Here is a 54,774-nt window from a genome sequence, read left to right as displayed (position 1 = left end):
TCAGCGGATGGGTCGGGTTGAGCGCGAGTGTCGCCAGCATTCGTCTCGTTCAGCGAGTCGAGAATGTCGTCGACGCTCGTGTTCGAGACGACCCGTTTCGGCCCGCCGCCGGGTCCCTCGTGTTCACTATTGGTCTTCTCCCCCCTCGGACCGTCGTCTTCGCTTTTAGCCCCCTGCTCCCCCGAATCGTCGTCCGCCCCGTCGTGCTCGCTCATCGCTCACGTCTGGCGCTCGAGTCGGCATAAATTTTCCCCGTTTGGAAGGGACGAAATTCACCCCTCGCTCGCTTGCCGTTCCTGCGGCCGCGGCTACGTCGGGACGAGTCGCGGGCGGGAAAACACCACGTTGATGACCGCCCCCAGCAGGATCAGGATGCCGGCGAAGTAGAGCCAGGTGACGAACAACAGGATGGCACCGATCGCCCCGTAGGCCTCGTACTGCCCGGCGTTCGCGGCGTAGAGCTGGAAACCGGCCTGAAGAAGTACCCAGCCGATCGCTGCGAAGAACGCGCCCGGAATCACCTCGCGAAGGTCGACGGGAATTGGGGGCAACACGTAGTAAAGCGGCAGGAACACCAGGACGAGCCCCAGGAGTAAGCCGAGCCAGCTGAGGACACCGACGTAGGGAACCCTCCCGGCGAGGAGGCCGATCACCGCCCCGACCAGGATCATGAGCAAGAGTGCGAGGACGATCGTCAGGATGACCGTGATTCCGTCGCGAATCTGGTCGAGCAGCGAATCCTCGGCGACAGTATCGTAGACGCGGTCGAACGCGAGGCTCAGCCCGCGAAAGACCTTCAACGCCCCCCACGTCGAGACGGCGAGGGCGACGACGGTCGCCTCGGTTCGCCCCGACTCGGCGGTGAGCGCCTCGAGCACGAGGTCCTCGCCAGCGTCGGGGAGGAAGTCGCCGGCCAGCACGATCAGGTCCTCTGCGACCTGCTGGCCGCCGACGAGGGTCCCGACGACGAGCGCCAGCACGATCATCGGAAAGAGCGAGACGAACGCGTAGTAGGCGAATCCGGCGGCGAGGAACGTGATCTCTCGCTCCCGTGCGGTTCCGACGACTCCTCGTACGATGGTACGAACGTCGCGGTCCGACTGGTGGCTCATGCCGTCGGCTTCCACGAGGAGAACTTAAGGGTATGCGAAGTATCGACGACGAAGGTGTTACCAGTCGAAGGTTTTGCGCACCGTACAGAAGTTATGGGTCGCGAACACCCGCCCGTCGTCGGCGATGTAGACGCCGACGCCGCCCCGGTCCCAGCCCTCGATCCCGTCGCTCTCCTCGAGGATCGTCGCTCGGTGTTCGTCGGAGTGCATCCACTGCTCGACGAGCCCTTCGGCGAGTTCGTCTGCGGTCTGGTACTCGACGTGTTCGCCGTCGTGAGAGCGTTCGACCGTCGTGCCGACGCTCGTGAGCGCGATGTTCTCTCCATACGCTCGGCAGTAGTCGGCGACGTCGCTGAACCGATCGTACGGCGACTCGTCGTCGGCGTTCACGTGGGCGAATCGATCGTCCGCGTGCATGTCCTGGCTGTGGGCGCGGGACACCGAGGCGACCGTCCCGTCCCACGCGAGCGGCTCAAGGCCGTGTTCGGCGCGTCGTTCGTTGACGAGTTCGTGAACCCGGTCCTCGACGGCGTTCGAGTCGACCCGTTCAGTCTCGGTTTCGTAACTCGAGTGGCCGGGGTCGTCGGGATCGGTGACGGGCGGGTTTCGGTCGCCCGGTTCCGGCGGCTCGACGGAAGGGCCGAGTTCGTCCTCGACGAACGCGATGGCCTGCGGGGCGAGCACGACGCCCGCGAGAACGATCGCGCCGATCAGAACGGCGGTCATCACGAGCGACGTGAGGTTCAGACTCGCTCTGTTCGTCTGGCGCTCGCTTGACGACCTCGTTCGCTCGAGTCGGCGACCGCGTCTGCTCATGGGTGTACAGGTGTACCTCCACGAACGACAGTAACTAACTACCGATTGTGAGTGTCGTCTGGCGAGAGAGGTCGCGCCGAGGCGGTCGTTCGTGACGACGCGCGGACTACCGCTCGGCTGACGAGGGACCGTTCTCGAGAGGGGTGGCCGCACTCGAGCCGAAAATCGTCTCGTGGAAGGCAATGACGAGGCCAGGGACGACGGCCATGAACAGGTGTTCTTCGATCGGGATGCCGCCGACTTCGTAGCCCGTTCGCAACTGAATGTCGAAGACGCCGACCTCGAGCGTGTACCAGTCCCAGACGTACGCGATGGGGTACAGCGCGAGGATGGTCACGGCCGCTCGTTTTAGCGCGCCGGCCCGTCGCAGCAATACGAACGCGACGGCACCCCAGAAAATCTCCGTCGCGAGGTAGGTGTACCGGCCGAAGACGGAAATGTCTCGAGCCATGTCACGACCAGAACGGCGGTACATAAAAACACCCGGTAGTCACGGGGTACAGGGGCGGGCGGTACGTTAAATAGTCCAGCGAGAGAAGGGACAGATGGAACGATGAATATCGCCGATATCGCCACCACGGAGTACATCGAGGTCGACGTCGGGACGCGAATGGGGAAAGTCCGTTCGACGTTCGAGGACGGCAACCCCAAGGGCCTGATCGTAACCGACGACGGAGAGTACGCTGGCGTCATCAGCGAACGCGAGGTACTCCAGTCACACGTCGAAGACGACGCCAAGGTGGCGGCGTTGATCAAGCCGAGTCGCAACGACCCGGCGCCGAAAGTCGATCGGCACGAGGACGTCCGGGAGGTCGCCCGCATGCTCGTCGAGGGCAACACCAAGGTCGCGCCGGTGTTCGAGGGCGAGAACCTCTGGGGCGTCATCACCGAGGACGACTTGCTCACCGCCGTTCTCGAGAACCTCGACGCGATCACCGTCGGCGACATCTACACCACCGACCCGATCACGCTCGCGGAGGACGACGGCGTCGGCAAGGCGATCAACCACTTGCGCGAACACGGCATCTCCCGGCTGCCGGTGGTCAACGAAAACGGCTACCTGACCGGCGTCGTGACGACTCACGACATCGCTGACTTCGTCATCCGGGAGAACGAGCGCATGACGACCGGCGACCGCGTCGGCGACAACCAGCGGATGCTCGACGTCCCGATCTACGACATCATGAACAGCCCCGTGGTGACGACGACGGCCGACAAGACCGCTCGAGAGGCCGTCGAAACCATGCTCGAGAACGATTACGCCGGCCTCGTCGTTACGCCGACGGACGACGACCGCCTCATCGACGGCGTCGTCACCAAGACCGACGTGCTCCGGGCGCTGACATTCACCGAGGAAGAGCACATGGACGTCCAGATTACGAACATCTCGCTCATGGACACCATCTCCCGGGAGTCCATCGTCCAGAGCATTGAACAGGTCTCCGATAAGTACGCGGACATGCAGGTCCACCACGCCCACGTCCGGTTCCACGAGCACAAGGAGAAACTCCGCGGCACACCGCTAATCCAGTGTCAGATTCGCCTCCGGACGAACAAATCGCAGGTCGCCGGTTCCGGCGAAGGCTACGGCGCGGAGAACTCGTTCCGGGTCGCCCTGGACAAACTCGAGCGAAACGTCTTAGAACTCAAGGGCGTTCGCAGCGACGAGGAGTACCGTGGGCAGTTGCTCCGGAAGTTGAACGAACTCTAGAATCGGAGTACAGTAGAAGCTCGGACGGGGTCGGCAGACGTTATACATTTTTATCACGTTAGGGCTCGTCGTCTCAGGTAGCTATGCCCGCATTCAGGGATCAATCCTCCCTCGTCAGCGTTCTCGGCTTGCTCGTTGCCGTCGTCGCCATCGTCGGCACCCAGGTGCTCGGGTGGGAGTGGGGAGCCGGTCAGCTCGTGCCGACGATCATCGGCGTCGTCGTTGCCGCCATCGCCGTGCTCGTCGCCGCGCGGCGACTGGCATAAGCCGCTACGGCCGAGCGTCGTCGTCGCCCTCGAGACCCGACCCCGTGATCCGGAACGTCGCCGACTCACCCGCCGGTTTCGACCGGTGTTTCGTGAGCGTCGCCCGTCGATTGCCGCCGCGAAATCGCTCGAGGCGGACCACCACGCCCGTCCAGTGCTCCAGGGTGTTCCCGCCGAGCGGACGCGTCCGGTCGCTGTCGGGGTCGGCGAACACCTGGTTCGTGACGACCACCGCGAGGTCGTGCTTGCGCGCGAGCGAGAGCAGGTGGGTGATCTGGCTGGCCACCTGCCGGAGGGCGTCACCCGCCTCGCCGTCCTCGGCGCGCTCGATCCGGTAGAAGCCGGTCGCGCTGTCGAGGACGATCAGGTCGGCCTGGGTCGCGAAGTCCGCGGCGTCGCGGACGGCCTCGGCCTGTTCGTCGAAGTCGTAGGCGTCCTCGATGATGATCCGGGAGGCGACCGACTCGACGTCGTCGGTACGAGCGGAGAGGAGTTGTTCGAACCGGTCGACTGAAACGCCCTCGGTGTCGATGAAGACGGCTGTGCCACCGTCAGCGGCCGTCTCGACGGCGGCCGACAGCGCGAGGTTCGTCTTCCCCGACGCTGGCGGGCCGTACAGCTGCGTGACGGCTCCGCGTTCGAACCCGCCCTCGAGCAACGCGTCGACCGGGGGACAGCCGGTCGATATCGCCTCGTCGTTCACGCGCTCAGTTGGGAGGTAGCGGGCAAAAACCCCCCGGAACCGATCGCTGGTCCGGAGACGGAGCAATTTATTCGGTGGCGATCGAAGCGGGGGCATGATCGTCGTCGCTACTGCGGACTTCGAAGTGTACCACGAGGTCGTCGCCGATCTTCGCGAGCGAGGTGCGACGTTCACGACGATCGAACCCGACGACCCGCTCCCGTCGAAAACTGCCGTCATTCTCACCGGCGCGGAACACGCCGAGTCGTTCAGGGACGCCGACGCGCCGACCATCGTCGTTGATCCCGACGACAGCCGACAGGCGGTCGATCAGGCGCTGGCGACCATCCGCGGCGAGCACGGTCGAACCGTCGTCGGCGTCGATCCCGGACGCCAGCCAGGCATCGCCGTGCTCGCGGGGGAGACCGTCGTCGCCGCGTTCCAGGTGCCGCTGGGCGACGCCGTCGACGTCGTCCTCGAGGAGGCCCGTGGCGACGATGCCGTCGACCCGGTCGTCCGCATCGGCGATGGGTCACGCCTCGAGGGAGCCAAACTGATCAACGAACTCGAGGACGTCCGCGTCGAGTTGGTCGACGAGACGGGGACGACGCCGTACCTCGGCACCGGTGCCAGAGGAATGGGTGACGTCCTCGCGGCGGTGAACATCGCCCGTCTCGAGGGCGAGGCGATCGACACCCGCGAGATCGAACCGACGCCGGGAGAGCTCCAGGTGATCAAGGACCGCTCGCGCGAGCGGAGCGAGACGAATCGGGCGATCGACGAGACCCTGGCCAGGCGAGTCGCGAGCGGCGAGTTGACGGTCGAGGAGGCGCTCGCGGTGCATCGAAACGATGGTAACGACGGCGGCGGGGGAGACGTCGCCGACAGAAGAGACGGCAACGATAACGGCGATGTGAACTGATTTCGAGGTCGTGACTCGAGGTCGGGTGTAGTAGTGTGATGCCCAAAGCTATAGAAAACATATCATATTACTACGGCATATGCATCAAATATTATATAATTTATAGTTTTAGCATCAGGACGAACGCTCCGCCCAGAACGCCCGCTCCGCTCGAGCCACAACGGACTGAATCGGCTCACCTGTCTCGGCGGCGACGGCCGCGGCGTCGTCGTACTCCGCGCTCGCGTCGTAGACCTCGCCGGCCTCGTCGCTCGCCACCTTGACCGTTACCTCGTAGGCATCGCCGCCGACCTCGAGGGTCACCGTCTCGAACGTGCGCTGAGCGATCCAGCGGTGGGTGACGCCGGCGTCGCGGATGCCGAGGGTTCCCGTCTCTTCGGCGAGTTGCCGGGCGACACGTTCCCGGTCGGTGGGTCTGCAGATCACCTTGACCAGGTGGCCCGGCCGGGACTTCTTCATGGTGACTGGGACGATGGAAACGTCTCGAGCGCCCGCGTCCGAGAGCGTCTCCTGGAGGCCGCCGAGCACTTCGGGGGTCGCGTCGTCGAGATTCGTCTCGAGGACGGCGATGTCCTCGCGCTGGAGGCCCCCTCGAGTCGTCCCGACCAGCGCGCGGAGCACGTTCGGGTGTGGATCGAGGTCGTAGCCACCGGCGCCGTAGCCCGCGTTTTCGACGGTCATCGTCGGGAGAGTCTCGACGCCTTCGGCGACGTGAGCCAGGATAGCGGCACCCGTCGGCGTCAGGAGTTCCGCCTCGACCGGGCCGCCGGAGAGTTCCCAGTCGGCCCGCTCCGCGATCTCGAGGACGGCCGGTGCGGGGATCGGGTACTCTCCGTGGCTCATCGAGACGGTCCCGCCGCCAGTCGAGATGGGCGTCGTCACGACGCGGGCGATCTCGAGGTCGTGTAACAGCAAGACGGCGCCGACGATGTCTGCGATGGCGTCGTCGGCGCCCACCTCGTGGAAGTGAATCGACTCGAGGTCGGTTCCGTGGACGGCGGCCTCCGCTTCGCCGAGTCGTTCGAAGATGGCGAGCGCGTCGGCTTCGACTGCCTCCTCAAGGTCCAGGTCTCGGACGATGTCACAGACCTCGAGGTAGCTCCGGTGGGGGCCGTGGCCTTCGGCGTGGACGTGACCGTCGTTTCCGTGGTCGTGGGTGTGGTCGTGGCCGCCCCCGTGGTCGTGGCCGTGTTCGTCTTCGTGGCCGTGGTGATGGTGACCACCCGCAACCTCACTTTCCGAACCTTGCTCGTGCACACCGTCGTCCTTATGCTCGTCCCCGCGCTCTCTATCGTCGTGACGGGCCGCCTCGAGGTGGGCGTCCTGGCTGCTGGAGGTGGGGATCACGACGTCGACCGTCGTCGCGTGAATCCCACACTTCGAGGTGTGCCCGATGCGATACTCGACCTCGAGCGCGTCCTCGACGGGTTCGAGGGCCGCCCGGTCGGCACCGGCGGCGAGCAGGGCGCCGAGAAGCATGTCACCGCTGGCGCCCATCCGGCCGTCGAATGCGAGCAGTCTCCTGGTCATAACTAGGACGGCGGGCAGCGTGACCAAAAACCCACGCACTCCCACGCCGGGAAAGGCCCTCGTTCCGTCTCGGAAAACGACCGAGGCCGGTACATCTATGTAGCTCCCTGACTCAGTCTCATATGACAGGCGCTAGCACAGGTGCGTTCGCGAATCGATGCGTCTGCTGTGAGCAAAACACCTATCCGACACCGAGTCGGAGTCAGGAACATCCCCGTCTACCCCAAACCATGAACGAAGTGCAACTGGAGGTCGCGAAAGCGTACCCGAACGACTCGGACACCTTGCTTCACCTGAAGCTGAGTCCGGGCGACATCATCGAGATCGAAGGGTCGGAGACGACCGCTGCGAAGGTCTGGCGTGCGGACCGACAGGACTGGAACACGGACACCGTCCGGATCGACGGGTTCACGCGCCAGAACGCCGACGTCGGCATCGGCGAGCGCGTCACGATCCGGAAGGCCGAGGCCACGAAGGCGAACACGCTCGTGCTCGCTCCCCCCGAAGAAGCTTCCGTCCAGTTCGGCTCCGATGCCGCCGGCATGGTGAAACGCCAGATCCTCAAGCGGCCGGTCGTCGGCCACGATATCGTTCCCGTGATGAGCTCGACGAACCATCCGTTCATGCGCTCGCCGGGCCAGGCGATTCCGCTGATCGCCGTCGAAACCGACCCCGAAGGCGTCGTCCTCATCACCGAGGACACCGACGTCGAACTCCGCGAGGAGCCGATTTCGGGCTTCGAGAAGACCGGCGGCGGGATCACCTACGAGGACATCGGTGGCCTCCAGAACGAGATCCAGCGCGTCCGCGAGATGGTCGAACTGCCGATGAAACACCCCCAGATCTTCAAGAAACTGGGAATCGAGCCCCCGCAAGGGGTGCTCCTGCACGGCCCGCCGGGGACGGGCAAGACGCTGCTCGCGAAGGCCGTCGCCAACGAGACCTCCGCCAGTTTCTTCTCCATCGCCGGCCCCGAGATCATCTCGAAGTACTACGGCGAGTCCGAACAACAGCTCCGTGAAATCTTCGAGGACGCCAGCGAGGAGTCCCCCGCGATCATTTTCATCGACGAACTCGACTCCATCGCCCCCAAACGCGAGGACGTCACCGGCGAGGTCGAACGCCGCGTCGTCGCCCAGTTGCTGACCATGATGGACGGCCTCGAGGCTCGCGGCCAGGTGATCGTCATCGCCGCAACCAACCGCGTCGACAGCGTCGACCCCGCCCTCCGTCGACCCGGCCGATTCGACCGCGAGATCGAGATCGGCGTCCCGGACGAGGTGGGCCGCGAGGAGATCCTCCAGATTCACACCCGCGGAATGCCCCTCTCCGACGACGTCAACCTCTCGCATCTGGCCGACGAGACCCACGGCTTCGTCGGCGCGGACATCGAGAGTCTGACCAAAGAATCCGCGATGAAGGCCCTGCGGCGGTACCTCCCCGAGATCGATCTCGACGAGGAGGACATCCCACCGAGTTTGATCGACCGGATGATCGTCAAGCGCGAGGACTTCCGCGGCGCCCTCGCCGAAGTCGAACCGTCGGCGATGCGAGAAGTCCTCGTCGAGTTGCCGAAGGTTAGCTGGGACGACGTCGGCGGTCTCGACGAAGCGAAAGACCAGGTCAAGGAGTCCGTCGAGTGGCCCCTGCGCGAGCCACAGAAGTTCGAGCGGATGGGCATCGACCCGCCCGCGGGCGTCTTGCTGTACGGGCCGCCGGGCACCGGAAAGACGCTCATGGCGAAGGCCGTCGCCAACGAGACCAACGCCAACTTCATCTCCGTGCGCGGCCCGCAGTTGCTCAGCAAGTGGGTCGGCGAGTCCGAGAAGGCCATCCGTCAGACCTTCCGGAAGGCCCGGCAGGTCTCCCCGACGGTGATCTTCTTCGACGAGCTCGACTCGCTCGCTCCCGGCCGCGGTGGCGAAGTCGGGTCGAACGTCTCCGAACGAGTCGTCAACCAGCTACTGACCGAACTCGACGGCCTCGAGGAGATGGAGGACGTGATGGTGATCGGCGCGACGAACCGCCCCGACATGATCGACCCCGCCCTCCTCCGTTCGGGTCGCTTCGACCGACTGGTCATGCTCGGCGAACCAAACACGGAGGGGCGCGAACGCATCCTCGAGATCCACACCGACGACACCCCCCTGGCTGCGGACGTCAGCCTGCGCGAAATCGCCGAGATCACGGAGGGGTACGTCGGCAGCGACCTCGAGTCGATCGGTCGAGAGGCCGCGATCGAAGCCCTTCGCGAGGACGATGACGCCGATCTCGTCGAGATGCGTCACTTCCGGCAGGCGATGGAGAACGTTCGCCCGACGATCACGGAAGACATCCTCGAGTACTACGACCAGATCGAACAGCAGTTCAAGGGCGGCGCGAACCGGGTCGAACCCGGAACGGGTCGCCGGGGCAGTCGTATCGGGTTCCAGTAACGGACGATCGTACGGCCGGCGTAATTCGGATGCCCGCCGGTCGTAATCGGTTCTTTCTCGCGGGCATCGAATCGACTCGGGCCGGTAATCACGACTTACACGAGTGAACTGAACCGATTCCACTGAAACGCAGTATCCGATATTTACGCGTCCGCGGTGAAGGGATTGGCGATCAGGTAACCAATGCCAGGGCCTCGAGCGACACAGAACAGTCGCCTCGCAACCGACCAGGAAGCGCCCGGAGAAGCCGGTTCCACGCCCGAACAGGAAGGCGAGCGCAGATCCACGACCGAGAGTTTCATCGAGCGCCTCCGCGTCGCGAGTTTCTGGACGGCAATCGTACTGCCGATCGCGTACCTGCCGATACTGGCCATCGGTTCAGACGGGACACGAACGGGGTTGTTCGTCGCCCTGCTTGCCGTCCACCTGGTGGCGCTCTACGCGGGCCACGCGCACGAACTCGAGCGGTAGTTCGCACTGGCAGTTTCAAACGATAGTTTGGGCTGGCAATTTGCTCCGCTTTCGTCGGCCACCGTCCACTCTGCGTTGACCCCGGTTCCCGAGAATGTCCACCTACCACAAAAGTCATGGTAACCGACTCGAATTCTCTCTATCATGGTCAATATCGATCCAACGGCCCTCGGACTCGAGTTCGGTGGTGGTGCAGCCATCGGCGCTCTCATGGGCTTCGCCGCGAAGAAAATCGCGAAACTCATCGCCGTCATCATCGGCGTCCAGCTCGTCATCTTCCGGTACCTCGAATCACAGGGCATCCTCATCGTCGACTGGAACGCGCTGTCAAACGGACTGATCAAAACCTCAGAACACGCGGACCCGACCTACCTCGAGTCGTTCATCTCGACGATGTCCGTCGGGGCTGGCTTCACGGCCGGCTTCCTGATCGGATTCCGTCGCGGATAACTGTTCTTTCCAATTTCGCGCTTCGAATTGTCGCTACCGCGTGCTCAACTCTCCCTTGTCGCTGACGATCTGCGTTTCGGCCTCGCCGCTCGTGTTCTCGTTGACGACGTCGTAGAAGTCGTTCTGCAACCCCGCCGGGAACGTGATGACGCCAATCCAGGAGCCGTCGGGTTGCCACTCCTCGCGCTCGAGGTCGCCGTACTGACGGATCTTCGCCTGGGCGCTCCCGGCGTACTCCGGGGGAATCTGGACGGCGATGGTGATCTCTTCGAACCGGATCGGGATGACGGGACGGAGGGCGTCGAGGGCGTCGTCGACCTGCTCGCTCGCCGGTTCCATCGGATCGACCGTGAATCCGGCCTCCTCGAGGGCGTTCTCGATCCGCTCGGGGGGATGGGGCGCGTCGTCCATCTGTGGGTTGATGGCGTTTCGCGCGATGGTCGTGATCAGTTCCCTTCGCTTCTGTTCTTGCATCTCGCGGCGCTGATCGGCCGTGATCTGGATCTCTCCACGTTTGATGACTTCGGGGATGATCTCGAGGGGGTCCGTGGTGTCGAACACGTCCTCGAGGTCGTTCTCGGCCGGCCGGTCGCCCGTCGAGGCGTTGTCGAAGACGTCCTCCGCGGCGATGACGTCCTCGAGGTCGCCGTCGAACTCGCCGCGTTTGATCGCCAGTGCTGCGTCCGGGTCGACAAGCACTTCGAAGCGCGCGCCGTGTGACTCGAGTCGCGCGGTGACTGCCTCGTCGAGCGATATCATACCTGATGATATCCGCGGATGTTACAAGAGTGTTTCCCGTCGGGCGGTGACGGTGGATTCGTCGGCAGTGGTTGCAGTCGCAGTTGCGGTTGTGGTCGCGCTCGCAGTTGCAATCGCGATGCGAAGATTACTCGTCGGTCTCGTCTTCGTCCTCGCCTTCGTCGAGCAGTTCGTTCTCCACGAGGTACTCCTCGATGCGGTCGTCGTCGAACTGGACGAACGACTCCGTCTCGGCGTCGATCGTCGCCAGCCCCACCTCGGTGGGGAGGAGGGAGTCGTCGTTGACTGACGCGAGCGCCTCGAGCGCGAGCGCGACGCCGCTGTCGAGGTCTGCCTCCTCGTCGTAGTTGTCCTCGAGGAAGCCCTGGAGTTCGCCGCGTTCGGCACCGACGGCGAGAGCTTTCCACTCGTAGGGCGTTCCCGACGGGTCGGTCTCGAAGAGGCGGGGTTCGCCGTTCTCGATACCGCCGACGATGAGCGCGACACCGAACGGGCGGGCGCCGCCGACCTGGGTGTACTGCTGGATGTGGTCGGTGATCTCTTTGGTCAGGCTCTCGACGCCGATGGGTTCGCCGTAGCGGAGGTGGTTGACCTGCGCGCGCCGCCGGGCGAAGTCGATCAGCTGACGGGCGTCGGCGACGTGGCCGGCGCTCGCGATGCCGATGTGGTCGTCGGCCTTGTGGATCTTCTCGACGCTCGAGTCCTCGAGCAGCGGCGACGGGATCCGCTTGTCGACGGCCAGGACGACGCCGCCAGCCGTTCGGATGCCGATGCTCGCGGTGCCACGTTTGACCGCCTCGCGAGCGTACTCTACCTGGTAGAGTCGGCCGTCTGGCGAGAAGATCGTGATGCCGCGGTCGTACGCCTGCTGTTGGGCTTGTCCCTGCATAGTATCACGTTAACGTTAGATCGGAATCGAGGGGTGTCGTGGTGACGGTCGCGTCATCGAGTCGCGGTGAAACGGCGTCGGCACCGATTCCATTGGGCCGGGTGACTGCTCCCCGATAACCGCTATCGGCACCAGTCATCGCCACAGGATGGAAACGACGCTCGTTCGCCCGACGACTCGGTCAGCGATGTCGAACACGACGAATCTCTCTACCCGACCTTACCGGCGGCGTCCTAAATAGTTTTCTTCCTCCGGCCTCGCTTACCGCGGTCCGGGGGTGTATTCGTCTCGGGTATCCGTCCCGAGTATCCGTCTCGAGCGGCCGTCACGGAGGGTGGGAGTCTCGCGAATGGAGGGGCCGGACGTCGGGCTCGAAAACCAGGGATCTCGTCGACGAGCGGCCCGTCACAGGTGCGACTCGGCCCCCCGAATCGTCCCGCTCACCCCCCGAACGACCAGACCCAGCGGCGCGTCGTCGACGCTGTGGACGCAGGCGACCGCGGCTCGAGCGCGCTCGACCTCGCCGTGGCGGACACGGATGATCGCCTCCCCGCTCCCTGTATCGGCGTCGAATCGAAACCGGACCACCGCCAGGTCGGCGTCCGCACTCCCCGGGTCGCCGAGGAGGTTCTGGCCGGCGTACCAGACCTCCCGCTGGAAGGCTCGCCGACCGATGGAGACGTCGGGCCGGGTCTCGAGGGCGACGGCGAGGTACCGCCAGCGCGGACGGAGGTGTTTTGGGAGGTGTTTCATGGGCGGGTACAGCGGCTCACGACTCCTTTTTCTCGGCACGCTCGGCGACCAAGACGCCGACCTGGTCGTGAACGCGCTCGACGGCCGTCAACGAGAAGCCAGCGTCGGTGAACGCGTCTGCCAGCGTACCGACCGTCGCCGGGTCGTCGACCGATGGGTCGTAGAACGGCTCGCTCGGGTCCGGTTCGCCGAAGAACATCACGTCCCCGAGGACGAATCGTCGGGGCTCGAGGGTGGCGATGACGTCGATCGCCTCGCGTTTCTCGTCGTCTGCGAGGTGGTGCATGGCGAAATTCGAGGTGACGATATCGACGGAGACGCTGTCGACGTCGGGTTCGCGGAAGGTTCCGTAGTCGAAGGAGACGTTCTCGAGGCCGCGTTCCTCGACTTTCGCGCCCGCTTCGTCCATCATGCCTTCACTGATGTCCCGGCCGATCACAGCCTCGGCGTCGGAGGCGAGTGCGAGGGCGATGGCTCCGGTTCCGGCGCCGAGGTCGAGGACCGTCTCGTCGGATTCGGGGGCCGCGTGTTCGATAACCAGATTCGCGCACGCGCGATACTCCTCGCTGCTCGAGTCGTCGTACTCACTCGCCTTCTCGTCGAATCGAGCCGCGTGATCCGCCACGCTTCGTTTCATATCGTCCACGTTCGACCCCCGGTTCAATGAACGAATCGGACTGGATCCGTCGGTTGCGCGCCGCCAGTCGTCCCCACTCCGCGAGGCCGTCGACGATCCACTCGCGGTCGAAGCCGAGTTCGACGCCGAGCGCGCAGAGTTCTCTCGGCGCCCGTACCTCGAGTGGCCCCTCGGGATCACCACTGACGACGTACGGCGCGTCGTAGTAGTCCACGATCTCCCGGAGTTTGCGAAGCGACTGGATGGCCCGAACCCGGCGACCGCCCGTGGTTCGGAGAACGTCCCCGAAGGAGAAATCGAGGCGAACGCCGTTGGCCGCGGCGGCTTTCGCCAGGACGTGGTTGACGTCGCCGGAGCCGTCCATTGGATGGGCGAGCACGTCGACTTTGTCCGTTTCGACGGCGAACCGATTGAGCGCGTTCGTGCTGCCGTGGATCGCCAGGACCGTGTACTGCGGTCGGTAGTTCCCCACCGAACCGCTAGCCTGGTGCGGGTCGTCGGCCCGAATTTCGATGCCGTCGACGACGTCGATGCCGTGCTCGTCAGCCAAGTCCTGGGCGTCGAACTCGAGTCTCGAGTCGTCGTGATTTCGAACGACCACGCCCTCGAAGCCGTAGCTTGCGGCGGTTTCGACGACGCGGGAGACGGCCTCGGCGTCCGTCTCGACCCCATCGGCGTCGGCGTTCACGCGAACGGCCTCGTACATACGCGTCTCGAGGGACGGTGGTGACTTGTGGTTTGCGACCGTATACGTGGAGAATTGCCACCGATGAGAACAGCCCCAGATAACCGACGTGGCCGGACGCGGGGCTCGAGCATTGCGAGAGCCCCGCGTTTCAACGGAAACGCATGCGTTTCCGAGCATCGTGAACGCGTTGCGTTCGCTCAACGGGGAAAGGCAGGCGCCACACCGAGTTGCACCGCGAGTGAACGCAGTGAGCGAGCGGACCGACGACTGATGTGAAGGTGAGCGTGCTCACCGAACGGAAGGAGGAGTGTTTTTGGTCCAGCTTTTGCCGAGGGACGCTTCGCTGACGGCTTCGCCGCCAGCGAAGCAAGACCGCAGCGCAAAAGGTGGGTGCTCTAGTTCAGAATGCTCTGAGCGACCGTCGCGAGCTGGCCGTTGTTGGCCTCGTCGAGGCGGTCGTCACCGATCTTGAGGCGCAGTCGCGGACGACCGACGTCGATCGGGACTTTCTCGGTGTCGATCAGGCCCATGTCCTCGAGCTTGGTCTTCGTTCGGCTGAACGTCGCCTTGCTGGCGATGCCGACGTCCTCGCCCCACTTGCTGATGTCGTAGAGCAGGGCCTCGTTCTTCGCGGCCACGAGCAGCGAGATGGTCACTTCGTCCAGGCCGTCGCCGTCGCCGCGGGCGGTCTCGAGCGAGTTGAGGATCGCCGTGAAGTCCTCCTCGGCCTCGGGACTGATCTCGTCGGTGAGCGTCTCGCGGACGCGCGTGATCGGCGGCGTCCGGAGGTTGAAGTCGTTGGCTTCCTCCCAGCGACCGGCGTAGGTGTCGAACGCGGCCTCGACGAACTCCTCGTCCTCGGTGACGAGGCCGCCGACGCGGTCGCCCGCGTGGACGACGGCGACGACGCTGTCCTCGGTAATGAGAAGGGAGTTTTCGGGTGCTTGCTCGAGGGTTCGCAGCTCGAGGGCGCCGTCGGCGATGAGGTCGGCGGCGTTCGAGGCGACGATGAAGTCGTCCATGACGTCCTTGAGCGTGCGGTCGTCCGCGAGCATGTGGACGGTCGGGAGATCGCCGTCGAAGGCCGTTGCGACGGTGACGAACTCGTCGATGGCGTCCCAGGACGGGTTGATCATGTATACGTCGCCTGTCGTCTCCTCGAGAACTGACTCGAGGATATCGTCAATCTGGTGATTGAGTAAATTCGATGCCATGCGTATACACAAGTAATTGATCGCCAACTACTTAATATTGTTGGCCCCAATTCCGCCAAACCTTGTGGTTAACGCCCAGATGAGGTGATTTTTGTCGCTTTTCTCGGCATTTCTCCCGATCGGCCGAGAGTTTAGCTAGCAAACCGCATTCAGAAAGCCATCCGGCAACAACCCGTCCTGCGCTCCGCCCCTCAGTGACGGATAGAGACATATCCATGCTAGATAGTCACACAATAGCAACAGTTAACTCCCCTGAATGCCATTCCTGTTGTCGTATGGGTGTCACGGATACGCGACCGTGGGGACGAGACCAAGGAGCCTTCGAACAGCCGGTCCGAGAGTACGAGACGACGACCGACACGTCCAGCCGGATCAGCACTTACGGAGGCCCCTGATCGCCGAACTCGCCGGCGAGTTCGGTCGACCAGTAGACGTCACCGTCGTAGATGACCGCGACGTTCGATTCCGCGAGAAACGCCGCTAATTCTGCTCGGTCGAGCGTAAACGTCGCTGGCGACCCACAGAGGTAGCTGTAGTCGTTGTCGGCCGCGTGCGGGAAGTAGTAGAGGCCGTTGACCCGCGTGGAGTAACACTCGAGTTCGAGCAGGTACCGGCCGTCCTCGAGTCGGTCGATGGTCGCCGTCGTCGGCAACTCGAGGTTGCCGCCCGTCAGCGCGTGCGTGCCGTCGCCGACGACGGCGTAGTCTTTGCCCATCATGATTCGCCGGCGCGCGAGTCCCATCGCGCGCTCGAAGCTAAAGCCGTGGACGAGGAGTTTCGCGAACGTTGCGCCGACTTTCAGTGCGTGGTCGTTGAGTACCTGCGTGAACGTCACCGCTCCCGCGACGCTCCCACGCTCGATGAGCTCCATTCCCTCGTAGTAGGAGCCACAGGCGTTCAGGAAGAACGTCTCGACGCGACACTGTTCGAGGCTCGAGACCGAGAGCGATCCGTCGGGACACCGGAATCCGCCGGTCTCGCAGTGGCCGATGTAGTGGACGAACGCGTGGTCGTCCTCGAGCAGTCGCGCGAGCGCGTCGGTCGTGAGGTGTTCCTCGACGCGAACGTCGAGGGAGAGTTCCTCCGCTCGCTGTTGATAGATTTCAGCAACCCGTTCGCGTTCACCGGCCATTTCGGGATCGTTCAGGACGACGCGAATCGACGTCGACTCGGTGTCGCGCTCGAGGAACCGGAGGCGGTTCCGGTACGCGCCGACGGTCGATTTGAAGACGTCGATGGGGACGCCGTCTGCGAGCCAGCCGTGGACGCGTCCACCGCGGAGTTCCGGTTTGACGATGTTGACAGAGGCGACCTTCCCGGTTCCTGACGACCCGCTGCGGTAGAAGTCGGTGAGCGAACGTTCGACCAGTTCTCGCCCCTCGAGCGTCGACGTCCTGGGCGTGAAGATCAGGCTAAGGCGGTCGAGCAGGTAGGGCATCGCTTCGACGCTCGCGGCGTTCGGCTCGACGTACGTCGAGAGGTGCCACTCCGGCAGGCGATGTTTGACCGCGGCGTACGGAACGTCGAGATACGTCGACAATCGCTCCTGGGGCGTCGCGTGGTACAGTCGCTCCGCGTCGAGGTCGAGGACGTCGAGCAGGCTCGATTCGGCGAGCGTAGTGCCGTAGGGGCCGGCGTTGCGAACGAGACAGTCCAGGAAGAACCACTGCCGCAGGCACTGTTCGACGTCCCGCTCGAGGTCGGGCATCGGCGCGAGTTCGTGTTCGCGGGCGACCGACGGGAGGCGAATGCGTGGTGTCGCGTCGGGTTCGGTCCTGACCGTCGCCTGCAGGTAGTACGCGAGTGGCGCCGTCACGAACAGCGTGTCGTAACACGGCGGGACGACGAGTTCGATGTCGGACTGGGACGCCTGCTCGAGGACGTCATCGGGTGCCGAAAACGTGGGGCCGGTCTCGAGCAACGGCGGATGACCGCGGAGTGTCGGGTACGTCCGATCGGGTGAGTCGGTCTTGATCGACGACGAGAGCGCGGAGAGGCCGCGAGCGAATCCGGCGGGCGTATCGGGTATCGTGATCGTCTCGGCCGGCAGTTCGTGACGGCTCCGGAAGCCCAGGATGGTTCGCGTGCGCTCGGGGAAGGAGACGACCAGCGAGGAATAGTCCGGTGCGCGCTGGACGACCGCCTCCCCCGAGAACCGGAGGTAGGTCTTGATGCCCGTGTCGATGTCGAGGACGTACTCGCCGGGCGGGAGCGTCATCGAGTGTTGATCCGGCTCGAGGTGGAATCGTTCGTCGCGGCCGAGCGAGAACGCGTAGACGACGGCGTGGGGGAATCGGAAAGCGGTCGCCGTCACCGCGACCGTGTCGTCGACCGGCCGTGAGATGTCCGGGCCGGGGCCTTCGACGTCGAGTCCGATTCCCTGCACGCGGAGTTCGGCGTTGTCCGCGTCGACCACTCGCAGGTGGGTGTCGTCGGCTACCTCCCACTCTATCATTCGGTTTGATGAATCTTCGCCCGAGAAGTTAGTTGTATCGCCGTACTAGTTGTATAGTTTATGTATTCGGCGTCGCCGCCCGGTAGCACGCTTTCGAGGCACGGCCCTCGAGATCGGTTGCGGCCCACGTTGCCGGGGAAAGGTACACTTATACAGCGTCCGGGCGCCACTGGAAATATGGACCACGACCACGTCCGAGGGGTCGACCCCGCCGTCGCCGACGCGCTCGAAGGTGAGATCGAACGACAGCAGGACACGCTGTCGATGATCGCCAGCGAGAACCACGTCAGCCGCGCCGTTCTCGACGCCCAGGGGAGCGCGCTCACGAACAAGTACGCCGAGGGCTACCCCGGCGCACGCTACTACGGCGGCTGTCGGTACGCCGACGAGGTCGAACAGCTCGCCATCGACCGCGCGACGGAACTCTTCGGCGCCGAGCACGTCAACGTCCAGCCCCACTCGGGCACGCAGGCCAATCAGGCCGTTTACTTCGCGATGCTCGAGCCCGGTGACAAGATCCTCTCGCTCGACCTGACCCACGGCGGCCACCTAAGTCACGGCCACCCGGCGAACTTCACCGGCCAGCTCTACGAGGTCGAGCAGTACGAGGTCGATCCCGAAACGGGGTACCTCGATTACGACGGCCTCGCCGACCACGCCGCCGAGTTCGAACCGGACGTCATCGTCTCGGGGTACTCCGCGTATCCGCGCGAGGTCGAGTGGGAACGCATCCAGGACGTCGCCGAGGAAGTCGACGCGCTCCACCTCGCCGACATCGCCCACATCACGGGACTCGTGGCCGCGGGCGTCCACTCCTCGCCCGTCGGCATCGCGGACTTCGTGACCGGCTCGACCCACAAGACGATTCGTTCCGGACGGGGCGGCATCGTCATGACGAGCGAGGAGTACGCCGACGACGTCGATTCCGCCGTGTTCCCCGGCGGCCAGGGCGGCCCGCTCATGCACAATATCGCCGGCAAGGCCGTCGGCTTCGGCGAGGCGCTCGAGCCCGAGTTCGAGACCTACGCCGAACGGACGGTCGCCAATGCGAAGGCCCTCGGCGAGACACTCGCCGACCACGGCTTCTCGCTCGTTTCGGGCGGCACGGACAACCACCTCGTGCTCGTAGACCTCCGAGAGTCCCACCCCGATACGACCGGTGGCGACGCCGAAGAGGCGCTCGAGGATGCCGGCATCGTCCTCAACGCGAACACCGTCCCCGGCGAGACCCGCTCGGCGTTCAACCCGAGTGGCATCCGGGCGGGGACCCCGGCGCTGACGACCCGTGGCTTCGACGAGGACGACCTGCGGACCGTCGGCGACCTCATCGCGCGCGTGATCGATTCGCCTGACGACGAGGACGTGATCGCCGACGTGAGCGAGTCGGTCGACGAACTCTGTGCGGCGAACCCGCTCTACGAGTAGGTCGCCGGAGGAGAGGAGGGCGTCCGAGGAAGCCACGTTTTGTCAATTCGTACTGGGTCCTCGAGAGGGGGCGATCGGACGTATTTTTGGCTCCGTAACTCGAGAGAACTCACGGATTGATCTCACGGATCGATCTGTGAGACGAGTAGAAGGCAGGTGAAATGATTCGCGGTTCTGGCGACTCGACGATCAGCTCAGGATCGCGTTTTTGAAGCGGAGATACCCGACGCTGACTGGAACGATGATCCAGAGGGCCACGATGATCCACGCGAACCAATTTTCGAGGTAAAATGGGACGTCACCCGCGACACGACCAGCAGCGGTGAAATCGAGACCCTCCGCCCCTACAATCTCGATGAGGGTCAGCGCGATCGCAGTCAATGCCTGTCCGGGGCTTAGCCGAAGAACGAAGAGGTACCAGACAGGTAGTCCGTCGAATCCAGGCAAGCTTCCCTCGAGGACCCAGTACGTGCCCATCAGGACGAACTCCCACAGGAAGTCGAAGAGGACGAAGAACACCAGAACGCCCGCCAGTGCTTTCGCTCGAGAACTGACGCTTGCCGAAATACCTACGGCCACCGACACGTAGACAAGACCCATAACCAGCGAGAAGACCAGGAGGCCGAGGTAATCTGCAACGACGAAGCCGTCGTACAGCGCACCGATTACGACCGCGCCGACGAGGAAACCGATCAGGGTCGGAACTGCGACGACGCCGGCGCGCCCGATAACCTTCCCGAGAATCACGTCGCGACGGGTATTTGGGAGACCAAGAAGGAAGCGAATGCTCCCCGATTCGCGTTCGCTCACGATCGCCTGGTAGCCGACGACTAATCCGATGATCGGGATGAGCAAGCCGATCGGCGTAAAGAGGAAGTAAAGCGCCTCCGCGAACGTCGGCGTCGTCCCTTCGGCAAGCAGGTACGGGATCGCCGACACGCCGGCGACGAGCAGGACTAACAGGACGGTGAGCGCCCACAACATCATCGACCGACCGGCGTCGGCGAAGTCCTTGCTGGCGACGTGCATCCAGGTCATGCGTTGACCTCCGCCGAATTGGCGTTCTCGAGTCGGCCGGAATCCGACGTCGTGAGCACGGCGAACAGTTCCTCGAGCGACGGTTCCTTCGAGGTGATGTCGGTGATCTTCACCCCTCGTTCCTCGACGGCGTTGATGATGGCCGCTTTCTGGTCCGAGTCCCGCAGGCTGACGACGATGTCGGTTCCCGAGACCCGTACGTCCGAGACGCCCGCCATGGAATGAAGGGAGGAGAGGATTCCGTCCGGCACCGTATCGACGGTGAGGACGAGCCGTGATTCGGCGTCGAACTGATCTTTCAACGTTTCGATCGTATCCTCGGCGACGAGCTGACCGTCGCGCATAATCCCGACTCGATCACAGATCGCTTCCACCTGTTCCATGATGTGACTCGAGAAGAACACCGTCGCCCCGCGGTCGACTTCCTCGAGGATGATCTGGCGCATCTCCCGGGCGCCGTTCGGATCGAGTCCCGACGAGGGTTCGTCGAGAATGAGGAGGTCGGGCTCACCGACGAGCGCCATCGCGAGGGCCACGCGCTGTTTCATCCCGGTCGAAAAGCCACCCGCCTTCCGGTCAGCGGCGTCCTCGAGTCCGACTCGCTCGAGTAGTACGTCAGGGTCGTCACTCGCGCCTTTCGTGTCGATCGCGAACTGGACGTGCTTTCGCGCGGTCAACCGGTCGTACATGCCGAAATCTTCCGGGAGGACCCCAGTCGCCTGTCGGATAGCGAGCGATTCGTCCACGATGTCGTGACCAAGAACCGTCGCGGTTCCGGATGTCGGCGGGGTGAACCCGAGGAGCATGTTGATCGTCGTCGACTTCCCGGCGCCGTTCGGACCGAGAAAGCCGTACACTTCACCTCTCCTGACCTCGAGGTCGAGCTCGTTCACGGCCGTGACGTCGCCGAATCGTCGTGTGAGCGAATTTATTTGAATTGCGACCATAGTATCGTCAGTGTCTAAACAAAGTACATGGACAAATAGTTTTAGCTATCGATCGCTGAATTTCACTTCAGATACCGTGGTTACCGTTTCATCCCCCCTCCCCCCATCCCCCATCCTCCCGTCCTCTTTTGGAAGCAGTCTCGAGTTCGTTCGGTCTGGGAGTGTTTCTACCGTCTTCGCCTTTCAATCCGTCGAGCAAACGGTACCGTCGTCAGTATCTCGAACGAAAAAAGGGAACGGGCCGACTCGTGGAATCGCATACGCCCCTGGTCGCTCTGACCGTCCACTCCTCGGCTGTCGAAGCACCAAGACGTTTGTACACGCTCGTTGAACCGTCTTCGAGTGAACAGTCTCGAGATCGGTCTCAGGTTGCTCGCCGGGGCTGGATTGATTCTGGTGAACGCCTACTTCGTCGCCACCGAGTTCGCGCTCACTCGCGTCAGGCAGTATCCTGAGTCGGAGTTCGACACACCGGGGCTTCGACGGGCGTGGGAGATGACGGAGGACCTCGAGTTCTACTTGACGACCTGTCAGATATGGATTTCGGGGACCAGTATCGCGCTCGGAATCGTCGCCGAACCGGGCCTGGCGGCCATCTTCGAACCCGTCTTCCAGAACTCGTTTCTCGCGTCCGTCGGCGCCGGTTCCCTGCTGGCGTTCTTCATCATCAACATGATCCACCTCACCCACGGCGAGCAGACGCCGACCTACCTCGGCGTCGAACGCTCGAAACAGGTCGCACGGTACGGAGCCGGGCCACTGTACTGGTTCGCGTGGGTGATCTCCCCGCTGATCGCCGTCGGCGACAGGACGGCGAAGGCGACGCTCAAACTCTTCGGGGTGGAGATGACCGGTGCCTGGCTCGAGGCCGAAACCGAGCGAATCGAGACGCGCGCCGAACTCCACCGGGAACTCGGCTCCGTCCTCGAACGTGGCGAACTGTCCAGGGAACGCCGAGAGGAGGTCTTCAACGCCCTCGCCGTCGACGAACTGCGGGTGAGCGACGTCATGACCGACCGAGGGGACATCGTCTTCCTCTCGACGGACGTCTCGGTCGCCGAGAACCTCGAGCGGATGGGATCGAGCCCACACACGCGATTCCCACTGGTCGAAGGGGACCTCGAGCGATACGTCGGGATCGTCTACGTGCCGACGGTCGTCGATCGGATCGATTCGCTTCGCTCGGGCGAAACCTCGTTCGAGGACATCTCCACGCCGCCGATGTCGCTCGCGCCCGACACGCCGGTGAGCGAGGCGATCGACGAGTTGCAGGCCGAAAACCAGGAACTGGGCCTCGTTCGGACGGTTGTCGGGGCCGATGAAGAGTCGGTCGAGGCCGGCGCATCCGCGGGCGACGAACGCGCGTCTCGAGAGAGCGACTCCGTCGGCGGCGGGAACGGTTCCGAGACGGACCAGCGGATCATCGGCCTGATGACCGCGACCGACGCCCTCGAGGCAATCGTCGGGGCGTTCGAGGATCCGCTCGAGACGGAAGAGTTCCAGGCCGGCGACCCAGATTCTTCGCGTAGACGCGAATCGAGACGTGAGTAGTGGCGCGAATAGCGTCGCTGGATTTGCGGTGGTCCGGTCGCTCTAGCGGTTCAGTCCGCCACACGCCGATAGCCGTTCTCGGACATCGGTAGCCGTTCGTCGGATCCCTGCAGCAATTCCCGGACATCGGTTAGTAGTTTTCGGACTTCAGTAGCCCTTCGTCGACGTCGATCCAGAACCGGTCTGGAAACGCCTCACAATTATGGCCGTCCCGGTCGAACTCCGCCCCATGTACGACTTCCTCCTCGTCCCGGTCGACGGGAGCGACGCGTCGACCGTCGCGCTCGAGTACGCCCTCGAAATCGCCGTCGACCACGACGCGACGGTCCACCTGTTGTACGTCGCGGACACGAACGAACCGAGTCTCGTTCGATACGAGGGCAACGTCGTCGACGTGCTCGAAGAGGAGGGCGAGGACGTGCTCGAGGACGCACGCGAACGGGCCGAGGCCCGCGGCGTCTCGACCGTCATGGACACGATACAGGGACAACCGCGGACGGTCATCACCGAGGTGGCCGCCGAGGACATTGTCGACCTGGTCGTGATGGGGACGAGCGGTGAACGCAGTCTGACCGAACACGTCCTCGGGAGCGTCACCGAACACGTCGTCAACGCCAGCGACAAGCCGGTTCTCGCGGTTCGATCGGCCGGCAACGCGAGCCAGCCGTACCCCTACGAAGACGTGCTCGTACCGACAGACGGCAGCGAACACGCGGAACGAGCCCTCGAGTTGGCGGGCGAGATCGCTCGAGAGCACGGTGCGACGCTCCACGTCCTCTCGGTCCTCGAAGACTCGCTGTTCGGCATCGGAACGGACTCGCCGGCCGAAACCGAGACGGCGTCGCGTGATCGCACTCGAGACGCGCTGGCTGAAACCGCCGAGACGATGCGAGCGACCGGCGTCGACGAGGTGACGACGGCGGTCGAATCGGGATCAGTCCCGCGAGAAATTCGCTCGTACGCGATCGAACACGGGATCGACCTGATCGCGATGGGGACGCACGGGCGGTCCGGGCTCGACCAACGCCTGCTCGGCTCCAGGACCGAGCGCGTGCTTCGGATCACGCCGGTTCCGGTGCTCACGACGTCACGACCGGGCTCGATCGACGGCCAGTAGACACAACAGGTACGTATCTGCAATCCGAACCGATCACCGACGATGAGTCTCCTCGAGAACCTCACGCTGGTGTTCGTCGCCGGATTCGTGACTGCTCTCGCGACCGGACTCGGGGCACTCCCGTTTTTCTTCTTCGACGAGATTAGCGACCGGCACAACGTCGTGCTCTGGGGACTCGCATCCGGGATCATGGTCTCGGCGTCGGTGTTCGGCCTCATCGAGGAGGGGCTGGCCGAGGGGACCGCCCTCGAGATCGCGGTCGGAATGGCGGTCGGCGTCGTCCTCGTCGTCATCGCTCACGACGTGCTCCTCGACGCGGATCTCGACCCTCGAGAGTACGAGGAAGCCGACTACAAAAAGCTCGTGCTCATCCTCGGCATCTTGACGGTACACAGCTTCCCGGAGGGAATCGCCGTCGGCGTCTCCTTCGCGGATCTCGGCCTCGAGGGCGGGTTCGGATTCCTGGGATTCACCGTTCCGCTGCTGGCGGTGTTCATGACGATCGCCATCTCTATCCACAACATCCCGGAGGGGACGGCGATTTCGATCCCGCTGAAGGCCATGGGCGTCGATCGCTGGAAGATGGTCTGGTGGGCCGTCTTCTCGAGTCTCCCCCAGCCAATCGGGGCCGTCATCGCCTTCGCGTTCGTCCAGGTAGCCCGGGACTTCCTCCCGTTCGGATTCGGGTTCGCCGCGGGTGCGATGATCTACCTCGTCGTGAGCGAATTCATCCCCGAGGCGCTCGACATCGGCTCGGCGTTGCCACGCGGCGGAAAACCGGAGCTCGCTGGCGGGATCGTTGCGGGGGTTCTGGTGATGTTGCCGCTGGCGTTCATCTAGCGGTGGTTCGTCGAACACGAACGCCGGGAGGGTTACTGGGCCGAGTATTTTATAGAATTGGGTAAATAATACACAACCATTCCTGATACGGGTAACGAGAACGAGCGAGCACGGCAGCCGCCTTCGGCTGGGACGTCGTCGTCTTCCACACGCTCTGGGGTCTCAACATTCTCCACGAGGAGAAGTCCCAGAACCTCAAGTTGAGCGCCGTCGGCAACCCGAACATGCCGATGCCGAACGCCCTCGCCGCGCTCCCCGGAATGGACTCGATGGCGACGAAGATGATGCAGAAGAAAATCGACGAGAACGGCACGGCCACCATCGAGGAACTCATCGACCTCTCGCTCGAGAGTGGGGTCGACCTCCAGGCTTGCCAGATCCTTCGAGCTGATGGACTACGACGAGGACGACTTCTACGATGGCGTGACGACCGGCGTCGGGGCCGCGACGGCGCTCCAGCACATGGCCGAGTCGGACATCCAGCCCCTGGTCTAACCATGTACGTGGCACCAGACGACGCACCCGATTCGTGGGCGACAGATCCGAGCCTTCGGGTTGTCGAAACCGTCGCCGAGGCCGATGGAATCGATCCAGAAGCCTGTTATCCACCGCTCAACGACGTCGTCGATCCGGCAGCTCTCGACCAGATCTTCCTAGAGACTGGACCAGCGGCACCGTTCAGGCAGGTGAGCTTCGAGTACCGTGGCTACGATGTTACCGTCCACTCCGATGATCGCGTCACGCTCGAGTGAGAACTTCGTTCTGTGACTGCATTCGTTCCGTGACTGCGTACGTGCTCGAGACGTTTCGTTCGCACCGAACTCGAACGTTGAATCGGGCACGCGTGAGGCGGTGAGAACGGTGAGGAAGTGAGAACGGTAAGGCGGTTAGAACGGATACTCCCGCCGGTCGTGCTGGAGGGAAATCCACTTCTTCTCGGTCATCTCGTCCATAATGTCAGTGCTGTTGTAGCCGCCGACGCCGGACGCCTTCGTTCCGCTGAACGGAACGTGGGCCTCGTCGTTGACTGGTTGGTCGTTGACGTGAACCATGCCCGTCTCCATCCGTTCGGCGATTTGCATTCCCGTTCCGATGTCGCCGGCGTGGACCGATCCCGAGAGGCCATACTCGGTGTCGTTGTGGACCTCAATCGCCTCATCGACGGTCGAGACGCTGATCACCGGCGCGATGGGACCGAAGTGTTCGTTGCACGCGGCAGCCATGTCGTTCGTGACGCCGGAGAGCACAGTCGGGGCGACGAACAGGGAGTCGCTGGTCCCGTTTTCGCGCTCGTCAGATCCTCTATCGCCACCGCTATCCATCGGCACCGTCTCGCCGCCTGTCTCGAGGGTCGCCCCGGTTTCGACCGTCTCCTGGACGTAGCCCAGCATCTCATCGCGCTGGGATTCGTCGATGACCGGACCGACCACCGTATCTGGGTCGTGGGCGCTTCCCACCGGGAGCGACTCGGCGCGGTCAGTGAGTCGGTCGACGTACTCGTCGTAGATGTCCTCGTGCACGATGTGGCGGTTAATGGAGATACAGACCTGCCCCTGGTGGACGAACGTCCCGAAGACGGCCGAATCGACCGCCGCCTCGAGGTCGGCGTCGGCGGTCACGATGTGTCCATTGTTTCCGCCCAACTCGAGGGCGATCACGGAGAGGTTCTCGCCACCGGTCGTCGCGACGCCGCGACCGACGGGGGTCGAGCCGGTGAAGGCGACGACGTCGCTCTCGGGGTGGCCGACGACGGCGTCGCCGATGTCGGAACCGCTTCCGGTGACGACGTTCAGGAGGCCCTCCGGCAAGCCCGCCTCTTCGTACAGTTTCGCGATCAGGAGCCCGCCCGTGATCGGCGTGTTGGAGGCGGGTTTGAGCACGACGGCGTTGCCGGTCGCGATGGCGGGCGCGACGGCCCGCCCCGAGAGATTGAGGGGGAAGTTCCACGGCGAAATCACCGTGACGACGCCCTGCGGTTCCCGCCTGACGAGGTTTTCCTTGCCCGGAACGTTCGAGTCGACCTGCTCGCCCTTCATGCGGCGGGGGAGCGTCGCGGCCTCCATCGCCTGATCCGCGGCGATCTGAACCGACGTTTCGCCCATGATCCGAGAGCCGCCAGCCTCGTGGGCCAGGAGGTCCACGATCTCGTCTTCGTACTCCTGAAGCAGGTTCGCCACCTCGAGGGCGATGCGTTCGCGCTCGATAGGTGGGGCCTCTCGCCACTCGGCCTGTGCCGCTGCCGCGGCCTCGAACGCCGCGTCGACGTCGGCTTCCGTTCCCGCGGGGACGCGGGCGATTTCCTCTCGAGTCGAGGGATCCTGGACCGAGAATTCTTCTCCGCCGTCTGAACCCGTCCATTCGCCGTCGATGTAGAGTGCGTTCCAGTCTGCATCGATCGAGAAGGTATCCGGCATACCCCATCCCATGGGAAACCGTTGTGTAATACCCCGGCTTGCCTCTTCAGCCGTGGTGAAATTGCTGGTTGGGTGCTTCAACTGCTACGCAGACATGCTGCTGTGCAGGTACTGGTTTCGCTGACCGTTACTCACGGCCCACACACCGTTACGAGCTTGATCAACTCCAACTCGAGGTGGGTTCGTCGCCGTTACTGGTCCAGCGCTTCGTCTCCGGTCTCGAGGCGAAAGTTGAGTTTCGTCGCCTACCGAGACGAAGTTACGCTACCATCACGATCACGCGCTGTCGTTCCCGTCACCTCCGTTGGAGTCGGTCTCATTCCCGTCGTCAGTCTCGTTTCCGTCGTCAGTCTCGTCGTCCGTTCCATCGTCCTGCTCCGTATCGTCACTCGCATCGCTTTCTTCGTCGTCCGCTTCGCTTTCGTCTTCTTCTCCCTCACCGCTTTCTCCTTCGCCATCCTCTCCCTCACCTGTTTCCTGTGCGATCGAGTCCTCGTGGGGTTCGATCTCCTCGCCATTTTCCTCCGAGACGATGCGGAACACTTCGCCAGGTTCGCCGTCGGTGTACCGTGCCGTCGTCAGGATGTACAGTTCGCCGTCGTGGTCCCGACCGAACGAGAGGATGAATCGGTTGATCGCGTTATCAGGGGCGTTGGCAACCGAAAGACGGTTGATGTCCCACAGGTCCTCCTCGCTTCGATCAGCCATCGGCTCGTACTCCTCGAGCGGCGACGCGAAGAGCGCCCCCGAAGGTCGTTCGAACGCGTCGCTCCAGTCGCCGAAGACGTAGTGACCCTCGAGCGCCGGTGCCGCCTCACCCTCGTAGACGTAGCCGCCGGTGATCGAGATCCCGATGGTCTCCTCGCCGACCTGGTGTGGGTAGTGGATGACGGGATCGAGCAGCGATTCGCCGCCGCGAACGTCGTCGGGAGTTTGCGACGGGCACTCCGAGGGCGGAGCGTTCGGATCGGCCGTCGAGAAGCACTCGATGCCCTCCTTGACGTTCCAGCCGTAGTTGCCGCCGTTCTCGACGATGTTGACCTCCTCGTACAGGTTCTGGCCAACGTCCGCGACGAAGAGGCGACCCTCGCCGTCGAACGAGGCACGCCACGGGTTGCGAAGCCCCCAGGCGAAGTACTCGTCGAAGCCGTCCTCGCTATCGACGAACGGGTTGTCGTCCGGGATGGCGTAGGGTTTGTCGTCCTCGCCTTCGTTGTCGACGTCGATTCGGTGGATCCCGCCGAGCAGCGTTTCGGTCGTGTTCTGGGCGTTGCCGCCCTCGTTCTCGTCGTACCAGTCTTCCAGGTGGCCGAAGCCGATGTCGTCCGCTCCGCTGCCGTCGCCCAGTGCCCAGTACAGGTAGCCATCCGGCCCGAATACGACGGGGCCGCCGTTGTGGTTGAACTGCGGTTGGTCCACCTCGATGAGAATTCGCTCCGAATCGAGGTCGACCGACGCGAAGTCCTCCGTCGCCTGGAACTCGGCGAGGACGGCCGTGTGGTCGTAGGACTCTTCCGCTTCGTCCTCGTCGCTCGAGTCTTCGCTGCCGTTCTCGTCGTCGGCCCCGTTGTCGTCGGTCCCGTCCTCTTCGCTCGCGTTCTCGTCGGTAGTACTGTCAGTCTCGTTGGCCCCGTCACTCGAGTCGTCCCCGGTTTCGGCTTCGTCCCCGCTCTCGGCGCTACCGTCGCTCGAGTCCTCACGCAGGGGCGCGCTGTAGTAGACGAAGAGCCGACGGTTCTCCTGGTACTCGGGGTGGAACGCGAGGCCGAGGAGGCCGCGCTCGTCGAACCCCGCATCCGTCGCGGCGCCGACGTCGACCATCCGGTCGGTGAGGTCGAGGAACTCCGTCGGTTCGCCACCGTTGGCGTCGACGTGGTAGATCTGACCCGGTTGATCGAGCACGTAGTAGCAATTCTGCTGCCCAGGTGCCACCTCGAATCCGACCGGCGAGACGAACCCGCCGGCGACGCGCTCGAGGCCGATCGTGGGGCCCTCGCCGATGACGTCGGTCACGTCCTCCTCCGATTCGTCGTCGTCGGCACCGTCGGCTGGTTCGCCGATCTGGATGTCGCCGCGCATCGATCCCGGATGGACCGAGCAGTAGTACTCGGCCATCTCCTCGGTCGCCTCGAACTCGAGGGTCTGGGTTTCGCCCTGCTCGCTCATGATTTCTGTCCCGACGATATCGTTCCCGTCCGCGTCCAGGATGATGATGTCGTGGGGCAAGCCGTCGACGTTCTCCCAGGTTATCGAATACGTCTGTCCGGCCTCGAGCGTCAGCGTCGGGTTCGTCTCCCCTTCAATATCGGATGGCGACCGCCCCTCCTAGCCGGAGGTGACGCCGCCGAGTTCGATCGTCGTTTCTTCCTGGGCGACGGTGAGTCCGCTGAGGCTCGCCACAGCGCCCGCCGTAGCGGTCGCCCGGAGAAACGTTCGTCGTGACGGCCACGTTCGTCGTGGAGTGTCTGTTCGCTGGCTCGCTCCTTCGTGTGATGCCCCTTCGAGTGACATCCGTTCGGCGTCGGCTGCCCGACCGTCGTCAGGTGCCCGTCCGTTGTCGTGTGGTTTCATGTCCCTTCGAGAACAACTCCTGACACCGGAATAACGTGAAACGACTGTTACGGCGGGTAATCGAGGCTTCGTCGAGGTAGTGATCCTTTCTTCGAGAAACGGTCTCGAGCCGTGTCGGTGATCGAGCAGGAAATGGAGAACGAAATTGAGATGTGAGCCGAACTCGAGGATAGGTCGATACAGGAAGAGGGGAGAAGCGAGAAGGCGAGAAGCGAGAAGGCGAGAAGCGAGAAGGGGAGAGACAGGAGAGCGCGTCTGAGATTGGGCCGCGGCTCGCTCAGCCCTCGTAGCCTGCGTACCCCATGAGGTTGCTGAAGATGTCGGTGTCCATGACGTCTCGGTAGACGATTGCACTGACCATGCCGCCAGGGTAGAAGTTCCTGTTCATTGCGTGGTCGACCTTATGACAGTGCATCAGGTAGATGCCGGGATCGGCGTTCGCCTCGAACTCGATCGTGTGGCGCTCCGCGGGCGCGACGTTGGTGATGTCGCGCTCGTACTGCGCCGCTTCCGGGATCTGGCCGCCGTCTTTCTCGACCAGACGGAAACGGTGGTTGTGCGTGTGCAACGGGTGAGACATGTACCCCGCGTTGACGAAGTGGAGCCTGACCGTGTCGCCCGAATCGACGATCATCGGCGAACCGTCTTCGGGGTGGAGCGTCCGGGGCAGGCTCTTTCCATTGATCGTGAACACGTCGGGATTACGCTGGCGAGGGCTGTACTCGACGTCCTCGCCGTTCATCTGCCTGGGGACGCGCGAGTCCCAGTCCTTGACCGTCATGAAGTACTCCTTGTCGGCGGGTTCGTACCCCTTCGGATCGACGCGGAAGATTCCGTACATCCCCATGTCGATGTGCCTGTTCGTCTGGTAGTGACAGTGGTAGAGGTGTGTCCCCGGAACGTTCGCCGGGATCGTGTAGGTGTGTTTCTCGCCCGGGTCGACGCGAATACCCGTCGTCGTCGGCACGCCGTCGTTCTCCCAGGTCTTGTGTGAGCCGTGAAAGTGAAGCGTGTGCGGGTGACTCCCGTCCGCGTTGTCGAGCGTCACTTCCATGTCGTTGCCCTCGGTCGTTCGCAGGATCGGCCCCGGAACGCTGGGTTCCCTGTCGTCGGCCTGGAACGCCCAGACCTGTGGGAACTCGATTGGACCGCCCATCGACTCGAGCGGGTGCACAGGGTGTCGGGAGGTGACGCTTCGAAGCGTGACTTCTCCGCCCTGCTCGTCGACCTGCACGACCGACGGTGGACTCGTCGTCGGGAGGTCGGACTGGGCAGCGGCTTTCGAATTCAGGTTCATCGGTGATTGGCAGCCAGCGAGGACGGCAGCGCCAGTTCCGCCGGTTGCAGCCAGATATTCCCGCCGCGAGATACCAGTTCCAGGGGCTCCGATGTGATCAGTCATGTACACCCGAACGTATGAACTCCCGTAGTATAGCGGGTCACGCCAGTTCTTAGCCGCTGGGAATACGAGCGAAGATGTTCGTCCAGATGACTTAAAGCAAGAGGACGGCCAATTCGAGGTCTGTCCGGTCGGTCGGCATTTCGTGAGGTGTCCCACCCCACCGTGTCGAGTGTTTTTTGGAGTGGGCCGGCCGTCGACTGAGGGGCGGTAGGGTGAGAGACCCCACTTTGTCGAGTGTTTCGAGTTAGGGGGTGGTGATGTCTGCAAGGCGAGCAAAGTCGAGGCGTCGTCGATGAAGGAGATCGGGTGGGTGAACTCGAGGCATCTTTGGGAGGAGTGGTCTGAAAAAGGACGGCGCCTCGACGGTGCGTCTCCTGGCAGAGGAGGGTGAGAGTAACGTCACCGACGAAGAAAATCACGACGACATCGTAATATCGAAAAGATAGTCATCGTCGAACGCAAACTCCCACTAACGGAACGCAACGAGCGACTCACTCGGATGGCTCATCGGAACCGGCAATGCAGATGAGAGATCTGAATCGAGCGTACGTCACCGGATGAAGTGTCTCCCGGTACGCATACGGTGGAAAACTCGAGGGGTGAACTCGGCTATCGAGACAGCCTATCTGGCGTCTCGATACGATCGCTCGCGACGCGACATGGGTTGACTCAGAAAGGCGATCAGTTCGACCTCCTGGGAGCGGTCCGAAACACTCGACACGGTGGGGTGTCCACCTCATCGAGGGGCGGTAGGGGCGACCGGAGACGATCCGTCGAACACTCGACGCACTCGACACGGTGGTTTTATATATCTTGCAGCGAGCAGTCCAACTAATGCCGCTGTTCGATCGGGACACGTCGATTTTCTCCGACGAGGACGTGCTACGGGAGGACTATCAACCGGAGTCGATCCAGGAACGAGACGAAGAAATCGACACGTACATGGCTTCTCTCCAGCCCGTCATCAACGGAGCACAGCCACGAAACCTCTTTCTCTACGGCAAGGCCGGCGTCGGGAAGACGGCCGTCACCCGCTATCTCCTCTCTCACCTCGAGCGCGACGTCGACGCCTACGACGATGTCGCACTGACCGTCGTCTGGCTCAACTGTAACAATCTCTCTTCTTCCTACCAGGTCGCCGCGAATCTCGTCAACGAACTGCGACCGCCAAGCCAACAGATCAGTACGACTGGCTACCCGCGACAGACGGTCTTTGACATGCTCTACACCGAACTCGAGAGCATCGGCGGTACCGTCCTGATCGTCCTCGACGAAATCGACCACATCGGCGACGACGACGGCATCCTCTACGAACTCCCGCGCGCTCGAGCGAACGGCTATCTCTCGTCGGTCAAACCCGGCATCATTGGCATCAGTAACGACCTGAGTTTTCACGACAGTCTCTCCCCGAAGGTCAAAGACACCCTCTGTGAGGAGGAGGTTCACTTTCCACCGTACACCGCTGGCGAGTTGCGCTCGATTCTCGAGCAGCGAGCGGAGAACGCCCTGTACGAAACCGCCTACGAGACGAACGTGCTCTCGCTGTGTGCGGCACTCGCCGCCCAGGACACGGGGAGTGCCAGGCAGGCACTAGATCTGCTCTACAAGGCCGGGGACATCACGCGTGCGGCGGACGAGACGACCATCAGAGAATCTCACGTGCGCGACGCCCAGCAGGCGCTCGAGCGCGGACAGATCCGCCAGGGAATGATGGAGTTGACCCGACACGGTCACCTGGCGCTGGCGGCGGTGCTCAGCATCGCAATCGGTGACGAGACGCCCGCCCGCGTTCGCGAAATTTATCCGGAGTACTCAGCGATCGCCGAACGATTCGGGACGAAGCCTCTCGTCCGTCGACGGATGCACGACCACCTCTCCGATCTGGCCATGCAGGGAATTTTGAAGCGGTACGCCCGCAACCACGGTCGGTCTGGTGGGCAGTACTACGAGTACGATCTCGACGTGACACTCGAGTTGGCCCTCGACGTCGTCGACGAACTCGAGGACGTCGACATCTCGCTCGAGGCGGTTCGTGGTGCGAAACTGCGGGGGTTACGGTGACGATGAGGATTGCAGTGGTAGAGAGTCACCTGGTCGGTAGATACTCAATTTCGGTATAGTCGACCGTTCGAGTCGTTGCCGACATCCATCGATCCCACCAGTCGAGCCGTCGCCGTCTCTACTGACCCTCGAGAAACTTCTCTAATAGACCCTCGTACTACTTCCATTGCAGCTCCTCGAGGAGTTCCCTAACAAACCCTCCACTAGCTTTGGCAGAACACTCGACACAATGGGGTGGGGGTGTAACCTGCACACCAACTCCCCTCAGCCGACAGATATTCACTCACGTTCGTACCCACGGGATCGGAGACGGACGGTCGCCCGGCTGAACACTCGACACGGTGGGGTCGGTCACCCACATGTCCGAATTTTCTGGACGCCTTCTCCTATCCTGACCGTTTCCCGCCACCGCAGATAAACACTCGACACAGTGGGGTGGGTGGGCTACGGATACCCGTTCGCGTCGCTCCCAATCGATCCCATTCGACACAGTCTCATTGAGGAATCCTCGTCTCACCTCACTCGCTACGTTACCCTCTCACACGTTTATCGGCCGGACTGGACCGAATGGCAACCCTTAAAACTCGAGCGAGGATTCATTCGGGTATGGCTGGAACCATCGAAGCGCTCGTCCCGGGTGGCCAGGCCAATCCTGGCCCGCCGCTCGGTCCCGAGCTCGGACCGACGCCCGTCGACGTACAGGCGGTCGTCAACGACATCAACGAACAGACTGCGGCCTTCGACGGCACCGAAGTGCCGGTTACCATCGAGTACGAGGACGACGGCAGCTACTCGATCGACGTCGGTGTCCCACCGACGGCCGCTCTCGTCAAGGACGAGGCCGGATTCGACACGGGAAGCGGCGAACCCCAGAAGGACTTCGTCGCCGACCTCTCGATCGACCAAGTCAAGACGATCGCCGAGCAGAAAAAGCCCGACCTGCTCGCCTACGACACGAAGAACGCGGCCAAAGAGGTCGTCGGCACCTGCGCCTCGATGGGGGTCACCATCGAAGGCGTCGATGCTCGCGAGTTCAAAGCGAAAGTCGACGACGGCGAGTACGACGACGTTCTCGTCGAGTGACGACTCGAGAACCAAACTGTCACCCACTTCTCAAACGTTCGGTGGTTCGAGTAGTAGCCGCGATTGTCCTCACTTCGTCCTGTCACGTTCAATTCGCGACGTCCCGTCACGGTACGTCCAACTCGTCGCGTCCGAAACACTGACGCAAACACTCGAGAGCCTACACCTTGTTCGCCGGTGGAACGACCCGCTCTTCTGGCTGTCGGACGCCACCGTTCCCGACGAGTACGCGAGTCCAGGAACCGACCCCCAGCGCGGTGGCTATCGTGACGAGTGCGAGACCGAAGGCCGGGATGAGCATGGCGACTCCTCCGAGGAGGCCACCAGCAATGACCCAGGCAGGGGTCCGAGACAGGCCGACTCGCGTCGAAATCGTCGCGCCAATGGCGACGTAGCCGAGTGCCGCACTCACCGGAAGCACGATCACGCCGATGACGACGAGTGGAATTGCAAAGAAAATCCCGACCGGCGAGGACGTAAGCAGGATGCCGGTGTAAAATAGGCCGCCGAGGACGAGCGCGCCTGGCACCCCAATACACAGGGAGATAACTGGGCTCCGTCTGGAAACCTCGAGTGTTTTCCTTCCTGAATACCGGAGGATTCCGAGAGCGACCCCACCGATTAGGACGATTGCGACGGCCTGTATCGCGGCTTGCTCGAGCGGCGACAGTCCGGTAAATGCCGCGACCACCTGTTCGTAGACGCGAGCGGATTCGCTCTCGCCCCCTCCCCCGAGACCTCCAACGACACCATATAAATCTATCGGCCGCATTGTCGCGTTCTACATCTGCCACGATAATGTATATTTCGGTCAGTTGCACATTCACAATTTCTAATCGATCGGTTTGGCTAAATCAGCCGGGCGAACCGCACGCTCGAGTGGCGTCCAACTGGATCAAATCGAGGCCACGAAACTCCTCGATCCTCGAGGCGCGGAGTTCGACGGGTTTAAGTTGGCCATGACACTTTCTCAAAGCGAGACAGGCATGGCCTGTTTCACTGACCCGTAGGAGCATACCCTGCGTACTACGGAGGTGAACGATGGCAAATTCGGATATCGAAACAGCAGTCACTCGCGCACTCGAGGACGCGCCCGATCGGAACTTCACCGAGACGGTCGACCTCGCGATCAATCTGCGCGATCTAGACCTCAACGAACCGTCGAATCGTGTCGACGAGTCCGTCGTGTTGCCGTCTGGAACCGGCCAGGAGACCCAAATCATCGTCATCGCCGAAGGTGAGACCGCTGTCCGCGCCGAGGAGGTCGCGGACCAGGTCCTTTCGGGGAGTGACGTGGCCGATCTGGACGACGACGACGCCAAAGATCTGGCGGACGAAACCGACTTCTTCATCGCCGAGGAGGCGATGATGCAGGACATCGCGCGGCACCTAGGAACGATCCTGGGCCCGCGAGGGAAGATGCCGGACCCACTCTCGCCCGACGACGACGTCGTCGAGACGGTCAACCGGCTGAAGAACACCGTGCAAGTTCGCTCGCGGGACCGACGCACGTTCCACACGCGCGTGGGTGCCGAGGACATGGGCGCCGAGGACATCGCCGACAACATCGACGTCATCCTCCGGCGCCTGCACGCCGACCTCGAGAAGGGCCCCCAGAACATCGACTCCGTCTACGTGAAGACGACGATGGGGCCGTCCGTGGAGGTGGCCTGAAATGAGCGCCGAAGCACAGGCGGAAGCCGAGCGCAAGACCGAGAACCTGCCCGAGTGGAAACGCGAGGAGGTCGACGAACTCGAGACACTCATCGACGAGTACGAGAGCGTCGGCGTCATCGGTATCACCGGCATCCCCTCGAAGCAGCTACAGGACATGCGTCGCGGCCTCCACGGCACCGCCGTGGTCCGCGTCAGTCGCAACACGTTGCAACGACGCGCGCTCGAGTCCGGCGGACTCGACGACCTCGTCGAACACGTCGACGGACAGGTCGGCCTCGTCGCGACGAACGCAAACCCGTTCGCCCTGTACAAGGAACTCGAGGCCTCGAAGACGCCCGCGCCGATCAACGCCGGCGAGGTGGCCCCGAACGACATCGTCATCCCCGAGGGTGACACCGGGGTCGACCCCGGTCCGTTCGTGGGCGAACTCCAGCAGATCGGTGCCAACGCTCGGATCGAAGACGGTTCGATTCAGGTCATGGAGGACTCGACTGTCCTCGAGGCCGGCGAGGAGGTCTCGGCCGATCTCGCGAACGTCCTCAACGAACTCGGCATCGAGCCCAAGGAAGTGGGTCTCGACCTGCGCGCCGTCTTCTCCGAGGGCGTGCTGTTCGATCCCGAAGACCTCGACATCGACGTCGAGGCCTACAAGAGCGACGTGCAGACGGCCGCCGCTTTCGCACGCAACCTCTCGATCAACGCGGGCTACCCGACGACCCAGACCGTGCCGACGATCATCGCGAAGGCGACGGGCGAGGCGAAGAGCCTCGGCCTGCACGCGGCGATCGAAAACGACGACCTCATGCCCGACCTCGTCCGCAAGGCCGACGCACAACTGCGCGCGATTGCGGCCCAGATCGACGACGAAGAGGCGCTCCCGGAGGAACTCCAGGGCGTCGAGGCCCCCGCTGCGGACGCGGGTGCGGCAGGAGCTTCGGAAGAAGAATCGAGCGACGACCAGAACGGCGACGAGTCCGAGGCCGCTGACGAAGACGAGGACGATGACGACGATGACGGTGACGGCGCAGAAGGACTCGGCGCAATGTTCGGATAACACAGATACAGACACAGACACACTACGAGGATTACACCAATGGAATACGTTTACGCAGCACTCATCCTGAACGAGACCGACGAAGAGATCAACGAAGACAACCTGACCGGCGTGCTCGAGGCCGCCGGCGTCGAAGTCGAGGAGTCCCGCGTCAAGGCGCTCGTCGCCGCGCTCGAGGACGTCGACATCGACGAGGCCGTCTCCGAGGCCGCCGCGGTTCCCGCTGCCGGCGCTGCAGCCGGCGGTGCGGCTGCTGCTGGCGCTGAGGAGGGTGGCGAGGAGGAAGCCGAAGAGACCAGCGACGTGCCAGACACGACGGACGACGACGATGACGAGGAAGAGGAGGCCAGCGGCGAGGGCCTCGGCGAACTCTTCGGCTAAGTCGGGTTTCGACGTTTCACAGTCACATCGATTTTTTGGCGCGATGCGCGACACGTAACGAGAGTCGCAACCGCAGTCACAGTCGAGCTACTGCCACTGGTGAAACACTTGCGCTGCCACGGAGTTGGTCGCCTTTTTAGTGAGTTGGTCAGACTGGCCATCTCACCTATTGTTAAGTTCTCGCCTATTGCACCTATTTTGACTATTGACTGCTCTCGCTCGAGCAACCATTGTACACTCCTCGAGTTTAAGTACCGAAACGCGCCCAGACGCGACCAATGGCACAGGCGTTCCTCGAGGTGACCGTGAATCCGACGTTCACGGCCGCCCTCCTGTGCTGGATTCTCGGCGGTGCCGCCCTTGGTTCGGTGAGCGGCCTCATTCCCGGGCTGCACGCGAACAACTTCGCTCTCTTGCTCGCAGGCGTCGCCCCCTCCGTTCCGGGGCCGACGCTCTTCGTCGGCTGTGCGATGCTCTCGGCGGGCGTCGTCCACACCTTCCTGAACGCCGTTCCGGCGATGGCCCTCGGAGTCCCCGACGCCGAGATGGCCGTCACGGCGCTACCGGGCCACCAGCTGGTGCTCGAGGGTCGGGGCTTCGAGGCGATTCGGCTCTCGGCGGTCGGGAGCCTGCTGGCCGTCCTCGTGGCGATACCGCTCGCGATTCCCGTAACCGTCGCCGTCACGGCCGTCTACCCCCAGCTACGAGCCAATCTCTCGGTTCTGCTCGCGGTCATCGTTCTCGCCCTCGTGGTCTCTGAACCCACGTGGCGGCGTCGCTTCGCCGGTCTCTTCTCGTTTTCGCTCGCAGCGACACTCGGCTGGGCGACCCTCGACCTGTCGCCGGACGCGCCGCTCGAGGCCGGCGGGATGCTCGCGCCGCTGTTCGCTGGCCTCTTCGGTGCGCCGGTGTTGATCGACGCCGTTCGGGGCGGTGGCGTCCCACCACAGGGAGGAACGATTCTTCGAATGTCCCGACCGCTACTTCTAATGACGGCCATCGCCGGCTCGCTGTCCGGTGCCGTCGTCGGCTACCTCCCCGGCATCTCTGCCGCGATCGCCGCAGTCGCCGTTCTCGTTCTCCTCCCCGGTGGGGCCACTGCGCGGAGCTACATCGTGGCGACGAGCGGCGTCGACACGGCCAATACGATCTTCGCGCTCTTCGCGCTCGTCGCCATCGGCCAGCCGCGTTCGGGCGTGATGGTCGCCTTTCAGCGCGTCGACGCGCCGCTCGAGCTCCCGATTCTCATCTCGGGAATCGTGCTGGCGGGCGTCATCGGGTTCGCGCTGGTGATCGTCGTCGGCGACGCCTACCTGGAACTGGTCGGTCGACTCGAGTACTGGCGGATTTCGGCGGTAGTGCTCTCCTTGCTCGTCTGCCTCGCCTTCCTGTTCACGGGGCCGGTCGGCGTTCTCACGTTCGGCGTGGCCACTGTCGTCGGGCTGGTTCCCGTTCGCCTGCGGGCCAGGCGCGTCCATCTGATGGGCGTGTTGATCGGCCCGCTAGCTCTCGCCGGACTCTGAGAAGGAACGACCACGGAGACCGCTACCCACGGCGGTAGCGCGAAAGACAACCGTTAAAAGCGACGGGCGGGAAGAAGCGGGTATGAGTTCCACGGACCGACGGGAGACTCGCTCGTGCGTCTCCTGTGGGATCAACATCGCGGGCACGAACGCCGCGTCGTTCAAGTGTCCCGACTGTGGCGCACAGATCTACCGCTGTGCCAAGTGTCGCAAACAAAGCAACCTCTACGAGTGCCCCGACTGTGGGTTCCTCGGCCCCTGATACCATGGGAAAAGTAGCCGCCAAGATCAAAGTCATGCCGCAGAGTCCCGATATCGACCTCGACGCGCTCCAGGAGCGCCTCGAGACCGCTCTCTCGGAGGGCGCGAAGATCAACGGCGTCGAGCGCGAGGAAGTCGCGTTCGGCCTCGTCGCGCTCTACCCGACGGTGATCGTCCCCGACGGTGCCGGTGGCACCGAGGGCGTCGAAGAGGCCTTCAGCGAGGTCGAGGGCGTCGAGAGCGTCAACGTCGAGAACGTCGGCCGTATCTGATCGGGTCCGATCGATTTTCCGTTCCGCCACTGCCGCCTCGAGCGACGGCCGTCGCACGTCAATCGATCGTCCACCGGTCCGCTGCCTCGACTCGACCTGCTTTGACGGCGTTGAGGACGACTCCGGCGAGCAGCGCCAGCGCCCCGACGTACAGCCAGGTCAAGAGCAACATTACGGCGCCGGCGGCGCCGTACAGCTCGACGCTTTCGGAAGTCGTGAGGTAGAGGCGAAAGCCGAGCGCACCCAGGGTCCACGAAACGGCCGCGAGGACGACGCCGGGGAGCGCTTCCCGAACCGTCACGTCCGGGGGCGAAAACTGGTAAAACATCGGGAAGAAGATAGCGAACAGCGCCCCTGCAAGGAGCGGGACGCTCGCCAGCAGGGCGACCGTCTGTCCAGCGACGGCCACTAACCCGACTTGCACGACGACCATCGCGGTGACGGCGAGGGCCACCGTCACGAGGACCAGCCCCGTGTCTCGAGCGGTCCGACGCAGCGATCGTTCTGCCTGGACCCCGTAGACGTGGCCGAACGCGCGATTGACCGACTGGAACGTCGTGAACGAACTCCAGGCGAGGATGGCGGCGGCGATCGCCGCGGCTCGGCCCCGACCCGACCCTTCGCCAATCATCCCGTTCATTGCCGAGACCAGCGATTCCGGTTCGGCTCCGAACGCGGGTGCCGCGAGCTGGAGGGCGTTCTCGAGCCAGCCGACGGTCGTCATCCCGATGAGGACGAAGATGACCAGCGGGATCAGGGCGTTGAAGATGTAGAACGCGACGCCCGCGGCGACGAGAGCGAATCCGTTCTCTCGAGCGACGGCGACGACGCGCCGAACGGTAGACTCGTCTACGGGGAGTGATCGATCGAGTTGGCTCATTCGTATTGACTCATTCGAACGCCGCTTCGATCGACTGCTCGAGGTCTCCGATCAGGTCGTCGACGTGCTCGATGCCCACCGAGACGCGGATCAGGCTGTCGCTGAGTCCGGCCGCGATGCGTTCTTCTCGTGGAATAGCGGCGTGGGTCATCGGCGCCGGCTGTTCGATCAGGCTCTCGACACCGCCGAGGCTCTCGGCGAGGGTGAACACCTCCGTGTTCGAGACGACGTCGCTTGCCTGCTCGAGCGTGCCGTCGAGTTCGAAGCTGAGCATGCCCCCGAAGTCGTCCATCTGCCGGGCCGCGATCTCGTGGCCGGGGTGGCTCTCGAGGCCGGGATAGTAGACGCGGTCGACCTCGGGGTGCTGGTCGAGCCACTGAGCGATGGCGCGGGCATTCTCGCAGTGGCGGTCCATCCGGACGGGGAGGGTCTTGGTTCCGCGGAGCACGAGGAAGGCGTCGAACGGACCGGGCGTCGCGCCCACGGAGTTCTGGTAGAAACCGAAGCGCTCGTCGAGGTCGGGGTCGTTCGTCAGGAGCGCTCCGCCGACGACGTCGGAGTGGCCGCCGAGGTACTTGGTGAGCGAGTGACTGACCACGTCTGCGCCCAGGTCGAGCGGGCGCTGGAGGTACGGCGTGGCGAAGGTGTTGTCGATGGCGCAGATGGCGTCGTGCTCGTGGGCAATCTCGGCAGCGCCCTCGATGTCGACGATGGACATGAGCGGGTTGGTCGGGGTCTCGAGCCACAGGAGTTCGGTGTTGTCCTGAAAGGCCGCATCGATAGCCTCGAGGTCGGTCATGTCGACGAACGTGAACTCGATCTCGTACTGCTCGTAGACCTGGGTGAAGATGCGGTGGGTGCCGCCGTAAACGTCGTTCCCGGTGACGACGTGGTCGCCTGACTCCAGCAGGTTGCAGATGGTGTTGATCGATCCCATGCCGCTCGAGAAACAGCGGCCGTAGTCGGCACCCTCGAGACTCGCGAGGTTGGCCTCGAGGTCGTCGCGCGTGGGGTTGCCGGTGCGGGAGTACTCGTAGCCGCGGTGGTCGCCGGGGCCGTCCTGTTCGTACGTCGAGTTCGCGAAAATCGGCGTCATGAGGGCGCCGGTCTCGGCGTCAGGCTCCTGACCTGCGTGGATCGAACGGGTCTCGAAGCGGAAGGCCCGTGCGCCGCCACTGTCACCATCAGCGTCACCGTCGTCGGTACCGCGATCGTCGCTCATACGTACGGAGGCAACCGCCGGCGGGATTACTGTTCCCCTTCGCGCCGGAGGCTCGGGGCTACTCGGTCACGAATAGCCTCACCTATGTCTTACCTCGAGCGGCCGCCGTGACTCGAGACGAGACGGGTCGAGAACGTGCGTTTTATAACCGTCACCGGTCAAGAGCGTCGTACGACTATGCCGAACTCGAACGGACCTCGTCAGGGAACCCGGCGAAAGCTCTCGAACGATCCCCGAGACCGCGGGACTTCGCCACCGCAACGTGCGATTCAGGAGTACGACGTGGGCCAGAAGGTCCACCTCAAGATCGACCCGAGCGTTCCGAAAGGGCGCTATCACCCGCGATTCGACGGTCACACCGGCGAGGTCGTCGGCAAACAGGGCAAGGCCTTCAAAGTCGAGATCACCGACGGCGGGAAGGCGAAGACGCTGATCGTCACCGCTGCCCACCTCCGCGCCCAGGAATGACGATCTTCAAAGAGATCGTCGACGAGGAGTACCTGACGGTCTCGGAGACGAAGGACCTCCTCGAGGACATCGAAACCGAACGGGCGCTCGACGACGAGCGCGAACTGCGATACGAACTTGCGCGTGCTATCGAACACGTCAACCGCTTCGCCATCCTCGAGACCGAGGACGCGAACGCCCTCGTCGAGGATCTCCAGGATCTCGAGAAAGTGGATGAGCCAACGGCGTACAAGATCGTGAACTTGCTCCCGCGGGACCGACAGGAGCTTCGAACCGTGTTCGCCCAGCAGCGCTACTCCGTCTCCGGTGACGAACTCGACGACATCCTCAACGTCATCGCGAAGTACGTCTGAGGGCGGTCCCATCGAGGGCGGCGTCGTGTTCGATTTCGGGTCGCTGTACGTCGTTCGCGCGAACCGTCGCTGAGCCGACTCTTTAAGTATTCCGTCGCCGTACTGCGAGTCAATGAGCGAAGCCGACAGCGATGAGACGGACGTGGACGTGCGCCGAGCGGTCGTGCTGGATTATCTGGCCCACGGGCTCTCGGGTGGCCGCCGTCGCTACCAGCAGTCACCGGCCGGCTACGCCCTCGGCGTGGACGACTTCACGCTGTACCAGGTCGCCTTCGACGAGGACGCTCGGCTCACGATCGGTACCCGAGTCGTCGTCGAGCCGCCAACAGCGCGCGACGTCGTCGAGGAGTGTCATCCCGTCGAGTACGACGACCTCTCCTCTGGCGCCCAGTCCGAACTCGAGTACGTCATCGCCGACCTCATCGAAGAGAACGAACAACGATTCGTGGACTTCTACAACGATGCGCAGCCGATCACGCTTCGGCTCCACCAGCTCAACCTGTTGCCGGGCATCGGGAAGAAACTCCGAAACAACATTCTCGACCAGCGAAAGCGAAAGCCCTTCGAGAGCTTCGAGGACCTCGAGGATCGAGTTTCGGGACTGCACGATCCGGACGAGGTGCTCGCGAATCGGATTCTCGAGGAGTTACGGGACGAAGACCTCAAGTATCGGACGTTCGTGGGCCGAGACCAGCGCGACGAGTAGCGTGCTCTCCTTTTCGTCTTCACTGCCGGTTGCGAGCGACGGCTATTCACGCGACGACCTCACGCAACGACTATTCACGCGATAGCTTTTGTCCAACGACTATTCACGCGAGTGACGCGCTCTCGAGACGGTGCGTTTACGGCCCCCTGCCCCCTACGCCCGGGCAATGAGAGATCCAGACGGGTTGATCGCGAGGGCGGGGGTTCGCGGTGATCCCGACCGCGATCAACACTTTCTCGTCGACGATCGCGTCCTCGACCGGTTGCCGACGTATCTCGAGACGATAAACCGCGACGCGTCGCCAGGTGAGGGCGAGGAATCGACTGAGTCGACCGAACCAACCGAGCCCACTCGCGAGGTAACGAGCCACCTCCTCGAGATCGGCGGCGGGACGGGCGCACTCACCGACCGACTGCTCGCCGTTGCCGACGAGGTGACCGTCGTCGAGCGAGACCGACGGTTGGCCGCGTTTCTCGAGGAGGAGTTCGCCGAGGAGGTCACGGCTGGCCGCCTGACCGTCATCCAGGGCGACGCCCTCGAGGTCGACCTGCCTTCCTTTTCGGCGTCGGTCTCGAACCTTCCCTACGGCGTCTCGAGCGAAATCGCGTTTCGCCTCCTCCCCGAAAAGCGCCCGCTCGTCCTGATGTTCCAAAAGGAGTTCGCCGAGCGCATGGTCGCCGAACCGGGGACGTCCGAGTACGGGCGGCTGTCGGTGTCGGCCCAGCACTTCGCGGCCGTCGAAATCGTCGAGACGATCCCGAAGGAGGCGTTTTCGCCGCCGCCACAGGTCGAGAGTGCAGTCGTCCGGTCGATCCCGCGGACGCCCGACTACGAGGTCGCAGACGAGGCGTTCTTCCTGCGGTTCGTCAAGGCGGTGTTCACACAACGTCGGAAGACGATGCGAAACGCGATTCGAAATACGGCTCACATCTCGGGGCTCGAGGATGCGGACGCCGTCGTCGAGGCGGTAGACGAAGAACTGTTGGACAAACGGGCCGGAGCCGTCACCCCCACCGAGTTCGCCGAACTGGCGACGCTCGCCGATGAGGTAGGCCGTTCGGATGAGGGGTGAGAATCCGTGGTAGACGCGTTTACTGGGCTCGAGTGGCTCGAAAACACGTTCCACACGCAGTTCCAGAAGGGAGTAGCGACGGCCGTCGTTACGGGACTGTTTCTGCTCGTGTTGATTTCCCACCGACGACTCCAGTCCTGGGTTTCCGACCGCTCGAGGGCGCTGTACGCCGATATCGTCGCGACGATTCTCCTCTTCGGGACGGGAGGATTGGCGCTGTACGTGGCCGTCGGGGTCTGGGGGGCGACCGAGGAACTGTCAACGGTCCTCTCGCGGTTCGATCCGGAAGGGACGTTCCTCCCTCGAGTGACCGCGTCGTTCGTAATGGTCGTGCTGACCTACATCGTCTGGCGATTCGTGAGGCGGCTGTTACACGACGTAGTGGCCTCCTCGACGACGGTCACGAAACACCAAGAGGAGGTGTCGAATCGCGTCATCCAGGTATTCATCTGGTCGGTCTCGATCGTTGTCGTCCTCAGCATCTGGATCGACGACCTCAGCGGGCTCCTCGTCGGAGCCGGATTCCTGGGTATCGTCGTCGGGATGGCCGCCAGGCAGACTCTCGGTGCGTTGCTCGCCGGGTTCGTCCTGATGTTCTCCCGGTCGTTCGAGATCGGCCACTGGGTCGAGATCGACGGCCGGGAGGGGACGGTCACGAACATCTCGATCTTCAACACGCAAATTCAGTCGTTCGACGGGGAGTACATCGTCGTCCCCAACGACGTCGTCACGACGAGCATCGTGACGAACCGCTCGAAGAAGGGCCGTCTTCGCATCGAGGTCGAAGTCGGCGTCGACTACAGCGTCGACGTCGATCAGGCGGCGACCCTCGCTCGAGATGCCCTCGAGCCGATCGAGGAGGTGATGGACGTCCCAGAGCCGATGGTGGTCACGAAGCACTTCGGCGACTCGTCGGTCGTCCTGGGCGTCCGCTTCTGGATCGATCGGCCGAGCGCGCGACGTCGCTGGACGGCCCGGACGAAGGCCATCAGCGCGATCAAGACCCAGTTCGAGGAGGCCGACGTCAAGATCCCGTACCCACAGCGGGAGTTGAGTGGACGCGAGGAAACTGACGGTTTTCGAATGCGACTGGACGAACCGGTGAACGAACCGACGGCTCGAGGGACGGCGTCCAGACGACCCTCGGAGGACGATTGATGGGAAAGGATCTTACCGAGCGTCGCGGCCTCGAGACCGACGTCTATCAGCCGGCGGAGGATTCGCAATTGCTCGCGGACGCGGCCTGTGACCGACTCGAGACGGAGGATTGGGTCCTCGAGGTCGGCACCGGGTCGGGGTACGTCGCCGACCGGATCGCCACCGAGGTCGGGGCTCGAGTCGTCGCCGCCGACGTCAACCCACACGCCGTTGCGAACGCGCGCGAGCGCGGACTCGAGGCGGTGCGAGCGGATCTCGTCTCGCCGTTTCGGTCGGGCACCTTCGACGCCGTCGCATTCAACCCGCCGTACCTGCCCACGGACCCGGACCACGAGTGGGACGATTGGATGGAGCGCGCGCTTTCGGGCGGCGAGGACGGCCGGGCGGTGATCGATCCGTTCCTCGAGACAGTGTCCCGGGTACTGGCCCCCGACGGCGTCGTCCTCCTCCTGGTCAGCAGTCTCACGGGGGTCGACGCGGTGGTCGAACGTGCGGGCGAGGAGGGATTCAGTGCAGTCGCCGTCGCCGACGAGTCGTTCCCGTTCGAGACGCTGACGGTACTCGAACTAGTTCGGTAATCGGGTCCGGAATTTATCTTCTGTGGCCATTCGCGTTACGGAGTGAGCGCCTCGAGCGAGACTCCCGCCGTTTCGACGCCGTCTTCGAGTGGACTAAACGCCTTCTCGACTCCAGATCAAATAACTCGTAGGCATACGAGAGTATGGAAAATATTAAGCACCGGCATAGCCTAGCCCTGCCTACGCATGACCGAGTACGTATCGACCACACCGGGGCTGTTTCCACTCCCGGACTGGGCGAAAGAGGACTTATCCGACGCGAAAGGGCACCAGAAACACGACCTCATCAGCGGCGATGAGGGCGAGGCAGTCACGAGCATCTACGACGAGGCGCGCGCCGAAGTCGTCGAGACCCAGGTCGAGGCCGGACTGGACCTGATCTCGGAGGGCCAGCTTCGCTGGGACGACATGCTCGCGCACCCGCTGACCGTCCACGACGCCGTCGACACGGGGGGCATCGTCCGCTACTACGACAACAACAACTTCTATCGCGACCCCGTCGTCACCGACGAACTGGGCTTCTCGGGCGACGTCGCGGGCGAACTCGAGGCCGCCGCTGCCCTGACGGAGGAACCGCTTCAGGCGGTCCTCCCCGGCCCGTACTCGCTTTTCGACCTGGCCACCGACGACCACTACGGCGACGAGGAGACGTTCCTGTCGGCCGTCGCCGATTTCCTGGCCGGCGAGGTCGAGGCGTTCCCGGCCCACGAGACGCTGTTCCTGCTCGAGCCGTCGCTCGTCGAGAACGCACCGAGTGACGGCCTTGACGAACGCGCGAGCGAGGCGGTCGACACCGTCGCGGGCGCGACCGACGCCGAGGTCATTGTCCAGCCGTTTTACGGCGCGCTCGAGGAGAAGGTCTACGCCCACCTGCTCGACGCCGACTTCGACGCGCTCGGGTTCGACTTCGTGACCGAACAGGAGCAGAATCTCTACAACCTGCAGGAGTACGGCGCGACCGACGACGTTTCGCTGGGACTGGCCGACGGCCAGAATACCCTCCTCGAGGAGCCCGAAGCGATCCGCGAGCGGGCCGACTGGGTGTTCGACCAGATCCCAGTTACCGACTTCGAGACGACGTATCTGACGACGAACACCGAGACGTTCTACCTCCCGTACGCGAAGTTCGAGGCGAAACTCGAGGCCCTCGCGGAAGCCGCCGCGCTCGCGGAGGTGACCCACGCATGAGCCAGCACCAGAACGCGAACAAAGACCAGTTCCGATCCAAAAATCACGCGGCCGATCACTTCCTGCTGACGACGGTCGTCGGTAGCTACCCCAAGCCCAAGTGGCTCAACCGGGCGAAAGAGCTGTACCAGGACCCGGAGCACGGCTTCGACGCCGATGACTACCAGGAGGCCAAAGACGACGCGGCTCGCCTCATCACGAACGAACACGAGCGCGCGGGCCTCGACGTGGTGGTCGACGGCGAGATGCGCCGCAACGAGATGGTCGAGTACTTCGCCCACCGGATCGACGGCTACGAGTTCAACGGCCCGGTCAAGGTCTGGGGCCACAACTACTTCGACAAGCCCTCCGTCGTCAGCGAAGTCGAGTACGACGAGACGTGGCTGGTCGACGAGTACGAGTTCACGGCGTCAGCGACCAACCGCCCGGTGAAGGTTCCCATCACGGGTCCGTACACCCTCGCGAACTGGTCGTTCAACGAGGCCTACGACGACGAAGAGTCGCTCGCGTACGACCTCGCGGACCTGGTCAACGAGGAGATCGAAAAACTCGTCGAGGCCGGCGCGCGGTACATCCAAATCGACGAACCCGCCCTTGCGACCACGCCCGACGACCACGCCATCGTCGGCGAGTGTCTCGAGCGCATCGTCGCCGACATCCCCGAGGACGTGCGAATCGGCCTCCACGTCTGCTATGGCGACTACTCCAGGATCTACCCCGAAATACTGGAGTTCCCCGTCGACGAGTTCGACCTCGAACTCGCCAACGGCGACTACGACCAGCTCGACGTGTTCAAAGACCCCGAATTCACCAAGGACCTGGCCTTCGGCGTCGTCGACGTCCACGACGCCGAGGTCGAATCGGTCGAGGACATCGAGCGTAACATCGAGAAGGGCCTCGAGATCGTCCCCCCAGAACAGCTCGTCGTCTCGCCCGACTGCGGCGTCAAACTCCTCCCACGTGAGGTCGCCTACGGTAAGATGAAGAACATGGTCGAAGCGGCTCGTAACGTCGAGCAGCGTCTCGACGACGGCGACCTCGAGGTACAATCGCGAGCGGCACCGGCGGACGACTGAGCGGCCCGACTGTCTCGTTCTCAGCCAACTCGTTCTCGGCGAATTTCTGGGCCTCGAGCGACTGCCGTCCGCGTCACGAGTCCTCGAGTTACTGCACACGGTGACGCCTCTCGAGCGACTGCAAACCGTGACACCATCCAAACCGTTTTGCGCGCCCGGTTCCCAGGGCCGACAATGACCGTACGAGCAGGCATCCTCGGCGCAACCGGCGCCGTCGGACAACGACTCATCCAGCTCCTCGAGCCCCACCCCGACTTCGAAATCGCAGCACTCACCGCCAGCGACTCGAGCGCGGGCAAACCCTACAGCGAGGCCGCGAAGTGGCGCGTCGACACGCCGATTCCGGACGCCGTCGCCGACACGACCGTCACCGAAACCGACCCTGACGCCGTTCCCGACGACGTCGACCTCCTCTTCTCCTCGCTCCCCTCGAGCGTCGGCGCCGCCGTCGAACCCGGCTTCTGCGAGGCGGGCTACGTCGTCTCCTCGAACTCCTCGAACGCACGAATGGCCGACGACGTCCCCCTGATCATCCCCGAGGTCAACGCCGAGCACCTCGACCTGCTCGAGGTCCAGCGCGACGAGCGTGGCTGGGACGGCGCCCTCGTCAAGAACCCGAACTGCTCGACGATCACCTTCGTCCCGACGCTCGCCGCGCTGGCCGAGTTCGACCTCGAGCGCGTCCACGTCGCCACCCTGCAGGCGGTGTCGGGGGCCGGCTACGACGGCGTCACCTCGATGGAGATCATCGACAACGCCATCCCTCACATCGGGAGCGAGGAGGAGAAACTCGAGACCGAGTCGAAGAAGCTCCTGGGTACGTTCGACGGCGCGGAACTCGACCTCCACGGCGTCGACGTCAGCGCCTCGTGTAACCGCATTCCGACGCTGGACGGCCACCTGGAGAACGTCTGGGTCGAGGCCGGCGACGACCTCACGCCGGAAGCCGCCGCCGAGGCACTCGAGGCGTACCCCTCGCTCGACCTCCCTTCCTCGCCGGAACCGCTGATCCACGTCTTCGAGGACCTCGAGCGACCCCAGCCTCGCCTCGACCGTACCCTGGGGGATGGAATGGCAATCTCGGTGGGCGGACTCCAGGAGTCGACCTTCGGCCTGCAGTACAACTGCCTCGCTCACAACACGATTCGTGGGGCGGCGGGCGCGAGCGTGCTGAACGGCGAACTGTTGCTCGAGAACGGGTACCTCTAGGTTTCGACGCCGACTGCGGGCCGACTGCGAGCCAACTCACTCCTCGACCGGCAACACCAGCACCGGGAGCGTCGCCTCTCTGATCAGCCGTCGGCTCGTATCGCCGCTCACCATCTCGACCAGCCGGTTCCCCTTCCGCGGGACGAACGCGACCCCGTCGGCCCCGCCGTCGTCGGCGGCCTCGAAGATGGCGTCGACCACGTCCGTCCCGTACAGGACCTCCGTCTCGACGTTGGCACCCGTTTCCTCGAGCGGGCCGCGCGCTCGCGAAAAGACGTCGTCGGCGAACTCCCGGCGAGCCTCGAGCGGCGCCTTGTCGGGCGCACCGCCTGCCTTCTCGACGACGTGGACGACCAGGACGGTATTTTCCGGGCCGATACGCGGCGCGAGTGCCCTCGCCGTTCGCTCGGCATCGTCGGGGTCGGCCGCCGGAACGAGGATGGGGCCGTCGAACGTAATCGCCATTAGTACGCCTCCGTCGTCGCACGTGAATTCGCGTCTCGACTCGGAGCGAACGGGCTCGAGTTCGGGGCCGTGGCTCGTCGCATACGTTTCGATTCGTTCTCGGAGACGATAAATGTCGGTCGGCGCACGCTCCGGAATCGAAATCGTCGGTGCCGACTCGTAGGCTTACACTACAAAAGATATAGTATAGTGCGCAGCGTCAGCGAGGCGCGTCAGGGATGCGAACCTCGTGTGCGAGCGTCCCCACGCCCTCGACCTCGATTTCGACGGTATCGCCGTCCTCGAGCGGCCCGACGCCTTCGGGGGTGCCGGTCGCGATCACGTCGCCGGCCTCGAGTGTGAGATAGGTCGTGATCTCCGCGATGAGTTCTGGAATCGAGAAGATGAGTTGGGAGCGCGAGCCGTCCTGTTTCAGTTCGCCGTTGACACGCGAGCGAACGAACGCGTCCGCGGACACTTCGTCGGGCGTCGCGAGCACGGGGCCGATGGGCGCGGCGCCGTCGAACGCTTTCCCGCGGACCCAGTTTTTCTCCTGGCGCTGGTCGTCGCGGTTCGAGAGGTCGTTCACGCAGGTGAACCCCTCGACGACGTCCATCGCGTCCTCTACTGGGACGTGGCGACACTGCTCGCCGATGACGACGCCGAGTTCTGCCTCGTAGTCGATTCGCTCCTTCCCGCCGGGGACGGTGACGGTATCGCCGTGTGCCGCCAGCGTGTTCGGCGGTTTGAGAAAGAGCAACGGGCGATCGGGGACGTCGGAGTCCATCTCCGCGGCGTGATCCGCGTAGTTGCGCCCGATGCAGACGACTTTCGAGGGGTCACACGGCGGGAGGACGTCGATTTCGTCGCTCTCGAGGTCGTAGCTGTCGGACCCGAACTGGACGTAGCCGTTCTCGAGTCGGCCGCGTCGAATCGCTCCGGCCGGGTCGCGGAATCTGACGAATTTCATGCTGTACGTGCGTGCTCGCGCGCCTGGACGAAAAGCGTTGAGAAGGTGGCGAAGGCTCCCGTCGGAAGTGGGACTCGAGGCGCCAGCAGATGATTCGACGCGCTAGCGGAGGACTCGAGCCGTTCGTCACGGGCTATCACCCTCGCCACGGAACGGAACGCTTTTTACTAGCCCCGGGAAACGATTGGATGCGACCCGCTCCGTTGGTGTAGTCCGGCCAATCATTTCGGCCTTTCGAGCCGATGACCTGGGTTCAAATCCCAGACGGAGCATTTTTCGTCGAGCGGGCGTGACGAAGCAGACGACTTCTGTGGAACGCCGTGACGAAGCATAACCGACTCCGGCGCGTCTCGCCGTTGTCACACGTGACGTAACATTCCCGCCCGGTAAACGGCGGGATTCTCTCGCTGGTCGACGATAGACGGGCATCTACCTACGACGGTAGCCGTGACTACTGCTCTGTAATTCACGTGACCAACGCGGACGAAGCGTCCGCAAGGCCATCTCGAGCCCGATCTACTGCTGGGCCGATATACTCATTTACCCCATCTACCGACTATAGATGATGAAAGAAGGCGAACCCTCGGCCCACATTCTCCTCGTCGAGGACAACCCGGGTGACGTTCGGCTCGTCACCGAGGCGTTCGCGACCGGCGACAGCGAGAGTACGCTGCACGTCACGAAAGACGGAATCGAGGCGCTCGAGTTCTGTCACCGCCGCGGTGCGTACGAGGACGCGCCGCACCCGGATCTCGTCGTGCTCGACCTCAATTTGCCCCGAAAACACGGCGTGGAAGTACTCGAGGAACTCAAATCAGATCCCGACCTCATGACGATTCCGGTAATCGTACTCACCAGTTCGGAGAGTCGCGAGGACATGCGCAAATCGTACGAACGCCACGCGAACGCCTACGTCACCAAACCGGTCGACCCCACCGAGTTCATCGAAACGATCCAGTCGCTCGAGACGTTCTGGCTCTCAGTCGTTCGATTGCCGACATGGGAGCGGTAATCGGCGACTCGCGTTCTACGCCGACTCTTTCTCCACGACGAGATCTTCGAGGACGAGCACGTCCAGTCCCATTCCGTAGAAGTCCTTGATCGCGTGCGTCGGGGTTCTGACGATCGGTTCGCCGTGGTCGTTGAACGACGTATTGAGGACGACGGGAACGCCCGTGATGTCGGCGAACTCTGAGATGAGCCGATGGTACCGTGGATGCTGGTCTTCGCGCACCGTTTGCGGGCGCGTCGAATCGTCGGCGGGGTGTAAGACGGCCTCGAGATCCTCGACCGTCTCCGGGTTGACGTCGAACGCGTCGATCATGAACGGGGCCGGTTCCCCGTTGACCAGGTACTCATCGGCGGCCGACTCGAGCATCGATGGCGCGAAGGGACGCCACTCCTCGCGGTGTTTGACGAACCGATTGACTCGGTCGCGGGAGGCTGCCGTTTGCGGATCGGCGAGGATGCTTCTAGCGCCAAGGGCCCGCGGCCCGAGTTCCATGCGACCCTGGAACCAGCCGACCAGGTCGCCATCGGCGATTCGTTCGGCGACGTAGCGCTCGAGGTCGTCGGGTTCCGAATAAGTGAGTTTGTTCGTCTCGAGGGTCGACCGGATCTGCTCGGTTTCGTACTCGGGGCCGAGGTAGACGTGCGTCTGCCGGTCGACGTTGATCGGCCGTTGTCGCGCCCAGCCGGCCCCCAGCGCGAGGCCGGCATCGTGAGCGACTGGCTGGACGAACGTCTCCTCGACGGCGGGCAACTCGCGAACGCGCTGGTTCAGTTTGCAATTGAGCGCGACGCCGCCGGCCATGGCGACTTTTCCCGTCCCGAGGCGGTCGACGGCCGCTTCGACGATGTCGATAACCGTCTCTTCGAGCAACTTCTGGGCCGTGTGGGCGAGGTCTTTCTCCCACTGGTCGAACTCGCCGGACGTCTCGCTTCGGGGGCGGTCGAACGCCTCCTCGAGCGCTTCCACGCCGTGACCGGTCCCCCAGCGTTTCGTCAAGCTGGTCACGTCGTAGTCGACGCCCGTTTCGATCAGCGTACGGAGGGTGTGTTCGATTTCGGTGTTGTCCTCGCCGTATGGTGCCAGTCCCATAACCTTACCCTCGCCGTTGAACATACGGTAGCCGAGGTACTCCGTGATGATGGCGTAGAACAGTCCGAGGCTGTTGGGGTGTTCGTACGTCCGAGCCCGCCGGAGGCCATCCTCGGTGGCGTGCCAGACGACCGTCGAGTCGTACTCACCTTTCGCGTCGATCGTGAGAACGACCCCCTCGTCGAACCCCGAGGGATGGAATGCGCTCGCCGCGTGGCAGCGGTGGTGAGCGATCGTCTCGACCGGCGGCAAGGGGGTACCGAAGGCCTCGAGTCGACGCTCGATCTGTCGCGTCGGCAAGAACCGACTCCGGACCTGCGTGACGAGCGCCTCCTCGAGTGCAGAAATGGTCCGGCCGAATCCGGGTGCGCGGATCGCGTCGGTCACGTAGTGAGCGGTGATCTTCCCGCGAAGCGTGGGGTCGTAGGGCAAGACGATCCGGTCGAGGTCCGTTATGTCCAGCTCTCGGTACTCGAGACACGCCTCGATGGCACTGGAGGGGAACGTTTCCGTCGCGTGTTTCTCTCGCGTGTAGCGTTCTTCCTCGACGCCGAATACGGGGACCCCGTCCTCGAAGAGGACCGCACTGGGATCGTGCTGGCCGTACAGTCCGATCGCGGGTTTAAATGCGAGTAGATAATCCGTCATGGTGGCGACTGGTTTCGATACTCGTACCGAATCGAGAGATACACAAAACACCCGTGGTCTTTTGCTGGACTGGAAAATCGCAGCTTATTTGCCGACGTTGGGTGACCGATTGGCCGTGAACCAGGAGGCAATGGCAGATTCGTCGGATATGTTTCAGGTCCTGGCGGACGACTACGCCCGTCGAATCCTCGTCGCGGCTGACGACGGGCCAATGACCGCAAAAGCGCTCAGTGACGCCTGTGACGCCTCGCTCGCGACGGTGTACCGTCGAGTCTCTACACTACAGGACCACGGACTTCTCGACGAGCGAACGTCGATCGATTCGGACGGAACGCACAGACGCGAGTTCGAAACCGTCCTCGAGGAACTCCACGTCGACCTCTCGGATGGCGAGTTTACGCTCACCGTCGATACCTGCGATACGTTGGCGGACAACTTCACGGAACTCTGGGACGATATGCGAGTATCACAATGATCGGGCCGTCGCTCGTCGCCGCGAAACTGATCACGTTCATCCTGGGGCTGGCAGTCGCGTTGCTCGCCTACCACGGCTACCGTCGGAACCAGAGTCAGCCGATGCTCTACGTCTCGGCAGGATTCGTCTTCATCGCCGGTGGGGCAATCTGTGAGGGGCTCATCTATCACACGTTCGGCTTCTCGATCCTCTCGGCCGGACTCATCCAGTCGGCGATCGTCTCGAGCGGACTGGTGCTCGTGCTCGTGTCGCTCGTGAAGTAACGGGCGCAGTACTCTCTGTGCTGTCAATACTGGTGCCGTCGATCGACAGACGACTCGAGCCTCGATTCAGGTGCGTTTATGTTCTGCGTCTGGTGCATCGCTCCTCGAGGTTGCCACCAGTACCCAGTAGAAACTCGCCTATTCGTTGAGCGCCGTCGTGGGTTCTGGTCGCACCACGTTCTCGATGTCTCGTCCGAGGACGTCGAGACCGTTGCCAGGACAGTACTTCGAATGTGACGGAAGAAGATACCAGGTGCGCGAGATGCCCGTCGAGCACTGGTGTGGAACCTACTCGTCGGGAGCGTAGCGAAGGCGCAAAGAAGAGACCAGCCGTAACAATAGTCTCGTAGAGAAATTGTGTATTACATGGCTGATAGTACCGTTTTCTGTCGTTTGACGGCAAATATTTCCCGCTGAAGTCGCAAGTAGATGCATGGGGGGTCACAATGCGGATGACGGTTCGGTACGGGAGGAGTACGACTGGTCGGTGACGAGGCCGAGCATCGCCGTAATCGACGCCGTTGCGCACGCTGAAGACGTCGAAATAACCGACGTT

General features: G+C 63.4%; 56 protein-coding genes, 1 tRNA gene and 2 pseudogenes (2 of these 59 only partly in view). 34 read left to right on the top strand and 25 right to left on the bottom strand.

Annotation, left to right across the window (positions count from 1 at the left end; translation table 11 throughout):
• From ACFQO4_RS17005 to ACFQO4_RS16990, 4 genes are all read right to left on the bottom strand, one after another.
• Positions 1–215, bottom strand: the beginning of a protein-coding gene (locus ACFQO4_RS17005; protein ID WP_500262045.1) for a hypothetical protein. Its footprint begins 490 nt before the window's first position; 215 of the gene's 705 nt are visible here — the first part of the coding sequence; it begins with the start codon at positions 213–215; its stop codon lies beyond the left edge, outside the window.
• Positions 216–308: 93 nt separating this feature from the next.
• Positions 309–1,112 carry a YihY/virulence factor BrkB family protein gene (locus tag ACFQO4_RS17000; RefSeq protein WP_500262044.1) on the bottom strand — a complete coding sequence of 268 codons (804 nt, stop codon included), beginning with the start codon at positions 1,110–1,112 and terminating at the stop codon, positions 309–311.
• A 57-nt stretch (positions 1,113–1,169) separates the two neighbouring features.
• Positions 1,170–1,928, bottom strand: a complete 759-nt coding sequence (locus ACFQO4_RS16995; protein ID WP_500262043.1) for a CAP domain-containing protein — start codon at positions 1,926–1,928, stop codon at positions 1,170–1,172.
• A 106-nt stretch (positions 1,929–2,034) separates the two neighbouring features.
• Complete coding sequence (locus ACFQO4_RS16990) at positions 2,035–2,379, bottom strand: lycopene cyclase domain-containing protein (RefSeq protein WP_500262042.1); 345 nt, start codon at positions 2,377–2,379, stop codon at positions 2,035–2,037.
• A 102-nt stretch (positions 2,380–2,481) separates the two neighbouring features.
• Here ACFQO4_RS16990 and ACFQO4_RS16985 point away from each other — a divergent pair, with 102 nt between their 5' ends.
• Together ACFQO4_RS16985 and ACFQO4_RS16980 are read left to right on the top strand one after the other, a co-directional pair.
• On the top strand, positions 2,482–3,639 hold the full coding sequence (locus ACFQO4_RS16985; protein ID WP_500262041.1) for a CBS domain-containing protein: 1,158 nt from the start codon (positions 2,482–2,484) through the stop codon (positions 3,637–3,639).
• Positions 3,640–3,722: 83 nt separating this feature from the next.
• On the top strand, positions 3,723–3,905 hold the full coding sequence (locus tag ACFQO4_RS16980; protein ID WP_500262040.1) for a multidrug transporter: 183 nt from the start codon (positions 3,723–3,725) through the stop codon (positions 3,903–3,905).
• A gap of 4 nt (positions 3,906–3,909) precedes the next feature.
• Here the strand turns inward: ACFQO4_RS16980 and radB are convergent, their stop codons facing one another.
• Complete coding sequence (radB, locus tag ACFQO4_RS16975; protein ID WP_500262039.1) at positions 3,910–4,608, bottom strand: DNA repair and recombination protein RadB; 699 nt, start codon at positions 4,606–4,608, stop codon at positions 3,910–3,912.
• A 94-nt stretch (positions 4,609–4,702) separates the two neighbouring features.
• Here radB and ACFQO4_RS16970 point away from each other — a divergent pair, with 94 nt between their 5' ends.
• Positions 4,703–5,509: a hypothetical protein gene (locus ACFQO4_RS16970; RefSeq protein ID WP_500262038.1), complete on the top strand. Its 807-nt coding sequence runs from the start codon at positions 4,703–4,705 to the stop codon at positions 5,507–5,509.
• A 114-nt stretch (positions 5,510–5,623) separates the two neighbouring features.
• Here the strand turns inward: ACFQO4_RS16970 and larC are convergent, their stop codons facing one another.
• The gene (gene larC / locus ACFQO4_RS16965) at positions 5,624–7,039 is read right to left on the bottom strand and encodes a nickel pincer cofactor biosynthesis protein LarC (RefSeq protein ID WP_500262037.1); all 1,416 of its coding nucleotides are present in this window, start codon (positions 7,037–7,039) and stop codon (positions 5,624–5,626) included.
• A 230-nt stretch (positions 7,040–7,269) separates the two neighbouring features.
• Between larC and ACFQO4_RS16960 the strand changes: the two genes are divergently transcribed.
• The 3 genes from ACFQO4_RS16960 (at position 7,270) to ACFQO4_RS16950 (ending at position 10,395) form a co-directional block, all read left to right on the top strand.
• Complete coding sequence (locus ACFQO4_RS16960) at positions 7,270–9,474, top strand: CDC48 family AAA ATPase (protein WP_500262036.1); 2,205 nt, start codon at positions 7,270–7,272, stop codon at positions 9,472–9,474.
• Positions 9,475–9,657: 183 nt separating this feature from the next.
• Positions 9,658–9,945 (top strand): DUF8028 family protein, encoded by a 288-nt coding sequence (locus tag ACFQO4_RS16955; RefSeq protein WP_500262035.1) that lies wholly within the window; start codon positions 9,658–9,660, stop codon positions 9,943–9,945.
• 144 nt (positions 9,946–10,089) lie between these two features.
• The gene (locus ACFQO4_RS16950) at positions 10,090–10,395 is read left to right on the top strand and encodes an FUN14 domain-containing protein (RefSeq protein WP_500262034.1); all 306 of its coding nucleotides are present in this window, start codon (positions 10,090–10,092) and stop codon (positions 10,393–10,395) included.
• 33 nt (positions 10,396–10,428) lie between these two features.
• On the opposite strand, the gene ACFQO4_RS16945 is transcribed toward ACFQO4_RS16950, so the two are convergent.
• From ACFQO4_RS16945 to ACFQO4_RS16915, 7 genes and pseudogenes are all read right to left on the bottom strand, one after another.
• Positions 10,429–11,154 (bottom strand): ribosome assembly factor SBDS, encoded by a 726-nt coding sequence (locus tag ACFQO4_RS16945; RefSeq protein ID WP_497901897.1) that lies wholly within the window; start codon positions 11,152–11,154, stop codon positions 10,429–10,431.
• 127 nt (positions 11,155–11,281) lie between these two features.
• Positions 11,282–12,043 (bottom strand): archaeal proteasome endopeptidase complex subunit alpha, encoded by a 762-nt coding sequence (gene psmA, locus ACFQO4_RS16940; protein ID WP_500262033.1) that lies wholly within the window; start codon positions 12,041–12,043, stop codon positions 11,282–11,284.
• 411 nt (positions 12,044–12,454) lie between these two features.
• Positions 12,455–12,796 (bottom strand): annotated as a pseudogene (locus ACFQO4_RS16935) (Rpp14/Pop5 family protein); the annotation flags it as partial.
• A gap of 16 nt (positions 12,797–12,812) precedes the next feature.
• Positions 12,813–13,433: a class I SAM-dependent methyltransferase gene (locus ACFQO4_RS16930; RefSeq protein ID WP_500262032.1), complete on the bottom strand. Its 621-nt coding sequence runs from the start codon at positions 13,431–13,433 to the stop codon at positions 12,813–12,815.
• Positions 13,381–14,139 carry an RNase P subunit p30 family protein gene (locus ACFQO4_RS16925; protein WP_500262031.1) on the bottom strand — a complete coding sequence of 253 codons (759 nt, stop codon included), beginning with the start codon at positions 14,137–14,139 and terminating at the stop codon, positions 13,381–13,383. Before ACFQO4_RS16925 ends, ACFQO4_RS16930 begins: the two co-directional genes overlap by 53 nt.
• Positions 14,140–14,516: 377 nt before the next feature.
• Positions 14,517–15,335 (bottom strand): transcriptional regulator TbsP, encoded by an 819-nt coding sequence (tbsP, locus tag ACFQO4_RS16920; protein WP_500262030.1) that lies wholly within the window; start codon positions 15,333–15,335, stop codon positions 14,517–14,519.
• A 379-nt stretch (positions 15,336–15,714) separates the two neighbouring features.
• On the bottom strand, positions 15,715–17,790 hold the full coding sequence (locus ACFQO4_RS16915; protein ID WP_500262029.1) for a hypothetical protein: 2,076 nt from the start codon (positions 17,788–17,790) through the stop codon (positions 15,715–15,717).
• A gap of 177 nt (positions 17,791–17,967) precedes the next feature.
• Here ACFQO4_RS16915 and glyA point away from each other — a divergent pair, with 177 nt between their 5' ends.
• Positions 17,968–19,215, top strand: coding sequence for a serine hydroxymethyltransferase (glyA, locus tag ACFQO4_RS16910; protein ID WP_500262028.1), 1,248 nt, complete (start codon positions 17,968–17,970; stop codon positions 19,213–19,215).
• A gap of 189 nt (positions 19,216–19,404) precedes the next feature.
• On the opposite strand, the gene ACFQO4_RS16905 is transcribed toward glyA, so the two are convergent.
• Both ACFQO4_RS16905 and ACFQO4_RS16900 read right to left on the bottom strand, forming a co-directional pair.
• Positions 19,405–20,253, bottom strand: coding sequence for an ABC transporter permease subunit (locus tag ACFQO4_RS16905; protein WP_500262027.1), 849 nt, complete (start codon positions 20,251–20,253; stop codon positions 19,405–19,407).
• Positions 20,250–21,200, bottom strand: a complete 951-nt coding sequence (locus ACFQO4_RS16900) for an ABC transporter ATP-binding protein (RefSeq protein WP_500262026.1) — start codon at positions 21,198–21,200, stop codon at positions 20,250–20,252. Before ACFQO4_RS16900 ends, ACFQO4_RS16905 begins: the two co-directional genes overlap by 4 nt.
• Positions 21,201–21,542: 342 nt before the next feature.
• On the opposite strand from ACFQO4_RS16900, the gene ACFQO4_RS16895 reads away from it, so the two are divergent.
• From ACFQO4_RS16895 to ACFQO4_RS16875, 5 genes and pseudogenes are all read left to right on the top strand, one after another.
• Complete coding sequence (locus ACFQO4_RS16895; RefSeq protein ID WP_500262025.1) at positions 21,543–22,751, top strand: CNNM domain-containing protein; 1,209 nt, start codon at positions 21,543–21,545, stop codon at positions 22,749–22,751.
• Between the two features lie 229 nt (positions 22,752–22,980).
• Positions 22,981–23,868 (top strand): universal stress protein, encoded by an 888-nt coding sequence (locus ACFQO4_RS16890; RefSeq protein WP_500262024.1) that lies wholly within the window; start codon positions 22,981–22,983, stop codon positions 23,866–23,868.
• 42 nt (positions 23,869–23,910) lie between these two features.
• Entirely contained in the window at positions 23,911–24,708 is a 798-nt protein-coding gene (locus ACFQO4_RS16885; RefSeq protein ID WP_500262023.1) for a ZIP family metal transporter, read from the top strand.
• Between the two features lie 104 nt (positions 24,709–24,812).
• Positions 24,813–25,203, top strand: a pseudogene (locus tag ACFQO4_RS16880) (DsrE/DsrF/DrsH-like family protein); the annotation flags it as partial.
• A gap of 2 nt (positions 25,204–25,205) precedes the next feature.
• Positions 25,206–25,460, top strand: a complete 255-nt coding sequence (locus ACFQO4_RS16875; RefSeq protein ID WP_500262022.1) for a HalOD1 output domain-containing protein — start codon at positions 25,206–25,208, stop codon at positions 25,458–25,460.
• A 135-nt stretch (positions 25,461–25,595) separates the two neighbouring features.
• On the opposite strand, the gene ACFQO4_RS16870 is transcribed toward ACFQO4_RS16875, so the two are convergent.
• From ACFQO4_RS16870 to ACFQO4_RS16855, 4 genes are all read right to left on the bottom strand, one after another.
• Positions 25,596–27,122 (bottom strand): aldehyde dehydrogenase family protein, encoded by a 1,527-nt coding sequence (locus ACFQO4_RS16870; protein ID WP_500262021.1) that lies wholly within the window; start codon positions 27,120–27,122, stop codon positions 25,596–25,598.
• 276 nt (positions 27,123–27,398) lie between these two features.
• Positions 27,399–29,348, bottom strand: coding sequence for a PQQ-dependent sugar dehydrogenase (locus ACFQO4_RS16865; RefSeq protein WP_500262020.1), 1,950 nt, complete (start codon positions 29,346–29,348; stop codon positions 27,399–27,401).
• 99 nt (positions 29,349–29,447) lie between these two features.
• On the bottom strand, positions 29,448–29,693 hold the full coding sequence (locus ACFQO4_RS16860; RefSeq protein WP_500262019.1) for a twin-arginine translocation signal domain-containing protein: 246 nt from the start codon (positions 29,691–29,693) through the stop codon (positions 29,448–29,450).
• A gap of 277 nt (positions 29,694–29,970) precedes the next feature.
• A complete protein-coding gene (locus ACFQO4_RS16855) occupies positions 29,971–31,095 on the bottom strand; it encodes a multicopper oxidase domain-containing protein (protein ID WP_500262018.1) in 1,125 nt (374 codons plus the stop codon).
• Between the two features lie 834 nt (positions 31,096–31,929).
• Here ACFQO4_RS16855 and ACFQO4_RS16850 point away from each other — a divergent pair.
• Both ACFQO4_RS16850 and ACFQO4_RS16845 read left to right on the top strand, forming a co-directional pair.
• Positions 31,930–33,156 carry an orc1/cdc6 family replication initiation protein gene (locus ACFQO4_RS16850; protein ID WP_253436010.1) on the top strand — a complete coding sequence of 409 codons (1,227 nt, stop codon included), beginning with the start codon at positions 31,930–31,932 and terminating at the stop codon, positions 33,154–33,156.
• Between the two features lie 606 nt (positions 33,157–33,762).
• Complete coding sequence (locus ACFQO4_RS16845) at positions 33,763–34,239, top strand: 50S ribosomal protein L11 (protein WP_254156752.1); 477 nt, start codon at positions 33,763–33,765, stop codon at positions 34,237–34,239.
• A 160-nt stretch (positions 34,240–34,399) separates the two neighbouring features.
• On the opposite strand, the gene ACFQO4_RS16840 is transcribed toward ACFQO4_RS16845, so the two are convergent.
• Complete coding sequence (locus tag ACFQO4_RS16840; protein WP_500262017.1) at positions 34,400–35,011, bottom strand: hypothetical protein; 612 nt, start codon at positions 35,009–35,011, stop codon at positions 34,400–34,402.
• A 269-nt stretch (positions 35,012–35,280) separates the two neighbouring features.
• Here ACFQO4_RS16840 and ACFQO4_RS16835 point away from each other — a divergent pair, with 269 nt between their 5' ends.
• The 6 genes from ACFQO4_RS16835 to ACFQO4_RS16810 all read left to right on the top strand — a co-directional run bounded on the left by ACFQO4_RS16835 (position 35,281) and on the right by ACFQO4_RS16810 (position 39,407).
• Entirely contained in the window at positions 35,281–35,913 is a 633-nt protein-coding gene (locus ACFQO4_RS16835; protein WP_254156754.1) for a 50S ribosomal protein L1, read from the top strand.
• A gap of 1 nt (position 35,914) precedes the next feature.
• Positions 35,915–36,970, top strand: a complete 1,056-nt coding sequence (locus tag ACFQO4_RS16830) for a 50S ribosomal protein L10 (protein ID WP_500262016.1) — start codon at positions 35,915–35,917, stop codon at positions 36,968–36,970.
• Positions 36,971–37,009: 39 nt separating this feature from the next.
• A complete protein-coding gene (gene rpl12p / locus ACFQO4_RS16825; RefSeq protein WP_312908473.1) occupies positions 37,010–37,351 on the top strand; it encodes a 50S ribosomal protein P1 in 342 nt (113 codons plus the stop codon).
• A gap of 278 nt (positions 37,352–37,629) precedes the next feature.
• The gene (locus tag ACFQO4_RS16820) at positions 37,630–38,874 is read left to right on the top strand and encodes a tripartite tricarboxylate transporter permease (protein ID WP_500262015.1); all 1,245 of its coding nucleotides are present in this window, start codon (positions 37,630–37,632) and stop codon (positions 38,872–38,874) included.
• Positions 38,875–38,956: 82 nt separating this feature from the next.
• Positions 38,957–39,136, top strand: a complete 180-nt coding sequence (locus ACFQO4_RS16815) for an HVO_2753 family zinc finger protein (RefSeq protein WP_253436037.1) — start codon at positions 38,957–38,959, stop codon at positions 39,134–39,136.
• Between the two features lie 4 nt (positions 39,137–39,140).
• Positions 39,141–39,407 carry an elongation factor 1-beta gene (locus ACFQO4_RS16810; RefSeq protein ID WP_254156846.1) on the top strand — a complete coding sequence of 89 codons (267 nt, stop codon included), beginning with the start codon at positions 39,141–39,143 and terminating at the stop codon, positions 39,405–39,407.
• A gap of 58 nt (positions 39,408–39,465) precedes the next feature.
• Here ACFQO4_RS16810 and ACFQO4_RS16805 read toward each other — a convergent pair whose 3' ends face one another.
• Both ACFQO4_RS16805 and ACFQO4_RS16800 read right to left on the bottom strand, forming a co-directional pair.
• Positions 39,466–40,287: a YihY/virulence factor BrkB family protein gene (locus ACFQO4_RS16805; RefSeq protein ID WP_500262014.1), complete on the bottom strand. Its 822-nt coding sequence runs from the start codon at positions 40,285–40,287 to the stop codon at positions 39,466–39,468.
• Positions 40,288–40,297: 10 nt separating this feature from the next.
• Positions 40,298–41,509 (bottom strand): cystathionine gamma-synthase, encoded by a 1,212-nt coding sequence (locus ACFQO4_RS16800; protein WP_500262013.1) that lies wholly within the window; start codon positions 41,507–41,509, stop codon positions 40,298–40,300.
• Between the two features lie 177 nt (positions 41,510–41,686).
• Between ACFQO4_RS16800 and ACFQO4_RS16795 the strand changes: the two genes are divergently transcribed.
• The 9 genes from ACFQO4_RS16795 to asd all read left to right on the top strand — a co-directional run bounded on the left by ACFQO4_RS16795 (position 41,687) and on the right by asd (position 49,317).
• On the top strand, positions 41,687–41,977 hold the full coding sequence (locus tag ACFQO4_RS16795) for a 50S ribosomal protein L21e (RefSeq protein ID WP_312908537.1): 291 nt from the start codon (positions 41,687–41,689) through the stop codon (positions 41,975–41,977).
• Entirely contained in the window at positions 41,974–42,330 is a 357-nt protein-coding gene (locus ACFQO4_RS16790) for an RNA polymerase Rpb4 family protein (RefSeq protein ID WP_500262012.1), read from the top strand. Before ACFQO4_RS16795 ends, ACFQO4_RS16790 begins: the two co-directional genes overlap by 4 nt.
• A gap of 112 nt (positions 42,331–42,442) precedes the next feature.
• The gene (locus tag ACFQO4_RS16785; RefSeq protein ID WP_500262011.1) at positions 42,443–43,036 is read left to right on the top strand and encodes a DUF655 domain-containing protein; all 594 of its coding nucleotides are present in this window, start codon (positions 42,443–42,445) and stop codon (positions 43,034–43,036) included.
• A gap of 166 nt (positions 43,037–43,202) precedes the next feature.
• A complete protein-coding gene (rsmA, locus tag ACFQO4_RS16780) occupies positions 43,203–44,108 on the top strand; it encodes a 16S rRNA (adenine(1518)-N(6)/adenine(1519)-N(6))-dimethyltransferase RsmA (RefSeq protein WP_500262010.1) in 906 nt (301 codons plus the stop codon).
• Between the two features lie 6 nt (positions 44,109–44,114).
• A complete protein-coding gene (locus tag ACFQO4_RS16775; protein ID WP_500262009.1) occupies positions 44,115–45,266 on the top strand; it encodes a mechanosensitive ion channel family protein in 1,152 nt (383 codons plus the stop codon).
• Positions 45,266–45,844, top strand: a complete 579-nt coding sequence (locus ACFQO4_RS16770) for a HemK2/MTQ2 family protein methyltransferase (RefSeq protein WP_500262008.1) — start codon at positions 45,266–45,268, stop codon at positions 45,842–45,844. Before ACFQO4_RS16775 ends, ACFQO4_RS16770 begins: the two co-directional genes overlap by 1 nt.
• A gap of 186 nt (positions 45,845–46,030) precedes the next feature.
• Entirely contained in the window at positions 46,031–47,032 is a 1,002-nt protein-coding gene (locus ACFQO4_RS16765; RefSeq protein WP_500262007.1) for a 5-methyltetrahydropteroyltriglutamate--homocysteine methyltransferase, read from the top strand.
• Positions 47,029–48,108, top strand: a complete 1,080-nt coding sequence (locus tag ACFQO4_RS16760; RefSeq protein WP_500262006.1) for a methionine synthase — start codon at positions 47,029–47,031, stop codon at positions 48,106–48,108. Before ACFQO4_RS16765 ends, ACFQO4_RS16760 begins: the two co-directional genes overlap by 4 nt.
• Before the next feature lie 174 nt (positions 48,109–48,282).
• Positions 48,283–49,317, top strand: a complete 1,035-nt coding sequence (asd, locus tag ACFQO4_RS16755) for an aspartate-semialdehyde dehydrogenase (RefSeq protein WP_500262005.1) — start codon at positions 48,283–48,285, stop codon at positions 49,315–49,317.
• Between the two features lie 36 nt (positions 49,318–49,353).
• Here asd and ACFQO4_RS16750 read toward each other — a convergent pair whose 3' ends face one another.
• Both ACFQO4_RS16750 and ACFQO4_RS16745 read right to left on the bottom strand, forming a co-directional pair.
• On the bottom strand, positions 49,354–49,782 hold the full coding sequence (locus ACFQO4_RS16750) for a universal stress protein (RefSeq protein WP_500262004.1): 429 nt from the start codon (positions 49,780–49,782) through the stop codon (positions 49,354–49,356).
• A 199-nt stretch (positions 49,783–49,981) separates the two neighbouring features.
• Positions 49,982–50,731, bottom strand: coding sequence for a fumarylacetoacetate hydrolase family protein (locus ACFQO4_RS16745; protein ID WP_500262003.1), 750 nt, complete (start codon positions 50,729–50,731; stop codon positions 49,982–49,984).
• A gap of 197 nt (positions 50,732–50,928) precedes the next feature.
• Here ACFQO4_RS16745 and ACFQO4_RS16740 point away from each other — a divergent pair.
• Positions 50,929–51,003 (top strand) — tRNA-Glu (locus ACFQO4_RS16740).
• Between the two features lie 290 nt (positions 51,004–51,293).
• Entirely contained in the window at positions 51,294–51,743 is a 450-nt protein-coding gene (locus tag ACFQO4_RS16735) for a response regulator (protein WP_500262002.1), read from the top strand.
• A gap of 15 nt (positions 51,744–51,758) precedes the next feature.
• Here ACFQO4_RS16735 and ACFQO4_RS16730 read toward each other — a convergent pair whose 3' ends face one another.
• Positions 51,759–53,480: a carbamoyltransferase family protein gene (locus ACFQO4_RS16730; RefSeq protein WP_500262001.1), complete on the bottom strand. Its 1,722-nt coding sequence runs from the start codon at positions 53,478–53,480 to the stop codon at positions 51,759–51,761.
• 130 nt (positions 53,481–53,610) lie between these two features.
• Between ACFQO4_RS16730 and ACFQO4_RS16725 the strand changes: the two genes are divergently transcribed.
• The 3 genes from ACFQO4_RS16725 to ACFQO4_RS16715 all read left to right on the top strand — a co-directional run.
• Positions 53,611–53,955: a helix-turn-helix domain-containing protein gene (locus ACFQO4_RS16725; protein ID WP_500262067.1), complete on the top strand. Its 345-nt coding sequence runs from the start codon at positions 53,611–53,613 to the stop codon at positions 53,953–53,955.
• Positions 53,952–54,218, top strand: coding sequence for a DUF7521 family protein (locus ACFQO4_RS16720; protein ID WP_500262000.1), 267 nt, complete (start codon positions 53,952–53,954; stop codon positions 54,216–54,218). Before ACFQO4_RS16725 ends, ACFQO4_RS16720 begins: the two co-directional genes overlap by 4 nt.
• A gap of 433 nt (positions 54,219–54,651) precedes the next feature.
• Positions 54,652–54,774: the 5' portion of a HalOD1 output domain-containing protein gene (locus ACFQO4_RS16715; protein ID WP_500261999.1), read on the top strand. It continues 153 nt past the right edge of the window; 123 of the gene's 276 nt are visible here — the first part of the coding sequence; its start codon is at positions 54,652–54,654; the stop codon falls past the right edge of the window.

Origin of the sequence: Saliphagus sp. GCM10025334, assembly GCF_042663485.1 — an archaeon.
GTDB lineage: Archaea > Halobacteriota > Halobacteria > Halobacteriales > Natrialbaceae > Natronosalvus.
The sequence above is the reverse complement of the archived record's forward strand: the minus strand, read 5'-3'. Positions and strand labels throughout refer to the sequence as shown.

Coding starts and splice junctions, on each gene's coding strand:
- ACFQO4_RS16915 (WP_500262029.1), bottom strand. CDS start 17,790: ATGATAGAGTGGGAGGTAGCCGACGACACCCACCTGCGAGTGGTCGAC.
- ACFQO4_RS16765 (WP_500262007.1), top strand. CDS start 46,031: ATGACCGAGTACGTATCGACCACACCGGGGCTGTTTCCACTCCCGGAC.
- ACFQO4_RS16970 (WP_500262038.1), top strand. CDS start 4,703: ATGATCGTCGTCGCTACTGCGGACTTCGAAGTGTACCACGAGGTCGTC.
- ACFQO4_RS16960 (WP_500262036.1), top strand. CDS start 7,270: ATGAACGAAGTGCAACTGGAGGTCGCGAAAGCGTACCCGAACGACTCG.
- ACFQO4_RS16735 (WP_500262002.1), top strand. CDS start 51,294: ATGATGAAAGAAGGCGAACCCTCGGCCCACATTCTCCTCGTCGAGGAC.
- ACFQO4_RS16870 (WP_500262021.1), bottom strand. CDS start 27,122: ATGCCGGATACCTTCTCGATCGATGCAGACTGGAACGCACTCTACATC.
- glyA (WP_500262028.1), top strand. CDS start 17,968: ATGGACCACGACCACGTCCGAGGGGTCGACCCCGCCGTCGCCGACGCG.
- ACFQO4_RS16770 (WP_500262008.1), top strand. CDS start 45,266: ATGGGAAAGGATCTTACCGAGCGTCGCGGCCTCGAGACCGACGTCTAT.
- ACFQO4_RS16950 (WP_500262034.1), top strand. CDS start 10,090: ATGGTCAATATCGATCCAACGGCCCTCGGACTCGAGTTCGGTGGTGGT.
- ACFQO4_RS16830 (WP_500262016.1), top strand. CDS start 35,915: ATGAGCGCCGAAGCACAGGCGGAAGCCGAGCGCAAGACCGAGAACCTG.
- ACFQO4_RS16760 (WP_500262006.1), top strand. CDS start 47,029: ATGAGCCAGCACCAGAACGCGAACAAAGACCAGTTCCGATCCAAAAAT.
- ACFQO4_RS16875 (WP_500262022.1), top strand. CDS start 25,206: ATGTACGTGGCACCAGACGACGCACCCGATTCGTGGGCGACAGATCCG.
- ACFQO4_RS16930 (WP_500262032.1), bottom strand. CDS start 13,433: ATGAAACGAAGCGTGGCGGATCACGCGGCTCGATTCGACGAGAAGGCG.
- ACFQO4_RS17000 (WP_500262044.1), bottom strand. CDS start 1,112: ATGAGCCACCAGTCGGACCGCGACGTTCGTACCATCGTACGAGGAGTC.
- ACFQO4_RS16890 (WP_500262024.1), top strand. CDS start 22,981: ATGTACGACTTCCTCCTCGTCCCGGTCGACGGGAGCGACGCGTCGACC.
- ACFQO4_RS16855 (WP_500262018.1), bottom strand. CDS start 31,095: ATGACTGATCACATCGGAGCCCCTGGAACTGGTATCTCGCGGCGGGAA.
- ACFQO4_RS16985 (WP_500262041.1), top strand. CDS start 2,482: ATGAATATCGCCGATATCGCCACCACGGAGTACATCGAGGTCGACGTC.
- rsmA (WP_500262010.1), top strand. CDS start 43,203: ATGAGAGATCCAGACGGGTTGATCGCGAGGGCGGGGGTTCGCGGTGAT.
- ACFQO4_RS16995 (WP_500262043.1), bottom strand. CDS start 1,928: ATGAGCAGACGCGGTCGCCGACTCGAGCGAACGAGGTCGTCAAGCGAG.
- ACFQO4_RS16805 (WP_500262014.1), bottom strand. CDS start 40,287: ATGAGCCAACTCGATCGATCACTCCCCGTAGACGAGTCTACCGTTCGG.
- ACFQO4_RS16840 (WP_500262017.1), bottom strand. CDS start 35,011: ATGCGGCCGATAGATTTATATGGTGTCGTTGGAGGTCTCGGGGGAGGG.
- ACFQO4_RS16845 (WP_254156752.1), top strand. CDS start 33,763: ATGGCTGGAACCATCGAAGCGCTCGTCCCGGGTGGCCAGGCCAATCCT.
- ACFQO4_RS16790 (WP_500262012.1), top strand. CDS start 41,974: ATGACGATCTTCAAAGAGATCGTCGACGAGGAGTACCTGACGGTCTCG.
- asd (WP_500262005.1), top strand. CDS start 48,283: ATGACCGTACGAGCAGGCATCCTCGGCGCAACCGGCGCCGTCGGACAA.
- ACFQO4_RS16815 (WP_253436037.1), top strand. CDS start 38,957: ATGAGTTCCACGGACCGACGGGAGACTCGCTCGTGCGTCTCCTGTGGG.
- ACFQO4_RS16945 (WP_497901897.1), bottom strand. CDS start 11,154: ATGATATCGCTCGACGAGGCAGTCACCGCGCGACTCGAGTCACACGGC.
- ACFQO4_RS16720 (WP_500262000.1), top strand. CDS start 53,952: ATGATCGGGCCGTCGCTCGTCGCCGCGAAACTGATCACGTTCATCCTG.
- ACFQO4_RS16820 (WP_500262015.1), top strand. CDS start 37,630: ATGGCACAGGCGTTCCTCGAGGTGACCGTGAATCCGACGTTCACGGCC.
- ACFQO4_RS16980 (WP_500262040.1), top strand. CDS start 3,723: ATGCCCGCATTCAGGGATCAATCCTCCCTCGTCAGCGTTCTCGGCTTG.
- rpl12p (WP_312908473.1), top strand. CDS start 37,010: ATGGAATACGTTTACGCAGCACTCATCCTGAACGAGACCGACGAAGAG.
- ACFQO4_RS16835 (WP_254156754.1), top strand. CDS start 35,281: ATGGCAAATTCGGATATCGAAACAGCAGTCACTCGCGCACTCGAGGAC.
- ACFQO4_RS16745 (WP_500262003.1), bottom strand. CDS start 50,731: ATGAAATTCGTCAGATTCCGCGACCCGGCCGGAGCGATTCGACGCGGC.
- ACFQO4_RS16730 (WP_500262001.1), bottom strand. CDS start 53,480: ATGACGGATTATCTACTCGCATTTAAACCCGCGATCGGACTGTACGGC.
- ACFQO4_RS16885 (WP_500262023.1), top strand. CDS start 23,911: ATGAGTCTCCTCGAGAACCTCACGCTGGTGTTCGTCGCCGGATTCGTG.
- ACFQO4_RS16850 (WP_253436010.1), top strand. CDS start 31,930: ATGCCGCTGTTCGATCGGGACACGTCGATTTTCTCCGACGAGGACGTG.
- ACFQO4_RS16785 (WP_500262011.1), top strand. CDS start 42,443: ATGAGCGAAGCCGACAGCGATGAGACGGACGTGGACGTGCGCCGAGCG.
- tbsP (WP_500262030.1), bottom strand. CDS start 15,335: ATGGCATCGAATTTACTCAATCACCAGATTGACGATATCCTCGAGTCA.
- ACFQO4_RS16795 (WP_312908537.1), top strand. CDS start 41,687: ATGCCGAACTCGAACGGACCTCGTCAGGGAACCCGGCGAAAGCTCTCG.
- psmA (WP_500262033.1), bottom strand. CDS start 12,043: ATGCAGGGACAAGCCCAACAGCAGGCGTACGACCGCGGCATCACGATC.
- ACFQO4_RS16905 (WP_500262027.1), bottom strand. CDS start 20,253: ATGACCTGGATGCACGTCGCCAGCAAGGACTTCGCCGACGCCGGTCGG.
- larC (WP_500262037.1), bottom strand. CDS start 7,039: ATGACCAGGAGACTGCTCGCATTCGACGGCCGGATGGGCGCCAGCGGT.
- ACFQO4_RS16800 (WP_500262013.1), bottom strand. CDS start 41,509: ATGAGCGACGATCGCGGTACCGACGACGGTGACGCTGATGGTGACAGT.
- ACFQO4_RS16925 (WP_500262031.1), bottom strand. CDS start 14,139: ATGTACGAGGCCGTTCGCGTGAACGCCGACGCCGATGGGGTCGAGACG.
- ACFQO4_RS16860 (WP_500262019.1), bottom strand. CDS start 29,693: ATGAAACCACACGACAACGGACGGGCACCTGACGACGGTCGGGCAGCC.
- ACFQO4_RS16750 (WP_500262004.1), bottom strand. CDS start 49,782: ATGGCGATTACGTTCGACGGCCCCATCCTCGTTCCGGCGGCCGACCCC.
- ACFQO4_RS16810 (WP_254156846.1), top strand. CDS start 39,141: ATGGGAAAAGTAGCCGCCAAGATCAAAGTCATGCCGCAGAGTCCCGAT.
- ACFQO4_RS16990 (WP_500262042.1), bottom strand. CDS start 2,379: ATGGCTCGAGACATTTCCGTCTTCGGCCGGTACACCTACCTCGCGACG.
- ACFQO4_RS16955 (WP_500262035.1), top strand. CDS start 9,658: ATGCCAGGGCCTCGAGCGACACAGAACAGTCGCCTCGCAACCGACCAG.
- ACFQO4_RS16725 (WP_500262067.1), top strand. CDS start 53,611: ATGGCAGATTCGTCGGATATGTTTCAGGTCCTGGCGGACGACTACGCC.
- ACFQO4_RS16900 (WP_500262026.1), bottom strand. CDS start 21,200: ATGGTCGCAATTCAAATAAATTCGCTCACACGACGATTCGGCGACGTC.